Below are 51,398 nucleotides of genomic sequence, written 5' to 3' on the forward strand. Positions count from 1 at the left end.
GACGTTGTTCGCACCGCGTCCTTGGTCGCGTGCTTTTTCGTCCAAAGCAGGCCGTCACACCACACGTGATCGACGCGTCCCCACTGGCACGCGGCGGCAGCATCCGGGAAAAAGCCGCGTCCATGCAGATTGGCGCTGGTATTGCAAAGCAGCGGAATGGCTGTGAGCTTTTCGTACGCGATGAGAAGCTCGACCACTTTATGCTGAGATGTTCTGGAAACCGTCTGTAGGCGAGCAGATCCATCGAGATGCACGACGGCGGGAATTTTGTCCCGCCATTCCGGTCGCGTCTGGTGATCGAACAGCATGTACGGATCGGGTATTCCGGGGCTAAAAATCTCCGCCGCACGATCCTCCAGGCATATCGGCGCTACCGGCCTGAAATGCTCTCGAAGCTTGACGTCGTTGAGATGGTCTTTCATTCCCTCCCAGCTCGCAGCCGCGAGAATGCTTCTGCCACCCAACGCACGTGGTCCGAGCTCGGCACGCCCGGCAAGGAAGATCACGGGCTTGTCACTCGCGAGGATTGCCGCAAGTTCGCCCATAGTGCAGGGCGCGCCGTCCCATCCGGGCGGGACTTCGCTGGGACGAACGGCCGGTCCACTGTAGACCGTCCATTCCAGAGCTCTAAAGCCTTGCTGTGCCGCCAGTGCAGAGCAAGCAGCACCGATCGCTGAGCCGCTGTCGTTCGGAAAGGGCGGCACCCACACGTGGTCGAACAGACCGGTCGCACGAAATGCACTATTCCACTTGATATTCAGGCCACAGCCGCCGGCTATGCAGAGGTTACGCCCCCCCGCAAGATCCGAATGTCGCTGCACAACATCAGCAATTGTGCGAACCAGCAGGCGCTCTAGAAAAACGTGAAATGACGCAAGGATGTCTTCGGCCTGCTTGGCCTTCAATCGCAGTGCGCACGCATCGAAGAAGTCGTGCAGAGCTTCAAGTGGTGATAGTGAGCTGTTGATCTGTGCAAGCTTATGACAAGCGCCCTCAGCATCCGTGGCAAAGTGCGCGTGATAAAGCTCCTGAAACGTCGCAATAATCTCCTCGTCGGGAGCTCCCAGTGCGATATAGGCCATCAGCTTGCCGGCGATGCCGAGATCCCAGCTGGTCCGGTCCGCCCGCCTGTAAGGTCCAAAGTGATGTCCTGCCGTCGCATAGGCGTGGCCTATCATCGGAAACAGGCACTCGATGAACCGAATCCCGTGCGGCTCGACATAGTAGAGGCGCGGAAACATGCAGCCGTCCCACACCAAGCAGAAAGCAGATTGTGCGGATTTGGCAAACGAGCTGGTGCAGTATGCGGATGCTACGTGCCCGGTGACATGCGGATAGCTTTGATAGGGATACAGTTTCCCATCAAGCATAAGGCCGATGCGATCGCGGGATGCGAGAGGGCTATCGCCTTGGCGTTCGATATACGGCGCGCCCTTGAGCTTGACGGTCGTCGTCCCACTAAGAACTTCAAACTGGGATTCGAACTCTCCATCCCAACCATCAATGACGAACTGATCGACATCGCTCGGATCGAGCCCGTGCTCCGCCAAGGCGCTAACAACGGAATCCAGGTTGTCGATGGTTTGATAACGCGGATTATTGTTCAGCTTCTCCTGCTCGACGCAGAACACCACTCGCCCGTCCTCAATCAGAGCGACGGCCCCATCATGCGTCAACTTGATACCGCAGATACGCATAGTGGCTCCTCTCAGCCTTGGCCGTTGGGTGGGATCGAAGATGGCTCCGGATTCCGAAAGCGGACCAAAAGGCAGTCTTCGTCAGCCGACTGCCCCTGGCACTGCACGCGTTCGACCTCAATGAGCGCTTCAGTCAAAATCGTGATGACCGTCTCGGCGCCAGCGACATGCCCCCATCGCTTGCAGGTCGCATCACGTGCAGATCCGAAGACCAGATGACCACCCGGAGCAAGCATCTTGACCATGTTGTCGGCTGCAGTACGCATTTGTGTCATGTCTTCGAGATAATAGAGAACTTCGGCGACCACGATCAGATCGAACCGCTCTGCGGCCGAGAACTGCAGAATGTCAGTCGCCGCCCAGCTGATATGCGACCACCTCTTGGTCCGCTGGACCGCTCGACCGATCGCTCGCGGCATAACATCGATGACCGTGAGCCGTTTGCAGTGAGGAGCAAGCTTCTCTGTAAACGCACCGGCCGCGCACCCGATTTCGAGGCCATTTGAGACGGCGCTGTTCGACAGCGACAGCCGCAGCAATTGGGTGTGACGCTCACGTTCGAACGGATTATCGTCGAGCCGCCACGGATCCTCATTAGACAGCTCCCGTTCCAACGATTGATATGTCTGATGCACGTTCACGACCTAATCTCCTACAAGCTGCTCACTCAGTCTCGGCCGCAATGCCATCCGGCGCGATCAGCTGTGATGGAGCGCGCGAAAGACCTGCCCTGCGAATTGCGCCAGGCATTTCCAATCCGGGGTTAAGGCTTGGTCCAGTTGTCGCGTCTTCGGTCGAGGCCTTCGATTCATCAACGTCTGGTGATTTCGCTATTTTGCGCGAGAGCCAATCGCTGTTGCTCAAGGTACAGAGCGCATAGGCTTTCATCGGGAGCAGGAGGAAGATGTTGATCGGGGTGTGCAGCGAGAAGCCGAGAAATCGAAGCTCGCCGGCGCGCAGGGCTGCCACGCTGCATCGAATCATGGTCATCGCGACGATGGTCAGACCGGTCCACCAGGGCACGGAGCCCGTGAGCGCGAGCTGAGCGAGCGCGGCAATCGATGAGATGGCGAGCAGCAGCGGGCCGAGGTTCTGTCCAACCACGTCCAGCGTGAGGTAGCGGTCGAGGCCGGGCAGCAGGTGCAAACCGAGCAGGGTGTCGCGGTAGGTGCTGCGCGCCCAGCGGAGCTGTTGGCGCAGATACGGCAAGAGCGTGTCCGGGACCACCGTGGCGGCGATGGCGTCCGGAACGTACTCCGTTCGGAACCCTGCCTTGAGCATGAGGATGGTCAGATGACGGTCCTCACCGAAGTCGCTGGGTTTTCCCCGGAAGAACTGCGTCTCGTATTGCTCGAGCAGCAACAGCAGCGCGGAGCGCCGGTACATGGCGCACGGCCCACAGCAGCACATGACGGCACCAAACCGCGTCTGCGCGGCGCGCTCCTCGTTGCAAGCCAACCAGTACTCCATGTCGATCAATCGGGTCAGCCAGCTGTCGTTTCGGTTGCTGGCCTTCAATTGGCCCATGGCCGCGCCGACGGCTGGATCCTGCATCTTGCGCACGAGCTTGCTGACCACGTCGCTGTCGATTTCCGTGTCGGAGTCGACGTTAAGCACGAGATCGCCGAATGAGCGGCGAATCGCTGCGATCTGCGCCTTGCGTTTTCCAACATTGCTTGGCAGCAGAATGATGGTGAATCTCGGGTCATACGCGTAGCTCGCGTGGACCGCGGCCACTGCGCCGACATTTGCAGAGCCGTCGTCGACCACGTAGACCTGCAATCGCCCTGGGTAATCCTGACTTGCGATAGACTTCAGGCAGGCCGCCAGCGTGCGCGGGTCCTCGTTGAAGCAGGGCACGATGACATCGACGCTAGGCAGAGCATCGGCGTCGACCGGGTCGTACGGCGGCAGTGGAGCGTCGCTTCGCAGCGCATAAAGCGCCTGCGCGCTCTTGTGGACGCTGGAGAGCAACGCGTAGGAGGCAACAGCAGCGGTGCTGATGGTGGCAAGCAGGCTCATGGGAATCGATCTATTCAGTGAGGTTGAGGAAGCGACCGGATTGCAAATCCACGGTCATGCAGTGCTGGAATGAGTTGGGCGAGCGCCGTCACGGTCTGGTCGCGCCGACCAGCATGAGGGCAGCGTCCCAACTCGTCGGGAGGGCAGCCGTCGTGCAGGAGCACGATTGCGCCTGGCCTGACCGAGGCCAACACTGCGGCAATAATCGCCTCGACGCCGGGACGAGCCCAATCTTGCGGATCGACTGACCAGTGCAGGGCTGCCAGTTCGGCCTTCGCCGACGCGGCGAAGACCTCCTTGCTCCAGATTCCGTACGGCGCACGCATGTGCCGCACAGAGGCTCCGGGGCAGGCCATTCCGATGACCTTGTTCGTCGTGAGGATCTCGTATTCCACCTCATCCAGCATGCATTTGGCCAATTCCGGGTGCGTCATTGTGTGGTTTGCGACCTCGTGCCCTTCTGCAATCATGCGCTGGATCAGCTGCGGCTGGCCCGCCGCGTATGCACCGATCACGCAGAAGGTGGCGGGCGTCCGATGCTGCGCCAGCACATCCAGGATAGCCGGCGTGCAAAGCGGGTTGGGACCATCATCAAAGCTCAGATAGACGCAAGGCTCTCCGCCGGCCTCGGCGTAGTCGCGCCGCGCTTCAGTCGCATCGTTTGTGGACCTCACAGTTCTGGCCCGTTCCGTTCGATCGTGTCACCCGCCGGCCATTCGCTCATGGGTCTCGCAATCGGCAGAACGAGGCCGACCACGTCTTCCACACGCGTCGGAGGCACAGTGAGGTAGATGTCCGGACGAGCGGACCGGACGCGAAGCCCTGGCAGAACAGTCGCCAATCCCTGTCGCCCGAGCAGCCTGGTAATATGTTTCTGCAGGGCAGCTCGGACCGTGCCAAAGCCGAACGGCACGCCAAGATCTCGCAATACGGGATACATCACTCGGATCGAGTGGGTTATTCCAAGCCCCTCCAGATCCGGGCGAACCCCGTACAATCCGAGTTCAGCCACGAGCAGATCGGTCTGGCCAATTTTTATGAAGCGGCGTAGTGCCGCGATGTGAATCGCAATGCCACGATCATCGTAGCCGATTGCCCGAATTTCAGGCCTTGCGCCGGCCCAGCTTCGATGACCTTCAAAGGGCTTTGCATTGAATTCCCCGGTCGGACCATAGGTCTTCCGGAAGAAGTCGGATAATTCAATATGGTCAGCAAGTTCAAGGTCATTCTCCCAGCACAACCTCCAACGGACTGGAGGGCGCGCCGAAACACCTCGGGTGGATTCGGGCACGATCATGTTCATAGGGCGTCATTCCTGTTCGCTATCTGGCTCCTGACGCAGGCCAGCAGTTCGCTACCTTCGAAAGGCTTGCTCATGAACTGGAGTCCAGGGCCTCGCCTCACATCGTGTTCGGAATGGCCTGTGAGCAGAACGGTGGGAATCGCGCCTCCGGATGCAACCAGATGATCGAAGAGCTCGAGGCCACTCATCGCGCTCGAGTGCATGTCCGCGATCAAGCACGACGTGATCGAACGGCGGTCTGATTTCGAGAACCCCTCTGCGCTCTCGAATGGTTCAGGCACGTAACCTGCGGAAAACACCATATCCGTCAGATCTTCACGCACTGATTGATCTGCATTCACAATCGCGACCCCATCGCGCGTGTGCGCAACTTTCATCAGATTCGCCAAGGACGCCTTCGCTTGCATGTTCCGCACGATTTCACCGTCGCAAGGACGCAATCCAATCGGATGCGACCAAGGCACATTTGGCACCCGCAACCGGAGGGGTGCGACCGGACGGCAATCTACGGCCAGGTTGAGGGTTCGCTCAATTCTACGGCGGTACACGGTGGATATAGAATGGGTTGGCGAAGCCATACGATGGTTTGCTCGTCGTATACGCCCACTCAACTTTGCGGATTCCGATCGTGCTAGCTCACGGCGATATGGCTTGCGCAACACGCGCGAAACTGCGACCCCACGATCGAGACGTCTTGATTGATACCTAGCGCGGGGCTGAGACGCGCAACGATTTCTAACCATTCTGATGGATCTGACATCTCGCTAAACTATCGTTTGCTATCCTCATTCGGTACAAATGGTAAAATCGATTATATCGATAGAACACATTCACAGCGTGGATCGCTCCGGATTATGCGTTTCAAGGGCCTTGATCTGAATCTCCTCGTCGCGTTCGACGCCCTGGTGACGCAAGGCAATCTCACTACGGCGGCAAGAAGCATCAATCTCAGTCAACCTGCCATGAGTGCCGCCGTCGCGCGGCTTCGCACTTACTTTCGCGATGAGCTATTCACCATGAAAGGACGGAAGCTTGTCCCAACGCCGCGGGCTGAAGCGCTCGCAGCCCCGATTCGCGAGGCTCTCGCTCACATTCAGCACTCCATTATTTCTCCAGACGGCTTCGATCCGTCTCAATCGAATCGGCGATTTAGAATCATCCTGTCCGACTTCATGACCGTCGTGTTTCTTCGAGGGGTCGTGGACCGCGTCGCGCGGGAAGCACCAACAATCAGTTTCGAGTTGCTGCCGCCCGCAGAGGAACCTGATGAGCTTCTCCGGCGCGGTGAAGTCGATTTTCTCATGTATCCGCAGATGTTCATGTCGAGCGCGCATCCGAAGGCGGCTCTGTTCGAGGACACTTTCGTCTGCGTGGGCTGCCCCATGAACAAGCAGCTAGCATCGCGTCTCACGTTCGAGAAATACATCTCGATCGGGCACGTGGAAGCCCAGTTCGGGCGCTCCCTGAGGCCCTCCTTCCACGAATGGCTCTTGCTCGAGCATGGTTTCAAGATACGCACCGAGGTCGCGGTGCAGGGTTTTGGTATGATCCCGCCTATGTTATTGGGCACCAATCGTATAGCGAGCATGCCCTCAAGATTGGTCAGCCATTTCGCATCCACGATGCCGCTGAGGGTCGTCGAACCTCCGCTGCGACTTCTCACATTCACAGAGGCCGTCCAATGGCCCGCCATCCATAATACTGATCCTGCAAGCATGTGGTTGCGCAACATATTCATGCAGCAGGCATCCACGATGGTCTCTCCGTCCGAGATCAGCCATTGTCACGGCCCGTCCTAGGACTGTTCGGGCCGGTTGCGGCCTGCTCCCGCTAACCGGACTTACGCCAGGCCCGAACCCCTCGGTCCTCTGATTGACGTGTGGCATAGTGAAAAAAAGCGGAGTTAAGCGTAGTTTGGTCGGATCGCAGCCGATTGACTCGCGGTGCAGTGACGATCCTGCGCATCACACAGCTCGCTTGGCGGCTAAGGACTTTCCGCTGGTTCGGAGGGGACCGCATCACAGGTGCATGCGCCAGCTTCAGAGTACGCAAAAAATATGTGGCCTGTCCGGCGAACAATGTTCGGCTTCAGCACCAACCCGCTTGAATCGCACGCCGCGTCAGGTTCAAGGCCAGCACCTGCGATCGAGGTTGCACGCTTCACCTGGTAGCGAACCCGCATCGTTGTTTGCCTGAACTGGTGCATCTCATTGCCTTCAACAGCGATGGAGTTAGTCCCGAAGCGCTCCACTAGATACAAATGGCTGATGACCGGCAGGGGCGCTTCGTTCGCGTCGAATCAACATGAAAGCTGAACGCAAACGCCGCCCACGATCGGCCCCCCCCCCAAAGCCAACCGTCAGCTCGCGCAAACCCGCATGGGCAGGGAAGACTGCGTGTCTTTGCACAATGTCACAATGGAAATTCGGAACACTTCCTCTCTCGACGGTGCTTATCTTCCTCTCGATGCGCGCGATGCCGCGTGATCGAGTGCAACTGCAAGCTTGCAGACCGCAGGATCAACCCGGATCAAGTGACATCAGCTGGCGGCACTTATCCGGCTGCGCGCGTGTTGCGGTGAGGAGTGTTCATGATGAGAGGACCGCAACTGTGCCAAGGTGCGGCCGCGTAAGCGCTCGCCGCTCCCACTCGCCAAGCCTGCTCCTCCTCCAGCTTTCGATCATTTCGGCCGACATCCCCAGCCAAATCGGATGATCAGTGCCGGGTCCTTCTTTCCGATGTCGCGACAATCGCGTTTTTCGAAGATCGCGGCGTGACTCACACCGCGCCACCGCCGTCCATCTCGAGCTGCTGCCTCGCACCGCTGGCCCCGCAGGGCTCCTTTGCTGCGGCAAGATGATTTGCCTATCTTACCCGAAGCATCGATGTCCAGCGCGCATGCGAAAGCGATACTGTTAGAGGCTGGAATTGAGTGAGTGAGCGGCCGGACGAGCAAGCCAATACCGCGACAGCTCGCCGTCGAGCCTTATGTTCGATGGGATCCTTACGGCGAATCCGCCAGACGCTGCCCCCCCGATCTGGGGAGTCGCTTTGACTTGAGCACGGTCTTAAGACGCGCATTAAACTCCTCCACCAAGCTACAGCATCTCTGCTTTGCTATTGCGGACCCGTATAGCGAGGCTACCAAAGGCTTGCCAAGTGATTCTGCAAAGGCAGTGTCGCTAGGGATCCTTGCACTTCGGGGGGATTACATCTGCCGAGGGCCGTCCGATGTACTGCGCTCCGACACCGAGCCGGCGCACGCCTAAACACGCAAGTTATTGCTGTATTAGTTATGCCAAGGCTTTCCCCGGGCGTGAGCGCGCGGCACCTGGGGCGGCCGTAGACGCGTTTTGAGTGCCGCCACATGCAAGGGATATGGCACGATTGTTCGAGACCCGGTCCTTAAATTGGGAGCAACGTTTTGCCAGGCGCTTCAGATGCGCCTGCGTTGAGATGATGTCTTCAGGACTGGTCTTGAGCTCCGCCTTCCCTCATTCTCCCGACGTTTACGGCGGCGGACCTGCGTCGTTGAAGAGCAGCCATCATCTTCCGGCACTCAAAAGCTGGGAGCAATCGCGCGAGCGACGCCTTCGAGCCCACAGTGCCAACACAACAGGGCTAGCCGACGGTCGAAAAAGCTGTTAGGCGCCGAGCCGGCCGCCGCGCCGCGCCGCGCACGTGATCGCGCGACTGATCTACGATAATCAACCCAATCAACCGCACCGCGCGCCTAGGTGATTGACGTCACAGCAAGGATTGCGACTGAAAAAGAGCCATCTGGTCAGATCAGTGCTGTGTCTGGGCTTCCCGTTTCGGGAGGCCGTGTCTCAGCGGGTTGCCACGCACATGCTTTCGCTTCTCCCGATGATCAGGCAGCAAATAGCCACCGCTGCTGCAGGATCGAGGAGATATTGTACAGTTTCGGTTAGTGCGCTCTTGGGCAAAAGGGAAGCAAACGCCGTGTTGCACAACGGCACCAGGTTGACGCACCCGTCACATTCTTTCGCACACGTCGCCGCTCCGTCTCCTTTTTGCCCCACCACAGCCAAACGGCTTCGTCACGTGCGGCGCGAGTGCAATCATCAAGGGAGCTTTCTGTTGGATAAGCCGAGCGGAGTCTACGATCCGGATGATCTCGCGAGCTTGGGAAGGCTGTTCGATCAAGCAATCGCGTCTTTGCCGGCATGCATGCGAACCAGCGAGAATCGCGTGGCGATCGCCAGACTTGTCATGCAACGCGCAGCGAGGGATGAATTGGCGTCGCTCGCGCACTTGATGCTTGCACTTGACTCGGCCGCTTGAGCAACGGCATGCGCTCGGTCCTTCTGGGGCCCGCAGCAAGAGACGCATCATCTAGATCATTGAAATAACTTGATTCTCACGTGACGTCAGGTTGTAGGCTTGCAAATTGAGGATCATGACAAACGCGATACAACGACGGCGCCGATGGCGCATTGGAGAACTTGCAGAGGCGACCGGTGTAACCGTACGCACTCTGCATCATTACGAACATACCGGGTTATTGACGGTGTCGGAACGTACCTGTGGCGGTCACCGCATGTACGATCGGGAAAGCCTACAACGCGTCTCCCAGATTCGCGCTCTACGTGAGCTCGGCTTCTCGCTTCCTGAGATCCGCAAGGCCATCGAAGGGCGCACATCTCTCACAGACCTGTTGCGAAACCATCTGGAGCGGATTGAGCTTCAAGTCGCGCGGGCGACATTATTACGGGATCGATTGCGCACTATGACGACGCAAGGTGAGACAGAAGTCAGTGTCGACGAGCTGCCGGCCACACTAGATGCCATGTCGCGGATTGAGGAGCGTACCCCCTCTGCCATCTGCACGTGCGCCTCTAACGCTAGCCGCGAAGATCGGTGGCGAAAGATTCGGGACGAGCTGCGAAGCTGCATGGACCAGGGTGAGCCTCCGTGCTGCGAGCGGGCAAATGCAATCGCCCGACAGGCCCGTTCGCTGCTGACTGAGATCGCAGGAGTTGATTCGACTGTCTCGATGATACTTAAGGTGCTGACGCGATTGACCGAACCACACAATCTCGCCGGCTGGGATGCGAGCCTCATGCGATACCTCGATCTCGCCCTCGCCGCGCTGGAGGACCAGCTGGGAAAGAATTGAGCGCACCCGTTGCGACGCCCTCCCACTGGAATGTCGCCAAACCCAATGAGCTCATGGTGATCCTTGTCTGAGCCAGGATCGTTTGGTCCCTAGCAGTTCGCCTCCAAAGCTGCGTTGTCCCACTATTTGGAGTTTCGCTCTGCGGATCTTTGGCAATCAACCTCGACGAGCACGCTTCAAAGTACTTGATTCGTACGTAGCGTCACATTGTACCTTCTAAAAGCATCGACGCAGCAGCGGGGCGACGGACAGAGCGTCGGCTAAATTAAGGGAGACTCCGATGATCGGCACCACTTACGGACGTTCTCGGTGAGAGTTCTCCACGAGAACCCGTCGCTCGATGATCGTCCCGCTCCGTCCAAGCGTCTCCTCGGCACACGTCTGTCGAGCACGGAAGATTGGCGCGAGTACCGGGTATCGGCGGGATGTTCGATATTGGTGCTGTCAGCCTTAGACCGCTTCTCCTGACTAGTTTCGGAACGTCCATTCGTCCGTGTCCGCCCGATGCTTATGCCCAACCTGGCAACAACCTGAGCCCATCCGTACCCAACCTGAGTTCGACTCAAACATCATTGCGCCGGATTGTTGGTCGCCGTCATACCAGGATGGCGAAGCAGAGCAAGTCGGAGCGCGAGACATCGGGAGCCCTACATGTCGGTCCTTCGCGTTCACAGGCTTGCAGCTGCTGCGCTCCTTTCTTTGGCCCTGAGCTCGAGCGGCAAGGCAGAAGATGTTTACATTGCCATAGCCAGTCCAATGACGGGAAGCACTGCGGCGCTCGGCGCGCAGATACGCGATGGAGCGGCCGCAGCTGTAGATTCGATAAATGCTTCGGGTCTGCTGCCTGACACAAGGCTCATATTGAAGATCGCGGACGATGCATGCGATCCCAAGCAGGCCGTCGCTGTTGCTAATCGCCTGACAAGTGACGGGATCAAGCTCGTCGTTGGTCACTTCTGTTCATCTTCGTCGATTCCGGCTTCAGACATATACGCCGAAGCCGAGGTAATTCAGATTTCACCCGGCTCGACGAATCCGCGTCTGACAGAGCGCGGCCTAGCCACGCTTTTTCGGATTTGCGGCCGCGATGACCAACAAGGCAGGGTTGCGGCCGATTACATCGTCCGGCACCACCAAGGCGCAAAGCTCGCAGTCCTCGACGACAAGAGCACAGCAGGCAGGGGTATCGCCGATATCGTTGAATCGCGCCTTCGTGCAGCCGGCGAGCATCCCGTTCGACAAAGCTATGTTGCAGGCGAGAAGGATTACACCGCTCTCGTTTCGCGACTGAAGAGAGAGGGGATCCAGCTCGTCTATATCGGCGGCTATTACAACGAGATCGGCCTGATCGTGCGTCAAGCCGCGGAGGCGAGCGCACGTCTGACCGTGATCGCCAACGATCCTCTGATGACAACCGACTTTTTGGCCATTGCCGGCGAGGCCGCGAACGGCACGCTCTTTACCTTTATGCCGGATCCGACGAAGAATGCTGCAGGCGCAGCTGCGGTCGCCAAGCTCAAGGGTTCGAGCCTAACCGCCGCAGGTTACACGCTCTACGCTTATGCCGCGGTTCAAGCATGGGCCGACTCCGTCAAACGGGCCGGCACCTTAGATGCCACGCGGGTCGCTGCGGCCGTCCGCTCCGAGTCAATCGACACGGCTATCGGCACTGTTGCATTCGACTCCAAGGGAGACAATGCCGCTCCTGGCTTCATCGTGTACCGCTGGCGCGACAATACCGTCGAAGCGGTCGAGCAGAACTAACCGCCCGTGCCAACACCGTACGGAGCGTTCGAATGATGAACCATCCTCGATATATCGATTACGCGCTGCTCACGTGCCTCGCAATCGCCGCAGTCGCAGCATTTCTCACCCTCGCAGCAATGCTATCACAGCTATCGTGCGCGCCCGCAGGGTCGCCCGAAGAGTACGTTCCCATTCGTCTGGTGCCACTGCAGTGAGCATCACATCCACATTCGTAAGGCCGACGAAGACCGGTGTCTTCTTCCAGCCAGTGAAATTGATGCCCGCCTCGCTCTCGGGAGTGAGCTGTCAGGACCTCTTTAGAACAAACGTACGTCGTGAAACGATGTCATTCACGCGCAGTCCGTCTGCCGATTGCGCGGGCTCGAGCCAATCGTTAGCTGCGGTGTTCGGTCGAGGGACGTGGCCTTCCATGTCTTTCCTGGAAACAGGTACTGGTTCGGAAAACGCCGTGGGACGCCTGATCCGTGCTGATCGCTGTCGGGCCTTGAGACGGAGTCTGCTCCGGTACGGCCCTTAGAGCCAGGCCTGCCTCCCAACACTCACATTCATGCAGGCCTCGCCCTTCTTGGGTCCGAAGAAAGCGCACGCACCCACGTAGGCTCGCCGAACGCCCTCAACTACTCTCGTCGACAAAAAGGGAGAACACCACTTTGGATGCAAAGTTGCAGACTATGCTTTCCTCGCTCTCGCCGGTGGCTCGCGAACTGGATGCTCTACCGTCGGGGCGCCCCACCACCGACAACAATTGCGTGAAACTAAACACGAATGAGAACCCGTTTCCGTTGCCAGGCGTCGTGATGCGAAGCGCAATTGCAGCTCTCGAGCTGCAATACCGCTATCCAGAAGACGACAATGTCAGCTTGAGGCAAGCGGCCGCAGCTGCCTATGGCATTGCAACTGATCGCGTGATGGCTGGCAATGGATCGTCTGAACTGCTCAGCCTAATTTACAGAGCCTTTCTTGCCCCGGGCGACGACGTTGCGATGATGTCGCCGGGTTTTTCCTTCAATCGCAAGCTTGCCATGTTGCAAGGGGCCCGCTTCATTGAAATTCCCTGGTCTGAACCGGACTGCTTGCCGACGGACGAGCTGCTTTTCGGTTCGGCTAAACATGCCAAGTTCATTCTGCTGGCCAATCCGAACAATCCGACCGGATCGTTTGTTCCGCTCGCTGAGATCGAACGCCTCGTTTCACGATCTGACCGATTGATCGTACTGGACGAAGCTTACGTCGATTTCGCACCTGAGGACGGCCTACGCCTCGTTGAGCGCCACTCGAATCTGCTGGTCCTGCGCACCTTTTCCAAGAGTTATTCCGCCGCTGGCATTCGCGTCGGCTTCGGTTTCGGCCATCACGAGCTGATCGGGCGGCTTCGCAACATGCAGAATGTTTTCAACATGAATGTTGTCGCTCACGCCGTGGGGATGAGCGTCCTTGCGCATCGCGATGCCTATGACGAGAACCATCGCCACGTCAGGCTTGAGCGCCAGCGCGTAACGGCCGCCCTCTCTGAATTTGGGTTCTCTGTAACGCCTTCCCACGCGAACTTCCTCCTCGCCCGTGTGCCGGTAGGCCAGGGTGGCAGATGGTGGCAGGCGGCGTTGCACGACCAGAGAGTCCTTGTTGCCTTCTTTCCGGATGCCGGCTTGGAAGAGTGCATTCGGGTTAGCATCGGTACAAAGCGCCAGATGGATGCGTTTCTTGGCGCCGTCGGCAGCATTCTTAAGAAAGTGGGATGTCGTGGCTAATGGTCCCTTCCACTCATGTCACAGATGTCTGTCGTAATCGATCCGGACCCACACATGATGCAGTTCGCGAGGCAGCCCCGAGCCAGTTTGTTCTCCAGTCGCCGCATTACAACCCGTTGTGAACGGCTTCGCAGTAATACAGCGCATTGCCAGCGAGCGCCTCTTGCACTCCCAAAACCCGGCGGACTCCGGTCCTCTCTATATAGGAGATAGTTGAGTGAGAAACGTGGTTCCCTCAAATCTGACCTGCGGCATCTTTGATCATCTTGACGAGGACGGCCGCGATATCGCACGGCAATACGCGGACCGCCTTACCCTAGCGGAGGCCTACGACCGGCTCGGCTTCTATGCCTATCATCTGGCGGAGCATCATTGCACTCCCCATGGACTGGGTCCGTCGCCGAACTTGTTTCTGTCAAGTGTCATACAACGCACACGGCGACTTCGCGTCGGTCCTTTGGTCATGCTGCTCAACCTCTATCACCCGCTGCGTGCATTTGAGGAGATCTGCATGTTGGATCACCTGAGCGGCGGCAGGGTTGAGGTCGGCCTTGGTCGCGGTTCTCTGCCGATCGAACTGAGCTATTTTGGCGTTGGAGCCGATGTCGCCTCGAGCCGTTACGAAGAAGCTTCTCAAATCTTCGTTGGCGCGATGAATGGCGGCCCGCTCACATACGAAGGGCAGCATTTTGCGCTGAGCAACGTCCCTTTGACGCTTTCACCTCACCAGCATCCTTGTCCCCCGACGTGGATTGCAACAAATCGGCCAGATTCAGCCCGCTGGGCTGCGGCAATTGGGGCCAATCTCGCGTGCATGGGCCCCTCTTCTGCCGTTCGTAAGATAACCGATGTCTATCGCGCTCATCAAAACGCCGAGGGTGACGCCAACAGTTCAGCACCATTTCTCGCGTTGCTCCGCATGGTCGTGATTGCCAGCTCTGAAGCAGCGGCCCGTTCCCTCGCCGCTCCTGCCTACGAAACATGGCTCAAAAGCTTTAAGTTCCTGTACGAGCTCAATGACATCCCGCCTCCTTCCAACCTGCCGCTGACCTTGGATGCTGCAATTGAGAGTGAACTGTGCGTTGTCGGAACGCGCGCTTCGGTGCGCCACACTCTTCTCGATCACTTGGAAGAGGCAGGCGCCAACTATCTCCTTTGCCAGCTCGCCTTCGGATCTCTGTCACTGGATGCCTGCCTCGACACCGCAAATGCCATTCACTCGGAGCTCATAGCGGCAGATCGCTGACGGTGACCCAGCGGTTCCAACTTCGCCCTTGATCCGGCAATAAATGGCGACAGCGAGGCCAATGAGTACCGCAGCCTAATGCATCGATCAGGCTGCTCTTATCTTCAAATGGCCAATACGCGTATGCGATCCGTTCGACTACATTACCAAACAGGACGCTTTACGGCAGTAAATGCCCTGAGTCTAATTTTGCGTGCGTTGGTATCAACGGAACAGTGGCCGGCATGGACAGGTGAGTTAGCTCACGCTGATCCCGCTTTGGCGCGCCAGTTCGTCAACCGCATTTCACACGAATTCAAGGTGTGCTGCCCTATTGCCCGGTCGGGCCTGTCGTGACGCAGTTCCGGCGGCGCTCGAACCAGACGGAGGAGATCGCGCGTAAGCTCGAGATCGTGCTTGCGGAGTTGGCTTCGCTGCGCATTCTGCTGGCTGCGCACGGCATTAGCACCCCGCCACCTCTCGATGATGACTACCTCAGTGTTCAGCGGTTCGCGGCTATGAATCACATAAGCCCCGAGGCCGTGCTCTCTCGGATCCGCCGCGGCAAGTTGCGTGCGGAGAAACGCGGTGGCCGCTGGTGGGTGAAAATGCACGGTTTGCACAGCATAGCCGTGCAGTGACGAGGACAGTAAGAGAGAATAGATCAACATACGGAGCGGTACATGGAAATGATCTATGCATTCAAGTTGGTATCTCCTCTGGGCTCGACCGGACAGCCAATGGAAAATCGAGAGATTTAGCGAGGTCAATGTGGCGCACGACCAACACACCGTCGCCAGACCGCGAGGCTCGATCTCGATGCCCTACGCAATCACAAAACGGGTCGGCCCCCCGAGCACTTGGACATCGGATGATCATCTTTGCGTGAGCGGGATCACTCAGTCGATTCGGTCTCCTCAACAGGGCGATCCGAGTGAACAAACGAAAGAGCACGGACGCGTGCCACCAAACGTTCCACTCCGGCTGCAGCAAGTCTTGTAGCAAACGGAACGCGGCGCACACGCTCCATCTCGGTTTTGAACGTGAGCCACCGCACGCTCACGACCTGGAGCATAAGAAGAGAGATGCTTTGCTCGCAAATCGCATACTTGCGAGTTTCCCTGATCAGAACTCGAACGTCCGTCTCACACCCCGTAGCTGCGGTAAAACTATCCAGGTCATTCGCCTATTCAGGCGTCGGCTCGCGCGCCGGTGTCAAACGGAACAACTCTGATTTCGCTGGATGCTCGCCAGAATCTGGCTGTAGAAGGAGATAGCCGATGATGTCACCAAAACTGATGTCAGTCCTCGGGTCGATGGTAGCGGTCGAGCGCATGTTTTGGAAACTTAGAGAATTGATCGACGGCGACAGCTCGATCCCACCTGACGTTCGAGAGACGCTTCACGTAATGTTAGACGCAAAACTTCTTGCCGGAAAGGATAAGATCTTGATCGACGCGCGCGCTGCAATTGATGCAACTCCCGATTTGCCGCAGGCGGCCCGCGACCGCGCATACAGATCGCTCGACTCTGCAATGAAAATGTTCATGTCCAGCGAACCGCACCGCACTCAGCATCTTCGTAGCGAAGTCGGTATCTCCAGCGCTCATCCCGAGCCGCATTGATGCATGCTCCGCTCATCAATCGCTTGCCGCGACATCTGGCTGTGCTCGTCTGATCAACTCGAGTTTCGCCTAGCACCTTGTGGAATTCTGCTTAAGACGTCGGTTAAGTCACCCGTGCACGTAGAGCAGCGTCTTTCTCATCACAGTTCGTCTCGTCAGTAAGAGGGAAACATGGCTGCGCCACTTTCTCCGGCACCATCAGGGCGACAGTCGCAATTCCGGCCCTCGGTTTTAGAGGATGCGTGCGGCCCCCCCTTGCACTTCAATGCGACCGGCTGGCAGCCTGCCGACCCGCAAACAGCCGGTGCGCCGATTGCGCAGCGGGTGGGACGATTCCATCGGGAGATTGCACCACTGACCAAACCACATCGATGCCTATCACGAGTTTCTTTCTTGCAACGATCTCGGCGTGGACTGCTCCACGACTGATCTGCAGAGCTGTGTCAGCCTACGAGAAGAGAGATCCAGAACGCTCACCCGACGTCGCTTTGATCTCGCGTCAGGAGAGACGTTGCGCTGACCGTGACCAATAGTTGCTGGTCGATTTCGATTCGCTGAGGTAGCCTACCTAAACTGAGAGGTTTCGAAGGTGCGGTTTCCTTCCTAGAACTCGATCCGCGATGGTCAGTACAGCGGATGTATCATGAAGCCTGACGAGCGCCTCGCCGAAGTCCTTGAAAACCGCACGTGTTTTGATGATGAGGCATGGGAGGTATGGGCACAGTGCCTCTCACCCACCGAGCGCCTGGCGTATATTCGCAAGCATCGCTCGCAGTTCCGGTTCACAGATTACGATGAAGTAATAGCTGTTGTACGTGGTTGTCGCTTCACCGGTTGCTCATCGCAGCTCCTTAGATGGCGCCACAGGATACGAGCGAGGACTTTGCAAGGCGCTTTGCTCTTCTCGATTGCGGTGTGGCTGGGCGTCATCTGGCTTGCGGTACGCTTCATCCGCTGAATCAGCATCCCGGCCTTCGTCCACACCTGAGCTCGCTGTCTTCGCACGCGACCGGGCATTGCGACGTAGTTGGAGATGACCTGAAATGCCGCAACCTGACCCAGCGTTCGGTTCGAACATTCCTTTGGGCGCGAATGCTGCGATGCAGTTACGGCAATTGGCGCGGACACTGTTAAGACGCACGAGGCTTGGGGCGCCCAAGACACGAGAGTAACAATGAAGAACTTGTTGCTTGCGATGGGAAGCATTGTGGCGCTTTGCGCGGTGGCGCCCGCATTCGGCGCGGGTCTGGCTGCTCAGCCCGTCCAGCCACTCTACACCAAAGCTCCGCAGCCTGTCGCGGCTGCAATCTACGACTGGAGCGGTTACTATATCGGGATGGACGGTGGCTTGAGCTCAAGCTCGAATTGATGGATTTCAATGGCGGCACGCCCGAGGGCTGTCATGATGTGACCGGCGTGACCGTTGGCGGCCAGATCGGCTATCGATGGCAGATGGACCAGCTCGTGCTTGGTCTTGAAGGCCAGGGGAATTGGGTTGATTTGCCCGGCTAGAATGTCAGTGTCGCGTTTTCGGATGTTAATCAGACCAAGATTGATTCCTTCGGCCTGGTAACGGGGCAGATCGGTTATACGTTCGACAACGTACTGCTTTATGCTAAAGGCAGCGCCGCAGTCACGAGCAACGTCTATCAGATAGGCTCGACCCTCACGGGCGCGCAGCTTGGAAACAGCGAGCACGTTCTTTGGGGCGGCGCGTTGGAGCTCGCATCGAGTACGGCTTCGCACCGAACTGGTAGGTTGGCCTCGAGTACGATTATCTATTCATTCAGCCTACCACGGTGCACTTCGCCGCACCGGCTGGTGGGAACGATCGCGTCCGCCAGGATTGGGATCTTCTGACTGCACGGCTCAATTACAAGTTCGGCGGTCCGTTTCTTCTCAAATGTTGATCTATCGTTCAATCGGCGGATCGAAAGCCCCCGGCCCGCCGGGCATTTTTTGACTCGTTCGCCTAGTGTAAGGAGGCACACGCGATTCCGGGAGACCGCGCTTGCCGAGAAAGTCGTTTCCCTGCGCCAGTCGTCGCAATCTCCGCCCTCCTCACTTACGCGAGGATGACGAACACGGCAGATGAGGCCCGTGGCTTCCGAAGCTGTTGTTCGAGTTGGCAACGTCGCGCTGAGCGGGCCTCTTTTGCTCTGGGGCCCACTCGACCTCGCGTTCAAAGGGACTAACCCGTAAAGAGCGCGTCCGCAGAATAGGGGAATCGCGCCCATCCCTTGAGCGGGCCGGCAGCACGGGCTCGAAGGGTCGGGCTACGCGCCAATGATTACGCTTGCGCTGAAGATCACTCTGACCGCACCGCGAATGGTCCGCCCTCATGTCAGCCCGCGTCGGACGAACAGATTTCGTGTGAACCTCTCCCGCTTTCGACCCACGACCAACGACCATCGGCAGAATACGTTTGTCTACCGATGACGATCGGGACGGCACACTTGCCAGCCTATTTATGGCAACAGCGGCTGCATCTAAGGCGATATCGGAGTGAGCGCGCTCGCAGCTATTGTCAAGAAATGACGTCGCTCGCTTCCCTGCGTCGCATATATCAATTCAAATAAGACCAAGGCGAATCGCCTTGACGACGCAGTGGGTACGGCTGTTCGTCTCCAGCTTTCGCATTGCGTTCTTGAGGTGAAAGTTGACGGTATTCTCGCTGACCTTCAGAATCACCCCGATTTCCCAAGATGATTTTCCCTGTTCGACCCACCGGAGGCAGTCCTTCTCTCGTTCGGATAGAGCCACTTGCATTTGGCATCTGCCCTCCGATGAAGGCGCGATCTCTGCAAACGCATGATGAAACTGCCAAGCCAATGCGTTGAGATGACTGAGACGATGCTCAGGGTCGGCATCGTCGAAGCTGGACGCAAACGATACGACGGATAGCCGTCCGAATGGTCCAAGCAGTGGTACGGTCACGCCATGCTTCAGGCCGGCCTCTCTGGCCTCATTCAACACACGCGTTTCGCCCGGTTGCAATTGATGTTGGTCGGCGAGTCGATCCCATAGAAATGGCGCCGATAGCATCGTCGTCCGCCGAACCACGGGGTCAATGGCATTGTACCCGCGTTCAGAATAGCGCTCGCACCAATCGGAAGGAAAGTTCACCGTCACTGTCGCCCGGAGATACTCTGGCAGGCGAGTCGGCCCCGTGTCGGTCAGTGACCCGTAAGCCACTTGACTGAACCCCTGTTCGCTCGAACAGCTCACAAGCAGATCGAACAGCGCCTTGAGAGATCCTGTTTGTTTTGCACATTCGACGAAGCTAAATAAGTCCATTTGTCGCCTCGCGCCGCCAACTTAGGCAGGCCAATACTGCGTGGTTTGACCGAACTTGTCTGAGCGGATTTCGGCGCCACTTCGGGCTCCTCTTGCTTGCGAAGTTCTTGACCGAATGCGACAAGCACACTTCTCGTCACGCGCTGCAGAGCGGTCTTTCTCCCTGTCGGATACTCGCTTGATGGAGCGACTGTTCATGTGCTTCTTTCCGGACAGACCTGAAGCGATCCAGCAAGTGTCGTACCAGCTAATGCGCTCGCGAAATCTCGCACAGTGACAAGCAATTTGGACACCGGCTCTACCGCCAGCTTAACGATCGCTGTCGCAATTGCGACATTCGTCGCAAGTGCGACAGCGTTGCGATGTCGGCAATGCATTAGATTCTCCTGCAGCGAGACTGGCCGACTTAAGATGTTTGACCTTGGCCAGCCTCCCGGCTTCAGCGAGCAAGCAAGCGCAGCGTTGTTTAGCTCGCGCGAAAACGCAGCACCCACGTGATCGACACATCGCCGGAAAGCCCGCCGCTGCTGGAGAAGCGAACGGCGGTGTGAAGTAGACCGATGATCGACCGAGCTTAACGCTGGCGCGTTGCGCGAGCGCCCTCGGCTGCTAGCGGCCTTGACCACGCCCAATCACCGATCTGTTGGCTTTGCAAGCGCTCGGTCGAAGACCCAGCGCGACATCGGCGCGCTCGAGATGACCGCTAGTTGAGCGGCCGGCTTACGTCGCTCCCCTGGGTAGGGAGTAAAATAGATGCACCGGGAACATCGCTAGATCCGGCAATACGGCTCCCCATCCAGATTGCCGCGCTATAGTCACGCGCCGTTCTTAGGAATCACGCGCGCGATGCCGTGCTTTCGAGGAGCCCATCGATCGCTCTCAGTCGCCGCACTCGCAAAGATGTTCCCATATGGAACGGCGCGCACGGATTTTGGTAGATAACGCCCGATGACGGCGCGGACACTCGAGCTATGCACCTCTGATGCAAGGGTGATATTTAAGGACGCGACGCCGATTGCTCGCGAGTTGCAACAGCCGAACACCCTAACTCGGGAGTTGGTCTTCTGACACAGTGTCCTGAAGCGATCCAGCAAGCATGACATCCCATTCAAGGCCGCTTAACAGGCTTGAATCGGACCTAGCGGCAAGTTTGTGCCAACTAGTGGCTCGATTCGCCTACCTGAGACATTGCCGGCCGCGATGTGCAAAGCTGGCTGACGACGGATATAACCTGACGGTCGCACTTGCTGTTCTCGCTCTGATCTTTGTCACGGTTCTCGCGCCGGCTACTCCGTCGGCAGCTGGCGTTCTCCCAAGGGCGAGAGCACGCGGCTGTAGAGCGTGCGCGACCCTCCGCTGCTCGTCCGAGACTGCCATTCACAGTTCTCGGGCCGGCGAGCATTCAACCGACAGCTTCAGCCGTAATGCGGCGTAGCGACGATCCCAATCCGTTTGGTACCAGGCACGATCAACTCTTGCAGACCCGTCAAGAGTATCCTGCGAGAGCTGAACGATTCACGACCCACGGTCACCTTCCGACCTGTAAGCTCGGTGATTTCTTACGCCTCGGGAAGGTGCAGCTGATGCTGCGGTGTTAAGGACTAGGTTGTGGCACTCTAGCCGCAGCCTCCCTTCAGCCAGACTGAGCGGAGATTGAGCTGCGCCGGTTTGATGGACACCGAGATTGGGTGTTTTATCGAGCCAGAGGTGGGTCATGCAGAGACGGAAGTTCAGTCGAGAGTTCAAGATCGAGGCGGTCAAGCTCGTCAGGGAGCGCGGGGTATCTGTGGCGCAAGCCGGCCGAGACCTGGGCGTTCATGAGAACGTGCTGCGCAAATGGGTGAAGGAGTTCGGCTTCGACGCTGCGCAGTCCTTCCCCGGCCACGGGCAAATGAAGCCTGAGCAATTGGAGATCGAGCGGCTGCGGCGCGAGGTCAACAAGCTGAAGGCGGAGCGGGATATCCTAAAAAACTGTCCAGCGGGATGGCGCGCCTGTGCGGGGTAGAAACAGCCTTGTGCTATCCCTTGGCTCGGAGGGTAGCGGCCGTCAGCTTATTGGAGGCACTGTCCCCGTTAAAAAACGTGGTCCATGGGCGCATGCGGACTTGAGAGTGGTGACGCCGTTTCGGCGGCGATCCCGATTAGGAAGATGACAAATTGGCATGGCCCAGACCCTCCAGCCCATCATCGGACGGAGGATTTGCGATGCCTAAGAGGACAACTGGTGGCGGCCCGGACTTAAAGCCGGTCAACCTTGGCGCGGCCGCTATCGACATCGGGTCAAAGATGCACATGGCCGCGGTGAACCCGGCCGGCACCGATACGCCAGTGCGTGCATTCGGCACATTCACGCAAGACCTGCATCAGCTGGCGGACTGGTTCAAGGCGTGCGGCGTGACTAGTGTCGCGATGGAATCCACTGGCGTCTATTGGATCCCGGTCTACGAGATCCTAGAACAGCGCGGGTTCGAGGTCATTCTGGTCAACGCGCGGTACGCCAAGAATGTACCTGGGCGCAAAACGGATGTCAGCGATGCCGCTTGGTTACGCCAGCTCCACTCCTATGGCCTGTTACGGGGCAGCTTCCGACCCGATGCCGAGATCGCAACCTTGCGAGCCTATCTGCGTCAGCGCGAGCGGCTCGTGGAATATGCTGCCGCCCATATCCAACATATGCAGAAGGCCCTGATGGAGATGAACCTGCAGCTCCATCATGTTGTATGTTGTCTCGGATATCACCGGCGCGACCGACATGCGGATTATCCGAGCCATTGTCGCAGGCGAACGCAATCCCGACGTCCTAGCAACCTATCGGGACGTGCGCTGCCATTCGTCGATCGAGACGATCCGCGCAGCACTCGTAGGCAATGACCGCCACGAACATGTCTTCGCGTTGACTCAATCGCTGGAGCTCTACGACGCTTATCAGGCAAAGATGCTCGACTGTGATCGCAAGCTCGAAGTCCTGATCAGTGCATTGAACACCAAAGGAGCAGGACCAGTCGGAAAGCTAGCCAAGCCACGCGTCAAGACCAAGCAGGTCAACACACCCACCTTCGATGTCAGGACCGCGCTGTATGGCGTGCTTGGCGTCGATTTGACTGAGATCCATGGGTTGGGTCCGTCGCTCGCATTGAAGCTCATCGGCGAGTGCGGCACGGATTTAAGGGCATGGCCGAGCGCCAAACACTTCACTTCCTGGCTCTGCCTCGCACCCGGCAACAAGATCTCCGGCGGCAAGGTGCTGTCCTCGCGCACACGGAGATCCTCAAGTCGCGCAGCTGCGCTGTTGCGGTTGGCAGCAACAACCGTGGGGCGGAGCGAGACAGCGCTTGGAGCATTCTATCGTCGGCTGTCCTCACGCGCGGGTAAATCGAAGGCCGTGACGGCGACCGCTCGCAAGATTGCGGTTTTATTCTACAACACACTCCGGCACGGCATCAGTTACAAGGATCCTGGTGCAGACCAATATGAGCAGCAATATCGTAGCCGTGTCCTCGCCAACCTACAGCGCCGGGCGAAATCGCTAGGCTTCGTGTTGCAGGCCATTCCGGGCGACGCCAATCCGGCTGTTTCTTAGGAAGGCCGCTGCCTACTTCGCGAAGGAAGCGACATGAAGTTCGGCTTCATCGCGAAGCACCGGGGCATCTGGCCGGTGGCATGGCTATGCGAAGCGATGGGCGTGTCGCGGTCGGGCTTTCATGCCTGGCTGAACCGATCGCCCAGCGCCAGATCCCGAAGCGACGAGACCGTAGGCCAGCAGGTCAAGGTCAGCTTCCTTGCCAGTGACCGGACTTACGGCGCGCGGCGCGTCTGGCGAGACCTTCTGGCGGACGGCGTCGAATGCGGCCTGCACCGGGTCGAACGGCTGATGCGCCTACAGGCCCTGCGGGCGCGGCCACGACGCCGGCGTCTGCCGAAGGACGCAGGCCATCGCCAGATTGCGAACGTGGCGTCGAACCTTCTGGATCGGCAGTTCGAGGCCGAGCGCCCGAACCAGAAGTGGATCGCCGACTTCACCTACATCTGGACGGCTGAGGGCTGGCTCATGTGTCGGCGGTGATCGACCTGTTCTCGCGCCGGGTGGTCGGCTGGTCGATGAGCGCCAGCATGACCGCCCAGTTGGTTGCGGACGCCCTGTTGATGGCGGTCTGGCGGCGGGGCAAGCCGGATGCCCTGATGCATCATTCCGATCGCGGCCGCCCAGTACGTCAGCGAGCATTTCCAGCGCTTGATGGCTGATAGCGGCATCGTCTGCAGCATGAGTCGGTCCGGCAACGTCTGGGACAACGCGGCGATGGAGAGCTTCTTCTCGTCGCTGAAAACCGAACGCACCGAGCGCAAAACCTATCGCACCAGGAACGAGGCCAGAACAGATGTGTTCGATTACATCGAGCGGCTCTACAACCGCACATCAGAACACCCATCTGTCTATGTTGTTGAAGAGAAAAGACTTTGCTGATTGGGATTCGATCCCGTGGGGTATCTTGGGTTCTGTCGCGCTCGTTCGGCGATAGATCGAGCAGCAGTTGTTATCAGCGAGCTGCGGGCGAAGATCCAAGGACCATCCGACAGAGGATGGATGGCTTCGATTTCACCGGCTTCAGCGGCCAGCCGGAGCGTCTTGGGCGCGATCTTCAGGAGCTTGGCGGCGTTGCAGAGGTTTAGCCAGGGCTCGATGCCGTCCTCGGCGGGCTTGAACACCGGGATGCGATAGTTCGAGCGCAGCGAGGTAACACGCTCGCGCGTCCAGCGATTGCCGTTACCGGTCTCGAGGCCGTTGCGGTTGAGGAGGCCGGCGATCAGATCGTCGCTGGCGATCAGCACCAGTCGGCGCACAGCCTCGATGATGTTGGCGGAGGTGCTGTTACGCTGCCCGCGCCGGCGCTTGGGCAGGCGTATCTCGCTGTGAACGCCGCCGACCCAGTGGACGATGAGGACGATCTCGGAGGCCGCATCGTCGATATCGGCCACGACCTCATGGATGAGGGTGCGCACAACGCGCTTCTTGAGGCGAGCATCCGTCGTCGGCGCATCCCAGACCGCTTTGAGGTTCGAGGCTAGAACGCCGAGCGAAGCTGGATCGGCAATGGGGGCGGGCGTCGCCGCCTCATGCATTGCGATCTTGCCCTCGACCTCCGCCGCGTGAGCGAGCGCCCTGTTCCAGCGCGCTTCAAGCTCGCCCGCCACCAGCCGGTTCGCGGGGTCAGCGGCATCGTACTGCCGGAAGGCCCGGTCGGCGGCATAGCGCGCCGCTTCGAGGTCGCGACTGAGAGCATCGCGCACCTGATCCCGCCGTTCCCTGGCTTCCTTGGCGGCCGCGGTTGCAGCAGCGATAGCGCCCGGACCGACGACGCCAAGCAGCGCTTCCTCGACTGCATCATCGACGCGCAGTCCGCCGAAGCCGATGCAGTGAGGGCCACCATTGTCCATCCAGGCGCGGCTGCAGCTGTAGCGCGGGATATGGTGCTTCATGCCGGAGTATCGGAGTGTGAGCTTGCGGCCGCAGCGCTTGCACCGGATCAGGCCGGCCAGCAGCCCGTCACCATGCTTGGGCGCGCCGTGATGCCGACCGGTGGGAATGTTGCTGCTGACCATAGTGCGGATCGCCTCGAACCTCTCCCAGCTCACATACCCTTCGTGGGTGTTGGGCTTCAGCGCCAGCCATTCGTTCCGCGCCTTGCGGCGGATCTTCACGCTCACGCCTGCGGCGCTGTATCCCGCCGCCACAGCCGTCTTACCATAGGCATAGGCGCCGCCGTAGACCGGGTTCTCAATGATCCGGTGGATGGCGGAGTAGCTTGGTCGCCGCCAGGCCGTGTCACCGCTGGTCTGCTTCACCGGCAGATCGAGATTGTACTCGTGGAGCCAGCAGAGCGCCTGTCGCGCGCTGCCCAGTTCCTCGACCTTGTCGAACACCAGCTTGATCGCTTCCTGGACACGCCGATCCGGATCTTTCTCATAATGGTCGCCGGTCTTCACGAAGCCGACGGGCGCCGCCACAACCAACTCGCCCCGGCGCGCCTTCTCGTAGCGGGCCGAGAGCGAGCGCTGGCGCAACAGATCCAGCTCGTACTCGTTGAGGCTGCCCTTGAGCCCGAGCAGCAGGCGGTCGTTACCGTGCCTCGGTGCATAGATCGTCTCCTGATCGACCAGGACGGTATCGACCACACGACACATCTCGATGAGTTGCTGCCAATCCCGGCTGTTGCGAGCGAAGCGCGAGACCTCGCGGGCGCAAACCGCGCCAACCTTACCGAGGCAAACCTCCGCTACCATCCGCTCGAAACCGGCGCGTTGTACCCCGCCCGCGGCTGAACGACCGAGATCATCATCGATCACTTCAATCTCTGACCACCCGAGCGCCGTCAGCCGGTCCCGCATGGCGTACTGCAACGCACTGCTCTCGCGATTGTGCAACACCTGATGCGCTGAGGATTGACGCACGTAAAGAAGCGCCTTGCGCTCGAGATGATGAGGCCTGACCTTGTCAGAAATCATGACCGACCTCCTTCGCGCGCGGCGTCGCCGTCGTCGCAGCATGGTCGAGGATCAACTGCGTCATCAGACTCATAAGGGCCGCCTGCGCTTCCGCCGGCAGCTCCGACCATGCCGGCGCGCCGATGGCGCCGTTCGACAGGCCGCTCCCGAACAGATCCATCTGCTGCTGCGGCCGCGGTCGTTGATTGTGTCGGTATCCGCTCCCTGGCATTGCCGTCTGGCTTGACATGAGTCGCTCCCCGATTCTGGCCGTGAGAGCCTCTGGATGCGCCAGAAAGCGGGGCAGCTGATGGCGTTCGATCCTTCAACGCTACATCGAGAAGCGCAGAAAGCGCCGCAAGTGCATCGATGCTAACAAGCGGCTGAGCTGTCAGAAACCCGGCGTGATGGCATGCCGTCCGGTCGAACATCCATGCGGGAACTTCCAGCCAACGGTCTGCTTGCGATCCGTCCAGGGTGCAGCGAAAAACGACATCGTCGGCCTTGTCGATGGCCCCATGAACGCAAACTCGGCGCCCAAACCAAGGATGATGCCGATAAAGAACGTCGCGAAGAACGGTCCTGTGGGCGTTCTCAAACGTCGTTGTACAACACGACCCGACGTCACTCGACGATCGGTTAGCTCAGCCCTGTTGAGTTCGAGCGCAAGGTGGGATTAGCTTAACCCGGTGTCCATCAAACCGGCAGCAGCTCAGATCATACCGGGCGGCGCGAAGGCCGTACTCCGACTTGCTGTCGGGTCTCAGACACCTCCGACCAGCAAATCGCCTCTACATCACTGAGCTTTCCAAGTTGGCATAAGACTTGAACAGGATATCCGTGCCACATGTACCGACATGGAATTGCACTATTGGCTGGTAAGGTTATCGCGTCTTCGTCGACCGGGAGTCGATCAGTGCCCTATGAATCTGTGTACAGTGTTCGCACACGGCTTTCCCGATGGGAACGAGCAGCTAGAAACCGTCTGCACGCCCGAGACTGTGTGCTTGGTCTTTCCTGTATCCTAGAAATTGATCTTCGTAACCCTCACGGAAAGGTAGAGGTCCCGTTCGAACTGCAGACATCACCTTCGATGATGGTCGCCGATGTGCGCATCATCAACTATTTCGGGCTTGCTGCTCTCGCCGCCTCTCATTTTATCGATGTCCGCGTGCGCAGGCAGCCGAGCCCTTTTCTTCGGCCAGATTCAAAGGTAGTGCGGTTCGCGCTTTGGATCGCAGCCGTCAGGCATCTAGGGGCGCCCCTCGCCTGAGGGGTGACTGGTAATCATTTTAATGGATAGTATCAGCGAAACAAAGTCGCATTCCGCTTCGCCCCACGTACCGAGAGGCCAGGCCGCTCGGCGTGGCGTTGCGCTGGAACTCGGCGCAATCACGCGACTCGCGGGGCCGATGGTCCTGATCCAGGTTGGACAGATCGCGATGATGACCACGGACCTTGTCTTCGTGGGGCGCATCGGCGGCGAAGCTCTGGCCGGCGCAGCTTTGGCCGGACGGGTCTATCTCGTTGGATTCGCCGTTGGCATGGGATTGCTGGCGCCGATCGCGCCTCTGACAGCCGAGGCTTTCGGGGCGCATAACTTAGCCCTGGTGCGACGCTCGCTGCGGATGGGGCTCTGGGCTGCGGTCCTTGTATCTATTCCCACCATCGCCTTTGCGCTCCGTGGGGAGCAAACACTGCTCGCCCTCAGCCAAGCGCCGCAAGCCGCTCGGCTCGCCCAGGAGTATCTATCCGGATTGGCTTGGGGCGTGGTACCCACGATGTGTTTTCTTGCTATTCGCAATTTTATGGGCGCGGTCACTCGGCCTGAGCCGATTCTGTGGATCACGCTATCGGCTATCCCCCTAAACGCTCTGCTCGTATATGTACTGATGAATGGCAAGTTTGGATTTCCGCAGTTGGATTTGTTCGGGGTGGGACTTGCGACTGCCACAGTGAACTGGGGGACGTGTTTGGCCGGGTTTTGGTTTGTCACGATGGGTACGCCCGTGCGTACGTACCGAGCTCTGGCCCGTTTCTGGCGGCTCGACTGGCCTGTGATGAGAGAGTTGATCTCGATCGGTGTGCCGATGTCATTCGCCGTTTTGATCGAGTACGGCCTAGTCTCGGCCGCAGCTCTCCTTGCGGGATCGATTAGCGCCAACGCACTCGCCGCTCATCAGATCGCGCTTCAAGTGGCTGGTATCCTCTTCATGATCCCGGTTGGAATCAGCATGGCTGCAACCGTGCGAGTCGGGCACGCCCTTGGGCGCAACGACGGCCCTGGTGTGAAGCGGGCAGGTCTGGTCGCGATCTTGCTGGGTGTCGCAATTGCCGTAACGCTTACTTTCGCTGTAGTCGCCATCCGCTTTGAGCTTCCCAAGTTATTTCTGAGTGACAGAACCAGCGATGCCGAAGCCACGATCAAGCTCGCGGCAACGCTGCTTCTGGTTGGTGCAACATTCTTTACCAGTTCTGCCACGCATACCATCGCGACGGGCTGCCTGCGTGGATTGAAGGACACGCGGGTTCCGCTTTGGTTGGCTGGGGTCGCTTACTGGGTGGTCGGATTCTCGCTGAGCTACGTGCTCAGTCTAAAAGTCGGCTTGGGTGCGGTTGGAATCTGGATAGGGCTGTCAATCGGAACGACACTTTATGCGGGGCTTGTCGTTTTACGTTTCCAACTGCTCGCGAACAGGCTTGCTCTTCGTTGATATATTTCGACGACATAGCAGAGCCGCCTTCCGAGCTCCGTTGCCGGGATGCACAGCCACCGGCGCGAACACCTCTAATAGCCTATGAATACTTACAATAGCTCGCTAGTCGCCTCTGCGTCTCGATCACCCTTCCGAACGGCGAAAAGCCGCGTTCGCGGCGAATTCACCCAATGACGAGTACGTGGCCTGATCGCAGCCGCACGAATGATCGGCAAGCCGAAAAGCCGAAGCTTCGGTACCGTCATTTGCACCGCTCTCATGTCTCGAGGCGGACATCAATGGCGCTGATCTTCAGAACGACACTGCTGGAGCCCGCCGGACCCTTAAGCACCTGATCGCGCGGCTACTCTTGGCCAGGTGGCCTTTGCCCTCTCGATGCAGTGAGGCGCTGGCGCGCAGTTGTTCGGATTGCTGCGCGTTTCTTGACTTCTGGAGGTGTTGTCGCTTGTTTGATCGTAAGCGCGAAGCCGATACCCTTGCTTCAGAATTCGAATGAACGTGCGAAGAAGTCTCCGGCGTTGGACGGAGGTTTGGGATGGGATTGGACAGCAAAAAGGACGTCCATTTGGCCGGCTCATCGGGAGGGCGGGTGAGCCGGCTGGAGGTGCTTGAAGACCGTCGGGTCGCCGCGTGCGTTCGGAGGCTGAGAGAGCTCGGATCGTGGCCGAAAGTCTACTACCGGGTGCCCAGGTGTCCGAGGTGGCACGCAAGCACGGAGCGAGGCGGTGGCAGTACGATTGGCGACGACGCTTTCGAGAGCGAGGCATGTTGACGCCGTGCTAGGCGTAGCAGTCGACATTCGCACCGCTGGGTCGTGGAAAGCGCGTGGGAGGAGGGTCACGTTCCGGCGATCAAGCTTGAGGTCGCGATTGGGGATGTCGTGCTGCGGACGGACCCCGCCATAGATGGCGAGCAGCTGTCCCGGGTGATCGGCGAAGTGCGAGCGTCACGATGATCGCGGCCGGTGCCGATCTGACGATTTACATCGCGACGCGGCCCATCGACTTCCGCTGTGGCCACGATGGACTTGCGGCGAAGGTGCAGGAGATAGTTCGCCTCGACGCGTTCAGCGGCGCAGCTTTCGTGTTCCGATGGAAACGAGCGGACAAGATCAAGATCTTGGTCTGGGATCGAACGGGCCTGGTGTTAGTTCATAAGCGCCTCGAAGGCTGCAAGTTCGCTTGGCCAACGATCGCAGACGGCGTGATGCGCATATCACCAACGATGTTCGCAGCCCTGTTCGAAGGGCTGGATTGGAGGTTAGTCCGCCCGGAAGAAGCGCGGCGTCCCCAGGCGGCTGGATAACTGCGGCAGATTGACTCGGGAGCTATTTTGAACGTGGCGCGCGCCGTGACGATGTGCTCGAAATAGCGCATGAGCATTGCGGCGCTGCGCAACGAAAACGAACGCCTGAAGGCGCTTTTGGCGCAAACGCAGGCGGCCTTGAGCGAGCATCAGGGGCCCTGGCAGCATCGGAGGAAGCGCGGCGTCGGCTCGAGGTCATTCTCGGGAGAATTGCGACGCGAGAAGTTCGGCGCGAAGTCCGAGAAGCTGCGGCTAGATCAGTCTCACTTGCCGCTGGAAGACGTGGAGATCGCGCAAGGCATCCTGGACGCGGCGCAGGAGAGAGCCGAGGCTATGATCCAGGGTTGATCGCGGAGCGTGCCGGAAGGTTCTCATCGCAATCGCGGCTGCTTACCTGCCCATTTGCCTCGGGTGGAACGGATCGTCGAGCCTGTGAGCACGCTGTGTCCGTGCGGTTGCGGCGCCATGACGAAGATCGGCGAGGCGTCAGCAACTCTCGACGTGATCCCGGCGCAATGGCGGGTGCTGGGCACGCGCTGCCCGAAATACATCTGTCGCCGCTGCGCGGGCCCTGTCGTGCAGGCCCACCCGCCGGAACACGTCGTGCCTGGTGGACTGCCGACCGAAGCGGCCATTGCGCACGTGATCGTCTCCAAGTTCGGCGACCATACGCCGGCTTACCGTCAGGCCGAGATCTATGGGCGCCAGGGGATCTGGCTTGATCGGGCGACACTGGGCAACTGGTCCGGCCGCGCCTGCTTCCATCTTCTGCCGATCGCGGACCACATGCGCCGCCGCCTGGCCACGGCGGATCGTCTGTTCATGGATGAAACCACGGCGCCGGTGCTCGATCCCGGGCGTGGCCAAACCAAAAAAGGCTACTTCTGGGCGATCGTCTCCGACGAGCGCGGCCACAGCGGCCCAAGTCCGCCGATCGTGCTGTTCCGATATGCCCCCGGTCGCAGCGGCGCCTTCGCGGAGCAGTTCCTGGATGGCTTTGGCGGACGCTTCCTGCAATGCGATGCTTATGACGATTATGACCGGCTGACCGAAGTCGTTCGACCGCAGGGGCCATGGACACTCGTGCATTGCTGGAGCCATTTGCGCCGGCGCTTCGTCAAATCGGCCCGTAACAGCAAATCGCCGATTGCCGAGGCCGCCGTTCGGCACGCACAGCTTTAGGCCGTCGAAGCCATGGTACGCGGCTCATCGCCGGACATCCGGCTGGCCGCGCGCAAGGAGCATTCGCTGCCCATGGTCGCCGCGTTAAAGCCTTGGTTCGAGAAGCAGCTGTCGATGATCTCCAGCGGGTCGACGCTCGCCGAGGACATCCGCTACGCGCTCAATCACTGACAAGGGCTGACCCGCTTCCTCGAAGACGGGCGCCTCGAGCTCGACACGAACCCGGTCGAGAACGCCATCCGGCCAGTCTTGCCTGACTAGAAAAAACGTGCTCTTCGCCGGTCATGAGGTCGGAGCCGTAAACTCGGCCTTGCTCGCATCCATCGTGGCGACATGTAAGCTCAACGACGTCAACCCGGCCGCCTACATCGCCGAAAACACTCGAGACGATCATCGACGGCCATCGCCATAGCCGTATCGAGTCGTCCGTTAAGAAGGCGAATTGAGCGCTGGACCGGCCAGCACGCGGCATAGTCGGACCAGGAACAGGCACAAGAGTTCTCTGAGCTAGGCTAGGATGCGGCGGAAGTTGTGGCCGACAGCTGAGAGGATGACGTTGGCGGCGTCTCCGGCACGGCCTTTGAGGTAGCAGCGACCGAGGTGACCTTCGGTCTTCATGTGGCCGATGATGGGCTCGATGGCGGAGCGGCGGCGCAGCTCGCGCTTGATAACGCCGAAGACGCCGCGCTTTTGGCCGGAGATGAAGACGCGACGGGGATTTTGAGCATCGTGGCCGCGGTATCCCTTGTCGACATAGGCCCGCTCGATCGGACATCCGGTGAGCGTCTCGGTCCGGTCGATGACGTTCCGCAAGGTGTGACCGTCGTAGGGATTTTCGGGCAGCGAGCTGGCATGCAGTACGAACAGGCCGCCGGGAGCTCGGCGATTGTTGGTGACGATGGAGGCCTTCACGCCGAACTCGTAAGGGGCTGAGGCCTTGCCTTTGCCGATGCACTCCACCTCCGGGGCATGAAAGGAATAGAGCTTCCAGCCGCGCTGGCGCTGCTGCTGGGAGCGGATCTGGCTGGCTCGGCCAAGCGGAAGGGCGAATGCCTCCTCGAGGGCTGGCTGGCCCTCGATCTTGCGACGGATGTCGCGGATGATCCGGCCCAGCCGGCTGCGCAGGATACGCAACTGCCGCTGATGCCGGCTGAACTGTTTGGCATGGGCGTAGCGGCCCGCCATCATCGCAGCGGCCTTGGGCACGCGAGAATAGGATTGCCGGAGCCTGACGCTGTGCCTTCTCGCCAGGCGGTTGAGGCCCTGGATGGCGGCATGAAGCAGCTTGGCGTCGGTCGGGAAGGTGATGGCCTTCGGCTGCACCGTGGTGTCGACCGTGACGCGCTTGAGGTCCTGGCTGCGTAAGGCGCCGGCTTCGTGCGCCACCCGCAGGCTCTCGGCCAGCAGCAGCTCCAGCTTGTCGCCGAGCCGCTTGCGCCAATGGCTCAGGTCCGAGCGTTCGTGCGGGAAAAACTCTTCGCCGGTGAAGAACTGGAAATAAGGGTCGTGGACCCAGCGCTCGCACACCCCCTCATCGGACAGCCCGTAGATATGCTTGAGCAACAACAGCCCAATCATGAAGCGGGTCTCGATCCCCGGCCGGCCGTTCTCGCTGTAGAGCGGCGCGACCTCGCCGTCGATCCAGTCCCAAATCGATCTTGCCGGCAAGCAGAACCAACTCGTGCTTCAGATTGATGATCTGGTCCAGCCGCGCCCGGAACAGATCGTTCGATCCCGTCGTCTTGTGCTTCTTCGGCCGCATCGTTCCCTCCGATGCACCAGAGAATCATGGTCCGGAGGGAAAGGGAATCCAAAAGCGAAATTGCAGGGTTTGGCGGCTTCAACCTCCCATTCCTGCAATCTCAAACCGCCTCGAATCCGAAAAAGAGACTCCTGCTCAATCGCTTAGAACCTTGTTCACGGACGACTATCGAAGACCTCATGGCGATTCCGCAAAACGTCAAGCCAACCTCAATAGGGTTCCGCCTAAGCGCTTACGTTTGATCGCGGACGGTTATGGCATCTGCAATCGCCGGATGGCAGCCTGCTGCTCGGCTTGCAGCGTACGATCTCAGAGCTTGAATTACACGCGATCAAAACCCGGATGCACCATTTTGGAACAGTCCGGCGCGACTGGGGCTTACAACGGCAGGTAGCCCTGTCCACGATCTGTGGGTTGATCACCATGGCCCCAAACATCAGAGCTAAGGGGTTTCGTTGAAAACTGTCGGAGAATCCGGACGGCGCCGTGGCTGGCGGATCATCGACGATCGGTCAGTAACTCCTGTGGCACAAGGCGTCTCCGGATTCCTGCCAAGTGGATCTGTGTTCATCGCAAGCGAGAGATCATCCTGGCCATCAGAGAGCTTCGTTCACAAGTACCTCGCAAGCTATTGCAGCCCGAGAAATCATCTCGAAGGCGATCCGAAGGAAGGATCATCATGGAAAGCAACGGATCCAAAAGAACACTCGAACAGCTAACCTATACGATCGGCGCCCACGACCACACCCACCCACCGTCACCGATTGTACAAATCGCCCGTGCGCCAACTCTTTATAGCATATATAGCGACGACCAGCGACAAGGCCGCGCTATGACCGCTGGATCACGTCAATGGCCGGTTCAAGGCACTAAGACCGAACGTTCTCTGCCTCTCCGACTTCACCTATGTCGTGACCTGGACCGGCTTCGTCTACGTCGCCTTTGGGTCGAGACGCCTATGCCCGCAGTATCGTGGGCTGGCGAGCCTTCCGGCGGCGCACGCAGGTTTCGTGCTCGACTCTGGAGCGGGCCCTGCACGATTGCCGACCAATCCATCGCGGCGGGCTCGTGCATCATAGCGACAGGGGCAGGCAAGGCGGATTCAAACGGTCGTCGCAACACTCGCACATTGGAGGTTGCGATGAGTATTGGAGGACGGAGATCGGCACGATCTGGACGAGCGCCAATGCCATCGCCGGGGCGGCCGCAAGTTGCGGGGCGTGATGAACAGAGCAGATTTTGGCGGGGGATTGCCGCGGGGCTAAGCAGTGAAGAAGCTGCGCTTGAAGCCGGAGTATCGCAGCCTGTCGGATACAGATTGTTCCGAAAGGCGGGCGGCATGCCACCAGCAATGTTCAGATCCTCGGCAAAGCCGCTCTCCGGGCGGTACGTGTCGTTTGCCGAGCGCGAGGAGATCGCACTTCTCAAGGTGCAGGGCCACTCCATGCAAGAAATCGGGCGCCGCCTCGCTCGGTCCGCCTCGACAATCTCCCGTGAACTGCGACGCAATGCAGCTACCAGAAGCGGCGGGTTGGAGTATCGTGCGACGACTGCCCAGTGGCATGCAGACCGATCGGCATGTCGGCCCAAACTGACCAAACTTGCGCTCAACAAAACCTTGCGCACTTATGTGGAGGAGAGACTTGCCGGCGTCGTCGTGGCACCGAGCGGCGCTTCCGTTCCCGGTCCGGTCGTTCCGTGGAACGGTCGCCGGCATGGCCCGCGAAGAGATCGGCGATGGGCCAAGGCCTGGAGCCCGGAGCAGATTGCCCGACGCTTGCCGATCGACTTCCCGGACGACAACACGATGCGCATCAGCCACGAAGCCATCTATCAGGCTCTCTTCGTTCAAGGCCGGGGAACGCTACGCCGCGAACTGACGGCCTGCTTGCGAACGGGGCGCGTGCTAAGAGTGCCCAGAGCACGCGTAAAAAGGCGAGGCAAGGGCTTTGTCTCGCCGGAGATCATGATCAGTCAACGTCCCGCCGAAGCAACCGATCGAGCAGTGCCGGGACACTGGGAGGGAGACCTCATCCTTGGTCTTGGCAGCTCAGCGATTGGTACGCTGGTCGAGCGTACAACCCGGTTCGCGATGCTGCTGCATCTTCCCCGCCTCATGGGGCACGGCGAAGCTCCGCGCATCAAGAACGGGCCTGCGCTCGCGGGACACGGCGCTGAAGCCGTACGGGACGCGATTACTCGCACCATCATCACCTTGCCACAAGAACTGCGGCGTTCGCTGACCTGGGACCAAGGCGCCGAAATGGCCCAGCACGATCGTAACACCAACGGGCTGCTGCGTCAGTACTTCCCGAAAGGCACTGACCTCAGCGTCCATAGCGTCCATGACATCACCGCCGTTGCTGCCGTCCTCAACGCCCGACCGAGAAAGACGCTGGGATGGAAAACGCCGGCGGAGGCGCTTGACGATTGGCTATCATGAGTGAACAAGACCGCTGTTGCGACGATCGTTTGAATCCGCCCAATACTCCCCGACCGAGCCGAGCAACGCTACTACGCCAGCTGGAACAACCGCCATGGTGGGATACTAAATGGCCTCCGGCAAACCCGGGGCGGTTCAAACAAGCAAACCTGATTCTCCCTGGCAATCAATCAACACTCTCCGAAAAGATGTGTAACCCTACGCGGTAGGCCGCAGCGCGCTGATCTTTCCAGTTAACCGTTAGAGCTCGTCGGACTCCTCGGTTTTCGGCTTCATCGTCGCAGCGAGCACTTGGCGGCGTTTTTCGATGATGCTAGGGTCCTCTTTGTGGATTGCGATCAGCTCTTTGAGGTTCTCGATCCCCTCATCGGTGAACGCCATCACCCCATCTTCACCGACGCCCACGACCCATAGCTGGCCATCCTCGGGGTCCATTTCTTCGGCGACCTCGAACAGCCATTCCTCGTCTTCTCCAAGCATCTCGGCGACATGGCCGAGGGTAAACACGTGGCTGACTTTGTTGACGGGCCCCATCAAGCCGCCTGCGCCGCGAGGCCTTGCTGTTGCGCAATCTTCCAGTTCCAGGGCAGCAGCTCATCGAGCCTGTGGGCGGGGTGGACGGCGATGCGAGCGAGTACATCGGCAAGCCAGACCTGAGGATCGACGTCGTTCATCTTCGCAGAGACGATGAGGCTATACATGGCGGCGGCACGACGCCCTCCGCGGTCGGACCCGCAGAATAACCAAGACTTTCTGCCCAATGCGATGCCGCGCAGCGCTCTTTCGGCGGCGTTGTTCGAGAGACAGACGCGGCCATCGTCGAGGAAGCGTGTGAAGGAGCCCCAGCGCTTGAACATGTAGTTCATGGCCTTGGCCAGATCGTGACCGCGGGAGAGCTTGGCGCACTGCTCACGCATATAGGCTTCCAGATCGGCAACCAACGGAGCGCTCTGCGCCTGGCGGACAGCCTCTCGGTGGTCGGCGCCTTGGCCATTGATCGTGCGCTCGATTGCGAAGAGGGCGTCGATGCGACGCACGATCTCGATCGCAATCGGCGAGAGGGCGATCTCCTTCTTGCCAGCAGCCTTACGTCGCGCGTTTTCCTCAAGATCCGCCATGGCGAAGAACGGGCGCCGGGCATGCACCCAACAGGCCGCCTCCCTGATAGGCCCAGGACTTCGCGGGGGCTCGTAGAGTTTGGTGTATCCGCCGAAGGCGTCGGCCTGCAGGATACCGCTATAGTTGGCCAGATGCGCCTGCGGATGCTCGCCCCTTCGATCGCGCGAGTAATAGAACATTGCCGCCGGCGGATCTGAGCCGCCGAAGGGGCGGTCGTCCTTTACATAGACCCAGCATCGAGCGACATCGCACTTGCCCAAGGCCAGCACGGGCACGGTGGTGTCGTCGCCGTGGAGGCGTTCGGATGCCATGACGTGGGCTTCCAACAGACGCAACAGCGGCTCCAATACCGTGCAGCACGCTCCGACGGCGTCGGCTGCGGTCGACAGACTGATCGGCACGCCTTCCAACGCGTAACGCTCGGTTTGCCGGTTCAGAGGCTGATGCTGGCCGAACTTCTCATAGAGCAGCATGGCCAGCAGGCTCGGCCCCGCCCACCCTCGCGGGATCACATGGAATGGCGCCGGTGCCTGGCTGATCTTCTCGCAGTCGCGGCAAGAGAACTTCTCGCGCACCGTCTCGATTACCTTCCACTGACGCGGCACCGATTCCAGCGTTCGGGTCACATCTTCGCCGAGCTTGCGCAAGCGATTGCCGCCGCAGCATTCGCACGCCGTCGGCGGATCGATCACCACCCGCTCGCGCGGAAGGTGGTCTGGGAACGTGTTGCGCTCAGCGCGCTTGCGCGTAAATCCGTCAACCGTAGTCGTTTTGGCGACTGCCTGCTCCGCCGCCAATTCGTCTTCCGTCGCGTTAGCTTCCAATTCTTCGAAGGTAAGCGCCAGCTGGTCGATCAACCGCGCCGAGCGCTCCGATTTCTGGCCGTAAACCTGGCGCTCGAGCTTCGCTATCCGCAAGGTCTGCTGCACAATCAGCGCGGCGTCCTCCGACGCCTTTGCCCGCGCTACCGCCAGCTCCGCTTTCAGCGCGGCGTTTTCTTCGGCAAGAGCGGCGCGATCAGCATCCATGAGACGAAGTGAATCATAGTTTTAGTGATTTGCGGCACCCCAAAATACGCGGGTTTCCACATTTTTCTTCGCTCATCCCGCCCTTGTCGGCCGCCACGTCAGTTGTGGATTGCGCCAATCGATCCCTTCGAGCATGTACGCCATCTGCGCCGCCGAGATCGACACCGCGTCACCTGACGCCGAAGGCCAGATGAACTTTCCGCGATCCAAGCGTTTCGCATAGAGCGACAGCCCGATCCCGTCATGCCAGAGGATCTTTGCCAAATCGCCACGCCGGCCTCGGAAGATATAGAGATCTCCGGCGTGGGGATCCCGCTTCAGGCTCTCCTGAACCTGCAAAGCCAGACCCTGCATGCCGCGACGCATGTCGGTGTGGCCGGTTGCGATCCAGACTCTGACGCCACCCGGTATCGGGATCATCGCCGGCTCAGAACATCAAGGACCCGCCCCAACGCGTCAGCATCGACGTTCTCGTCAACGCTGACACGCTTGCCGCCACCGAGTTCGATCTCGATCAGGCCCCGGCGCCTCCGGGGCGAAATCACCGCTGGGGCTTCAATCGATGGAACGCTTTCGGTCGCACCCGGGGTGAGCTGAACAGGGACAAGCTTCGGTCCCGCCGAAACGACACTCGCCAGGCGCGCCCGCCGCCGCCACGTGAACACCAACTCGTCGAAATGCCGTGCCGCCGCGCGATCTCCGTCACAACCGCGCCGGGCGCCAGCGTCTCTTCGATGATCCGCATCTTATCGTCGCGAGACCAGCGACGACGACGCTCAACCCCGCCCAGGACCTCTACCCGCATCTACCGACCTTAAGGCTAGCCTTAAAGCTAGATCCTCGTCGGATACCTGCAACTCAACAAGGCGGCCCACCCCGGAGGAATACAAAGATGTCGACTGAAGAGCCGCTCGTGGAGCAGTTGCGAGCTGAATTGCGGTTGATGGTTCTACCGTACCTTGCGCCGCAATCCTGCAAACACGTGGCGAGCCAGACCACCGTTACTGAAAAGCGATTGAGGAGGGCGACAAGAAGCAGACTCTCGTCTCAACAAACGAAATTTCGTACCACGAGGATCCACACCGATCCAGGTCAAGATCTAAAAAGTCAGTCAATGAACTTGATAGTCGGAGGATAGACAGACACATTCGTGTAGTGGTGTGTTATTTCTTCATCCACTTTTATGTCCTTTGTCGCAACAATGCTAGCCCACGCGCCGGACGCTTCATCGGCCCACTCTATCCGTGCATTTGGGTTAGATGAGTGATTCGCTAAGGAGGTTAGCCCGAAAACAACATAGCCTGCCATAGAACCACGTTCGACGTCCCCATCATGTCGCACAAAGTAGTATTCGAAAAGTCCTGTACGATCTAACAGCTCGGCTGTGGCGTTATCAAACCCCCACGTTGGAGCACGTTCGATTACATCTCCGCTCTTAAACGGAATGTTTGCAAAGAGGCCACGGCCCTTTCCTACTACAGCTCTGATATAGATAGCTTTGCTGCGGTCAAGAACCTTCCCTATCTTCGCGCTTTCCTTCTTGCCTTGGAGCATTGATGGTCTCCCCCAGTTTGTAGAGCGGCACCAATCTGGCGCCGGTTTGGTTTTCGAGCAGCCTGATTGTCTGATTTCTTCAGCCTTTCACGGAGATACTGCCGTTGGCGATATCCAACCTGTGCTCGGGGGAGTCGCTCAACACCCGGCAGATCTCGCTATCCACCATTGTGGTTCGTCTTTAAAGATGAGTTCCAGCGCGGCAGGCGGCCCGCTAGCGGTTAACCAGGGATTTTCACGGAGTTCAGCTAGTCCACATGTGAGATATTCTTGCGCTCTGACACCGCGAATCTCAGCACGACCAATTGGAGCGACCCGAACAATGGACCGCTCATTGGCTTTCCTCTCCAGCCCTGTGGCGTTCGGCTGGCAGTTCGAGACGCGAGGAGCAGCGAAGAAAATCCACTCCTCTTCACGTTCCTGTCCGTGTTCGCGGATAGTCCCCCGGAAGCACTTGTCAAAGCGAAACGGCACATTTGCCATCCTCTCAACGTAGTGGCAGAATGTGGCTGACCACAGCCCAATGCCCAATGTGCATATCATGCCATTCGCCCTGGCAATGTTGTCAAAAGCACTGCCAGTTCCGTAGCAGTGATTGGAAACGTTTCGTAAAATCGCTTGCGAACTTGGCCCGATGGCTGCCCATGACATCATTGGATCACGCGAGCGAACGGCGTTCGTGCGACTTCGAAACACCTCCGGAAATTCGCCGATCCACGATGGAGTTGTGTCGACATCATAGGGGTGACCGCGCCCAAAAGAATAAGTGTAGGTCGGGACCATAAGCGTTCCCTTCTGGCCGAGCACCTCAAGGAATACGTCTATGACGAAGTTAGACAGCGCTGTATAGTTGCGCTCAACCCCCAGCGGCAAGCCGAGGCGGCCGAGACTTACATGCAGTGAAACTAGATCGCCTGGATGGATGCCGATCGCCTCGATCGCCGTCAGCAAATCGTCGCGATTGTAACTATAACTTCTCACAGGTTATAACTCCCGAACGCGGTACAAGAAAACGCTTGAGGCGGCGGAGGGTGAAACTATCCAGCTTGTTTTCCAACTCCGAACATGAGGTCCGACACGAGCCAACCGCATTGAATCGTCCTAGCGCATAGCTTCCAGCGAGAAGGGTGGCACGGGTTTTTCGAAGCACTCACAGCCCTCGTCATAGCGGTCTTCATCGCGCCCTTATTGTCCATTAGCGAAGCCGCCGGAACTCAAGCAAGTGCCAAAGCGGAAACTCGCTTGCGAAATGGTAGCCCCGCGGATCAATTTCAGCGAAGTGGCTTGCGGGGGTGAGCTCGCGCATGTCGGCAACAACGAACCCCGCTCGCAAGACGTTTTGGATCAGCAAAGATAAAGGGGGCACTATTCCGAACGATTTTCTCATATATTCCGTCACGACGACGAACGGCCGATCTTCAGCGCCGAGCCAAGGCATCAGATAGAACACTCCGTGCGGCTCGAGACTCACGAACGTGCCATTCGGCTTTAAGATTCGCGTGATGTCGGCAAGAAGAACATTGAGATCAGCCGCCTGGCTCGGGTAGAACGGAACGTAGTAGAACAGGAGAGCATCGCTCATGAAGACCATATCAGCGGACGCGCTAGGAATAGCATCCAGCCCACCCACTTGGCCGATGTGCATCTGTTCAAACCGGACGTTTTCCTGGGCGTGTTCGCGCGCGACGGTCAGATATTGTTCGCTTGGGTCCACCCCCAACACGCTAGCCCCTCGCTTGGCAATGAGATTTGAGTAGATGCCCGTTCCGCAACCGAGATCCACGACCGACATTCCCTTCGTGATGCGCTGCTTCGTGTACTGTTCAAGAAACGCGTTCTGTATCCCGTCGTAAAGCGTACCCGGGCGAATGGACAATTGATCGGGCGAGAATTTCTGCCGCATCCACCAGGCTGACGGATCTTCCCTGCGCGTCAACGCGAGGTGCTGACCGTGCTGTTGGTGGAAATTACCAAAATTTTCATGATCTAGGATGTGACGTTTTGGTCCGAAACGTGCGCGATAGGCACTTTCATCATCGACTATGATGCAGTGCTTCTTCAAGCGACGAAGCAGTTCCTCTCGATTGAGATGAATCTCCTGCCAATCGCAAAGAGCTCGGCGAAAACGGCTAGGATCGGCAAGCAGCCCGGCCTCGTGGGAAAAATATTCGATATTCCAGCATTGGTACGGACCATCCTCGCTCGCCTCAACTTGGTCGGGTGCGGCTAACAGGCGAAAGACTTTACTGCTGATTCCCAGTGCGGTACGGGAAAACACATTCAACGCGACCCATCGGTCCTCATACTCTGGTGTGGATTCGGGCAGGAAAATAACATCCTTCGGAACGATGCACATTAGCCCCCCCCGGCCAACCGGTTCAGGATTGCAATAAGCCCGCCGACTGTCTGGAACTCATAGGACTGAAGATCTTCGGCCGAGAAGGTAACACCGAGCTCCCCCTCAAGCTCCGTAATCATCGTGACGAGCCCGAAGGAATCAATTACGCCTTGCTCAAGGAAGCGTAGGCTGAAAGCGGCTTCCCCGGCTGGAAGAGACGACTTCCCGTGTCGCGCGAAAAACTTGCGGACCGATCTTTCGTGTCTTTCCGCAATCTCAGTCGCACCAGTCCCCTCGATTATTCCGATGCAGCGGACCGGCGAACCGTCTCCCTCTTGTATGTTCAATGGCAACGCAATCAACTCGAACTGTTCGGTTCCGAGCGCCTTCAGGTTGGTCATGTATTCTAGCTTGATTATGCCTGCTTCGAGTAGAATCTTGTGGACGGGAGAGTCCCGCTTCGTACCGCGCCCGTTCTTCGGACTGTCGGCTTGCGGAGTGTCCATCCCCAGAAGCTGAACGCGGCGCTTTACCAACCAATGAGCTGCATCTTCCGAGATATAGGGCTGGCAAGAATAGTATTTCGAGGTCGACCAGTGGTCGGACCAGTCGAACCGCATGACCAATCGGTCGATATGTTGATCGCCAACACGCCTTTCGAACTCAGAAACTCCCATTTCCTGCATTGGCTTGGCATCCGTAAAATCGATCAGCGTTGCCGGTCCCACGAAGGGCTCTAGCGGTAGCTGGTCAACCGTGGCTCCGCCGGGAATGAAATGGCGAGGCGCATCTATATGCGTACCGCAATGTGTTCCTACTACGATCTTTCGTGACTCTCGCCCCTCGGTCTCATGCCTGGCCAATTGCGTCACCTCGAAGGCCGGCGACCACGGCACAGGATAAACTGGCATTCCGTTCTGCAAGATGTATGAAAGATCCACCATCCGTCTCATATCTCTGACTCCGCGCTAATCCACCGATAGATGCACCGCGAACGTGCGATTATCCGTTCGGCTCTCCTCGTACTTCAATTTACGCAAGCTTCTCGACACGACCGAATCCCTCTGATACAGGCGCGACCGTGTAGCTATTGCGGTAAACGTCATCCCACCTTGTCGCACCATTAATGTTGCGGTCGGACGGCTCGGCCCAAAGATTCGAGTTGCCATTGGTTCACTCCTGCGCTGGCGGCCGCTGTGGAGTTCCGAAGAGCAGCTGTCGGATCGCCTCCTTCCGAAGTTTCCCGACGTTCGTTGCCGGAAAGGCATCAAGTGCAACGAACCTGTCCGGCACTGTGGAAGGCCCAAGAGCCGAAAGGCACACCTCTTGCAAACTTGCCTCGATATCCTCCAGGCTGACGCCCGGCCGCGGTATGACCGCCGCGACCACCTGTTCTCCGTAAAATTTATGAGGCATCCCGACCACCGCGGCATCGTGAACAGATGGATGCTGCAGTAGAACCTCTTCAATCTGACGCGGGCTAATATTGAATCCGCCTCGAATGATGAGATCCTTGGCTCGCCCAGTCACGAAAAGGTATCCCTCGTCGTCCAGATGACCGAGGTCTCCCGTATTGAACCATGATTCTGTCGGTGCTACCGGCTCTCCTGTATTGAAATCGATGTAGCCGGCAGAAGCAAACGGCGTATTGACAAAAATGGTACCATTCCTGCCCGCTGACTGCCCTTTTCCCTCTTCATTGCGAATAGCGATGCGGACTTCCGGCAGGCACGGCCCAACCGACGAGTTTTTTTGTCCAGCAGCACCGTCGTTTGCGGTAATCAGAAGCAATTCCGAAAGACCATAACTCTCGATTACGTTGATCTCGTATTTTGCTTCGAAACGGCGCCGCACAGCAGTAGATAGGGGAGCTGTCGCGCTAAACATCCGCACGGTTCTCGAACGGCAGAGCTCTATGCCCGCCTTGCTACGATCGATTTGCGTCAAGGCGGCAAGCATCGTAGGGGTCGCCCAAATTGTATCGCCACCATGTTCCTTCACCGGCTCCCAGAAACTAAGTGCACTTTTTGAGCTGAATTGTGGGGCAACAATAATGGACGCTTCTGCTGTGAACGCGCTCAAAAGCGTGTTCAGAAATCCGGCGATATAGGCCATCGGCATAACATGCACGAGCCTGCTGTGCCGCCCGATAGCAAAGGTTTGATTGAACGAGCTCGCGTTACCAAGCAATACGCTCACTCGATGAGCTACGGCCTTCGGCAGGCCTGTCGTTCCTGAAGTGAAATGAATCGACCAGATTCGATCCCCGTCTATCGCGGCGAGATAGCGCCCCAGTTCATGCTCTGCATCTTGCAGCGCGATCTCTGCAGCCGGGGCGTCGCCCCAAACATTATGCGTTAAAGCGCAACGAGGCAGCGCGTCCCCATTCAGATCGGACCTAGCAATTTCAGATGCATCTCTCGTCGCGTCCGTGAGGAGTATCGATAGTCGCAGTTTGTCGAGCACAAACGAACGATCCTTGCGTGGCAAGGCATTATTCAAAGGAACAATCGTTAAGCCGCCCAGGAGGCATGCGAAATAGACAGTTACGAATAAAGAACGGTTCTGTAACTGCACCCCGACCCGCCCAGCCGGCTTTAGACCTCGACGGTTGAGTTGTCTCAGTAGACGAATCGATTGATAGGCCAGGTCAGCATAGGTCATCACCTGAGCGGTGTCGGCATCAATCAGGTAGGCACGTTCGGCATTATCGGCGAAGATATGCTGCAGCCGTAGGGACCAATTCTGCATCAGGACCTCGTAGGGCTTGGGTTCTGTTCGTCCCCGCAATATCGGTCCAGATGGAATCTAGCCGAGAAGACCTCTTCCGGCTCCGCAGTCAGCGCTTGTGCCAACTCTTCAATCATTGAGCGCGGCGCATTAATCTTGTCTCTTTCGCATAATGCGATAATCAGCTTGCGTGGATCGACGCCAAGTTTGCTCGAAAACTCCTTAATCACGCCCATATAGCTCGAGTGAAATTGTGCGTATCCAGCCACGATATCTAGTGAGTTTAGCCCGTCTCGTCGCATGAGGGGCTTGATGCACTTCTCTCCAATATCCATGACGCGTAGTGGGTCAAACCCCATGGCAACGCCGAGCCGTTCCATGACAACGATGAACAATTCAGTAGGCGTGTTGCCTGCGCCGCGACCCATGCCTTGAAGAGACGTGTCAACGATCGCAGCTCCCAGCTCCGCCGCCCGCACCGCATTGGCCACTCCAAGACCGAGATTGTCGTGGCCATGAAACCCGACTTGTAGGCCAACATCGCGCGCAGCAAGGAAGTAGCTTTCGACATCACGCGTTAGCATCCCTCCCGCCGAGTCCACGATGTACACGACGTCGGCACCGTACTGCTTGGACAACAACGCGTTGCGTACGAATTCCTGCGGCGTGACGACGTAGGACTTCATATAGTTGGCGCAGACGAACATGCCGTGTTTCTTGGCCTGTTCGATAAAGTTCTTGGAACTAGGAACGTCCGCGACTTCAGTCCCTACACGAATGAAGTTCATGCCGTACTCGGCCGCCATGTCGATTTCCTGCAGAGTCGCGATACCAGGAATGCAGAACATCCCCCACATGGCGCGCTTCAGCGCGTCCGCCGCGGCGGACAGATATGCTTCGTCCGTCTCGGCTGCATTACCATAGCCTCGTTGCGATGCGCCTAATCCGACTCCATGCCCAATCTCGATTAGCTCGAAACCGGCAGCTTCGAGTTGCTTGCCGATGACAGCTGTATCCCGTGCAGTGAACTTGAAATCGATCATATAGCTACCATCCCGAAGCGTCGTATCCAGTATGCGTAGATGTTCAGTCATGTACACTTGCCTCGCAACCGTCGAAACTCACAGGCTTTGAGCGCTCTGGAAACAGGATGCGCCGAATTCTTCGCATCTCCTGTCTTTTTCTGAGTCGATATACGCCGTTGGAGCTGCACCATATGCTAAGAGCAGACCAGCACGCACCTACCAGGACCGAGAGCACGGCAGATTGCCGAACAAGTGGTGGCCGTGGAACACTATGAATCAACGCCGCGACTTCCGATGGCGCTGGTGCTTTTCTCCGCGCGAAAAATTTTTAAGCCTGATCTCCGAAGCGCGGCACTCCGCCCGGGAGACGATCCTGAATCCGAAGAAGACCAGGCCACCGTGCAGGGACGAGAGCCGCACCCTCTCCATGTGCGCGAGATCGTTGCGTCGCACCAGTATCTGGTCGAAAGATCTCACCTCAAACCGTGCTCGCGCGATCGTCGAGCCATAAATCGCGAGTCGCTGAAGGCCTGCATCACGGCAAACAGCATCTGGAACAAGAATCGGACGCGAGGGGCGAGCGCATCACGGCATGACGCTTGACGATCGCGAGTTGTCCTTGCAAGCGCCCATATGCTTCGTCGACCATCGTTCTGCAAATTGGGGGGGAACCATGCAGCGGGCTGCTGTGCATTCCGATATCTCAGGTGATGGGCTAATCGCGCATCAGCTGGATGACCACCGTAGAGACATGACGAGGCCCGCTGAGACGACCTGCCTTACTCTTCGTTCGTGTTCGTCTATGAACACCGTGATGTAAAAGAGTCGACGAATGCCCCTGCCGTCCACACGGAAGTTTGCAGGCACGTGTGCTCTCTCGCGAATCAAGGCGCGTATTACATTCGGCGAATGGCATGCGGATTGCTGGGACGAGGACGAAGACTACGGTCATCGTGGTGGGTTGGTCCGATAGTTGGCGATCAAGTCGGTCGATAGTCCCAATGTAGGCTTTAACAAGATTTATGCGTGACCACGATGCGTAGGGGCGAACTATCACTCCGGCTGATGAGGTCTTCACCGAACCGGCCAAGGGAGATTGCTGCAGGTGACGATCTCTGACGAGCTACAGTATCGATTTGGCAGCTGCGAGTTTGGACCGAGGGCATACTGTTTGGAGCCAATGCAAGGATCATGAAAGTGAGATTTGTCGAACCTACTTCGTGCCGCGTAGGGTCCACCGTTTTTATTGGCAAGAATCGTCTCGGCAACTGGGTGGCCCGGGAGCAAAACGGCATTTTCGGCGGATTGTTCGTGAGCCGGGTCCAGGCGTTCAAATTCGCACTATTCGAGAATGGTCATCATCCAGAAAGGATCGTCGAGGTGTCGCGCGAAATTGAACTCGATTTTTTTAAACCGGAGATAGCCGACGCGCGCGGCGAGGTCGGAGAGAATGAGAGGTGAATGATCGGCTTCTTCAGAAGCAGAAGGCGACGCGAACCTAGTGCGAATCCACGATTGCGAACTTGTGACTCGGAACACTAGCGCTAATGCAGGAACTCTAACCAACTACCAAACTTTGGTAATTGATCCACCTTGGCAAATAATCCAAATGATCCATGTGATGAAGAGATAGCGGTCGATGGGCACCTGTGCTCATCAATTCTCTGCTCTAACGAGTTCGGCACCATGATCGACAACAACTCACCCTTGCGTCAAGCGCCGATTGATCTACCGTCTTGGCGGGCACAGAAGCTCCTCTCTCTTCAGGTCTGCTTGAACCACACCTTTGGCCTGAATAGGCCGGCGCGTTCGGAACGGTTGGTTCATTTCCCACTGCGTCCGCTATCTTTAACGAAGATTTCGTCATCCACCGGAAACTCATCCCTTGATGCGCATTATCCGCGGTCGCATCGTCGGCTGCTTTAGGCCGTCGCTTCGTGCGAATATGGTTGTAGACAGGGAAACAAGACTTACGGAGCCAGTCATGATTCCAGCGAGTGAACTGTATCGTGGTGCGGGACCCTACTACGCACGGCACATAACCCCGTTTTCAGACGAAATCTTTAGATCTTTGGTTCGCGTTTGCAGACTTAGCAGCAGCAGTCGCGTACTAGATCTTGGTGCCGGCACGGGATTGTTCAGCATTCCCTTGGCGCGCTCGGTTCGTTACGTGCTGTCTGTCGATCCATGCGACGAAATGCTGCATGAGGGAAGACGAAAGGCAGAAGCCCTAGGAGTCAATAACATAGAGTTCCTGGTCTCAAGATCTGAGGACCTGAACGAAGCAGCGTCATCATTTGATATCGCAACAATAGCAAACTCATTCAACTGGATGGACCGACCGAGAGTGCTGGGAAAGTTGGCCCGAACGCTTAGGCCAGATGGCTGCATTGCAATCATCAACAGCGAGTACGAGGAGTCGGAACCTGGAGGATGGCGGGATGCAATGTGGAGCGCCGTCCAGGAGTTCTGGAAAGGAAGCCTGCCGGCAGGTCCAGCCTTTCCACCTTTGAAAGTCTCTGATCGAAGCGTTCTGAGAGCTTCCGATTTCAGCGAAATCATCGAGCTTCGACATTCTTTCGAACGCCACCGCGATATCGATGACGTTCTTGGCTATCTCCATTCTATGTCCATGGGTACGCCTCACGTCCTCGGAGCTCGTCGTGAGGAGTTTACGACACGTATTCGTCGGTTGTTGCTTTCCTATTCGCCATCTGGTCCGTTCGTGGAACGAGGCCACGTTACGACGCTGCTCGGATATAAACCCTAGTATCGCGACACAGAGGCTTTGAACCGTTGAATCTGGGCCTATTTAGGCAGAATACTTTAACTAAACACGCGCCGTTTTTGGGCGCGGGCGTGCGTGAGACCGGCGGTCTCGACGAGAAGTCGGGCTAGACTGTCGACAGGACGATCTCGACCGTGTTCAACCAACGGCTTCGACGTAGCGGAACTCCAATCGTCGCCGGACCGCCGGGCTTCGTCCTCCGGAACGGTTTCGTAGAGCGCCTCGGCCGAATGGGTTGAGAGATTATCGAGTATCGCGGGATGTGTTCGGCTCGGGATCGATGGATGTCGGTGAGGTCGCGCATGCAGGCGAAAACATCTTCTGCGGCCCGTCGCTTGGTCAGCTTCACCTTGCGCCAGGAGTGATGCACGTCGAGAACGACGAACAGACTTGCGATTGGATTGTGCCGATATTAGCAGTCTTGGCGCTCGTTTGTAGTCCTAGGGTAGGGCGGCTGGCGCAACTCGCCAATGAGCTGGATCGGGACTCTCATCGAAGTAGACCACCGGCCGCTTCGGATAGGCGTCTCGGCAGGAATTGAGCACGTCCTCCATGCGGGCGGCAGGCTCCTTTCGCGAAGCCAAAACGCGGGACGTTTCGGAGCCAGAAGAGATTTCATCACCCCGGTGGCACAGAACGAACTATGTGAACCGACCAAACGCCGGTCAGCCAGAAATCTCGGGAAAACGACGCGGCATAGTTCGGCGGGCGGCATAAACTTGCAAGCTCAACGAAGTCGACCCCCTCGCCTATCTCACCGAACTCCTGACCAGGATCGTCAACGGGCATCAAAGCAGCGACATCAACCACCTACTGCCCCTGGGCCTACCGCGCTCAAGCCCTCAAAGCCGGGGCCTGAGAACGACGCTTACGGCTTTCCTGCAAAATCGAATACTTTGTCGAGACAACTTCTATCGGTCTCCCAGGCCTATCTGCATTCTTCAGGGATGACTGCCGTGTAGCGGGTTTCGTTCAATCCCAGGCGACTTCACACCGGTACACCCGGGTTCGTCGGACTCTGCTGCTCGAAGATATGCCGAGCGCCGGAAGTCATCCCCCCAACGCCCGCGTTGCGATGACGCCCTCTCTCTGACGCGCGTCGCACGGTGCTCGGCATAGTTCGTCGTCCAGCACAAACCGCGAAGACGAACGAGTCGATCCCGCGCCTGGCTGAGCCAAACTTCGAACGGATCGCACAGGGTTGGCCGATCTCTCAGATCGTTGCTCTCGTGCCCTCGCTCCTCAAAATAGCTGTGCCTGATCGGCACAAGCTTGGCGCTTACGTGTCAATGATGCTGGGCGCCTCGGGCCGAAATACCGCATGTGAGCTGTATCCAGGATGCGGTTGATCAAGCTCGAGTAACTGTGGCCGCTCGTCCTCGCAGCCAAGGCAAAAAATCCGGTCGGAGCGAGCGACGGCATGGAGTTTATCTCCAAAACGAAAGGCTTGCCGGAACGATCGATGCGAAAGTCGACGCGAGCATAGTCCCGGCACTGGCAGGTAAGGAAGGTGGCAACCGAAATATCCCTAAGCACCGTTTGGAGCCCGCTTCCGATCTTCGCGGGGCCAAATCGGGGGCGGTGCCGCGTCCGACAGACGCTTGGCGTCCCAACTAAAAAGACGCCTTTCAGGATCGCCGAATTCCACCTCCACGAAAGGCAACACATCTAGCTCGTCGTTTCCGAGAAGCGGGACAGAGATTTCTCGCCCCTCGATGTATCTTCAATGAGCGCATCCTGCTCATACTGCATCACGATCACTTCCACGGCACGCCTCAACTGAGCAGGTTCATATACCAGCTGTAATCCGAGGCTGCCCTCTTCGAGACGCGGCTTGACTATCACTGGAAACCGTAAGTCGTCGGTACTCTCGGTGCCGTGCCGCATAGCTCGAAAGTTTGGCGTCGGCACGCCGCGATCGCGGATGAGCGTCTTGGTGACTACTTTGTCTTGCATCAGCCCATGGCCGAGCGGACCTGACCCGGTGTATGGAACACCTGCCATTTCGAGCATCGCCGGAACGTGGATGAAACGGAACTCTCCCTGAATTCCGAAAGCACGGTTGAAGACGACTCCCGAAGGGCGCGACTGCGAATTGGGCGGCATGAATCGCTCAAGCGCGGTGAGCAGCCCTTTGTCTCCCTCGCATAGCAGCGTCTCGTGGCCGCCCTCGCGCAGAGCCGCCGCCATGCTTTCGACGTTCTTAATAGAAAGATATTCCTGAGGGTAAGGCTGACCAAATCGGTTGATCACGCCTGCACAATCTGGTTGTACACTATCGCTACGCGCATGAGTTACTCCTTCGATCTTGGACGTTGTCAATTTCTTTGCTCAACGGAATCGATGATCTAGGCTCCGCGCGGCATGGCTATGCGGTCGACGGAGCGGCACACTTCACAATGCGCCATCAACCCGTCTATCTCCGCCTTCGACTCTGCAGGATCATGAAAAAGCTTGGCGTACAGTGATGATCCGAGTGAATTCGGCTTCACGACGATCGAACATTCAAATGACTGCGCAATCTGCATTGAGTCGGCGACGTTTCTTGATGTTATCAACCTTGTCTTCGGCACACTGACCGCTTCAGAATGCAATAGCGAGGAGGCGAATGACGACATTGCGTACTTGGTCATTGTCAGCCATGCAACATGGAACGTTCCCCTTAAGCCCGAACGCGCCGCAAGCGGCTGAACTCCTCCGTCTTCGCCAAACTGTCCGTGCAACAAATTTACGATGTACTCATCACTAGTTTTCATCATATCAAAGGTGGTGAGCAGCGGGTGGCCAGAAACTGCACCAGAATCGGAAATACAAGCCTCGAGCTCATCAATTGCGAGAGAATTGCGGAATGGAATTATGTAAACTAGGCTATCGTTTCGGCTAACGTGATACAGATTTAGGGGGATGTCCCGATCGGTGTTGAACTACGTCGGACCGACGTTGCCGGGATGAATGTTACGCGGCCCTCGAGACGTGGGCAACGGGCTTGATCGTCATGCGATCGTGGTGAGCTTGAAGGGCTGCACGCAGAACCGACAATTGCTTATGCGCCTTCAATCGTCGAAAGCCCTTGTTGGCCTCGATCATGCCGGCCGCGACCCAT

Annotated in this window: 35 protein-coding genes and 9 pseudogenes (1 of these 44 running past the window's edge); 22 read left to right on the forward strand and 22 right to left on the reverse strand. The window is 58.3% G+C overall.

Features of this window, described 5'->3' with window-relative positions:
- The 6 genes in view from nodU to QRQ56_RS27235 are tightly spaced (at most 22 nt apart) and all read right to left on the reverse strand, a layout consistent with a single transcriptional unit that may run on beyond the window.
- On the reverse strand, window positions 1–1,697 hold the 5' portion of the coding sequence (gene nodU, locus QRQ56_RS27210; RefSeq protein ID WP_438744236.1) for a nodulation protein NodU. Its footprint begins 16 nt before the window's first position; only the first 1,697 of its 1,713 coding nucleotides appear in the window; the start codon lies at window positions 1,695–1,697; its stop codon lies beyond the left edge, outside the window.
- 11 nt (window positions 1,698–1,708) lie between these two features.
- The gene (gene nodS, locus QRQ56_RS27215) at window positions 1,709–2,338 is read right to left on the reverse strand and encodes a nodulation methyltransferase NodS (protein ID WP_438744237.1); all 630 of its coding nucleotides are present in this window, start codon (window positions 2,336–2,338) and stop codon (window positions 1,709–1,711) included.
- Window positions 2,339–2,360: 22 nt separating this feature from the next.
- A complete protein-coding gene (gene nodC / locus QRQ56_RS27220; RefSeq protein WP_317245128.1) occupies window positions 2,361–3,719 on the reverse strand; it encodes a chitooligosaccharide synthase NodC in 1,359 nt (452 codons plus the stop codon).
- Between the two features lie 14 nt (window positions 3,720–3,733).
- Entirely contained in the window at window positions 3,734–4,393 is a 660-nt protein-coding gene (gene nodB, locus QRQ56_RS27225) for a chitooligosaccharide deacetylase NodB (RefSeq protein ID WP_438744238.1), read from the reverse strand.
- Window positions 4,390–5,022: a NodA family N-acyltransferase gene (locus QRQ56_RS27230; RefSeq protein WP_085348247.1), complete on the reverse strand. Its 633-nt coding sequence runs from the start codon at window positions 5,020–5,022 to the stop codon at window positions 4,390–4,392. Before QRQ56_RS27230 ends, nodB begins: the two co-directional genes overlap by 4 nt.
- A complete protein-coding gene (locus QRQ56_RS27235) occupies window positions 5,019–5,399 on the reverse strand; it encodes a response regulator transcription factor (RefSeq protein WP_438744239.1) in 381 nt (126 codons plus the stop codon). The genes QRQ56_RS27230 and QRQ56_RS27235 overlap by 4 nt, the downstream gene beginning before the upstream one ends.
- 477 nt (window positions 5,400–5,876) lie before the next feature.
- On the opposite strand from QRQ56_RS27235, the gene QRQ56_RS27240 reads away from it, so the two are divergent.
- The 9 genes and pseudogenes from QRQ56_RS27240 (at window position 5,877) to QRQ56_RS27280 (ending at window position 18,437) form a co-directional block, all read left to right on the forward strand.
- On the forward strand, window positions 5,877–6,821 hold the full coding sequence (locus QRQ56_RS27240) for a LysR family transcriptional regulator (protein WP_438744241.1): 945 nt from the start codon (window positions 5,877–5,879) through the stop codon (window positions 6,819–6,821).
- 2,621 nt (window positions 6,822–9,442) lie between these two features.
- Window positions 9,443–10,162: a MerR family transcriptional regulator gene (locus QRQ56_RS27245; RefSeq protein ID WP_438744242.1), complete on the forward strand. Its 720-nt coding sequence runs from the start codon at window positions 9,443–9,445 to the stop codon at window positions 10,160–10,162.
- Window positions 10,163–10,813: 651 nt separating this feature from the next.
- Window positions 10,814–11,926 (forward strand): branched-chain amino acid ABC transporter substrate-binding protein, encoded by a 1,113-nt coding sequence (locus tag QRQ56_RS27250; RefSeq protein WP_438744243.1) that lies wholly within the window; start codon window positions 10,814–10,816, stop codon window positions 11,924–11,926.
- A gap of 674 nt (window positions 11,927–12,600) precedes the next feature.
- On the forward strand, window positions 12,601–13,677 hold the full coding sequence (gene hisC, locus QRQ56_RS27255; RefSeq protein ID WP_438744289.1) for a histidinol-phosphate transaminase: 1,077 nt from the start codon (window positions 12,601–12,603) through the stop codon (window positions 13,675–13,677).
- A 217-nt stretch (window positions 13,678–13,894) separates the two neighbouring features.
- On the forward strand, window positions 13,895–14,923 hold the full coding sequence (locus QRQ56_RS27260; RefSeq protein ID WP_438744245.1) for an LLM class flavin-dependent oxidoreductase: 1,029 nt from the start codon (window positions 13,895–13,897) through the stop codon (window positions 14,921–14,923).
- A 332-nt stretch (window positions 14,924–15,255) separates the two neighbouring features.
- On the forward strand, window positions 15,256–15,543 hold the full coding sequence (locus tag QRQ56_RS27265; protein ID WP_438744246.1) for a hypothetical protein: 288 nt from the start codon (window positions 15,256–15,258) through the stop codon (window positions 15,541–15,543).
- A gap of 639 nt (window positions 15,544–16,182) precedes the next feature.
- A complete protein-coding gene (locus QRQ56_RS27270) occupies window positions 16,183–16,527 on the forward strand; it encodes a hypothetical protein (protein ID WP_438744247.1) in 345 nt (114 codons plus the stop codon).
- 643 nt (window positions 16,528–17,170) lie between these two features.
- Window positions 17,171–17,485, forward strand: a complete 315-nt coding sequence (locus QRQ56_RS27275; RefSeq protein WP_438744248.1) for a hypothetical protein — start codon at window positions 17,171–17,173, stop codon at window positions 17,483–17,485.
- Between the two features lie 216 nt (window positions 17,486–17,701).
- A pseudogene (locus QRQ56_RS27280) lies at window positions 17,702–18,437 on the forward strand (outer membrane protein).
- A gap of 661 nt (window positions 18,438–19,098) precedes the next feature.
- Here QRQ56_RS27280 and QRQ56_RS27285 read toward each other — a convergent pair.
- Complete coding sequence (locus QRQ56_RS27285) at window positions 19,099–19,824, reverse strand: helix-turn-helix transcriptional regulator (RefSeq protein ID WP_438744249.1); 726 nt, start codon at window positions 19,822–19,824, stop codon at window positions 19,099–19,101.
- Window positions 19,825–21,538: 1,714 nt separating this feature from the next.
- Between QRQ56_RS27285 and QRQ56_RS27290 the strand changes: the two are divergent.
- From QRQ56_RS27290 to QRQ56_RS27300, 3 pseudogenes are all read left to right on the forward strand, one after another.
- Window positions 21,539–21,793 (forward strand): annotated as a pseudogene (locus QRQ56_RS27290) (transposase); the annotation flags it as partial.
- Between the two features lie 236 nt (window positions 21,794–22,029).
- Window positions 22,030–23,404 (forward strand): annotated as a pseudogene (locus QRQ56_RS27295) (IS110 family transposase).
- Window positions 23,405–24,286 (forward strand): annotated as a pseudogene (locus QRQ56_RS27300) (IS3 family transposase); the annotation flags it as partial.
- Here the strand turns inward: QRQ56_RS27300 and QRQ56_RS27305 are convergent.
- Both QRQ56_RS27305 and QRQ56_RS27310 read right to left on the reverse strand, forming a co-directional pair.
- Entirely contained in the window at window positions 24,256–26,325 is a 2,070-nt protein-coding gene (locus QRQ56_RS27305; protein ID WP_438744250.1) for a recombinase family protein, read from the reverse strand. The pseudogene QRQ56_RS27300 and the gene QRQ56_RS27305 sit on opposite strands and share 31 nt — an antisense overlap.
- Entirely contained in the window at window positions 26,315–26,485 is a 171-nt protein-coding gene (locus tag QRQ56_RS27310) for a hypothetical protein (protein WP_247293539.1), read from the reverse strand. Before QRQ56_RS27310 ends, QRQ56_RS27305 begins: the two co-directional genes overlap by 11 nt.
- A gap of 1,114 nt (window positions 26,486–27,599) precedes the next feature.
- Here QRQ56_RS27310 and QRQ56_RS27315 point away from each other — a divergent pair.
- The 4 genes and pseudogenes from QRQ56_RS27315 to tnpC (QRQ56_RS27330) all read left to right on the forward strand — a co-directional run bounded on the left by QRQ56_RS27315 (window position 27,600) and on the right by tnpC (QRQ56_RS27330) (window position 31,954).
- Window positions 27,600–29,018, forward strand: a complete 1,419-nt coding sequence (locus tag QRQ56_RS27315; RefSeq protein ID WP_438744251.1) for an MATE family efflux transporter — start codon at window positions 27,600–27,602, stop codon at window positions 29,016–29,018.
- A 693-nt stretch (window positions 29,019–29,711) separates the two neighbouring features.
- Window positions 29,712–29,804: a hypothetical protein gene (locus QRQ56_RS27320; RefSeq protein ID WP_438744290.1), complete on the forward strand. Its 93-nt coding sequence runs from the start codon at window positions 29,712–29,714 to the stop codon at window positions 29,802–29,804.
- Window positions 29,805–29,972: 168 nt separating this feature from the next.
- Window positions 29,973–30,326, forward strand: coding sequence for an IS66 family insertion sequence element accessory protein TnpB (gene tnpB / locus QRQ56_RS27325; protein WP_438744252.1), 354 nt, complete (start codon window positions 29,973–29,975; stop codon window positions 30,324–30,326).
- 75 nt (window positions 30,327–30,401) lie between these two features.
- Window positions 30,402–31,954: pseudogene (gene tnpC / locus QRQ56_RS27330) on the forward strand (IS66 family transposase).
- On the opposite strand, the pseudogene QRQ56_RS27335 reads toward tnpC (QRQ56_RS27330), so the two are convergent.
- Window positions 31,938–33,270: pseudogene (locus tag QRQ56_RS27335) on the reverse strand (IS5 family transposase). The pseudogenes tnpC (QRQ56_RS27330) and QRQ56_RS27335 overlap by 17 nt on opposite strands.
- Window positions 33,271–34,106: 836 nt before the next feature.
- Between QRQ56_RS27335 and QRQ56_RS27340 the strand changes: the two are divergent.
- A pseudogene (locus QRQ56_RS27340) lies at window positions 34,107–34,365 on the forward strand (DDE-type integrase/transposase/recombinase); the annotation flags it as partial.
- Between the two features lie 46 nt (window positions 34,366–34,411).
- Window positions 34,412–35,713, forward strand: coding sequence for an IS30 family transposase (locus tag QRQ56_RS27345; RefSeq protein WP_438744253.1), 1,302 nt, complete (start codon window positions 34,412–34,414; stop codon window positions 35,711–35,713).
- Between the two features lie 240 nt (window positions 35,714–35,953).
- On the opposite strand, the gene QRQ56_RS27350 is transcribed toward QRQ56_RS27345, so the two are convergent.
- From QRQ56_RS27350 to QRQ56_RS27395, 10 genes are all read right to left on the reverse strand, one after another.
- Window positions 35,954–36,247: a hypothetical protein gene (locus QRQ56_RS27350; RefSeq protein WP_007590556.1), complete on the reverse strand. Its 294-nt coding sequence runs from the start codon at window positions 36,245–36,247 to the stop codon at window positions 35,954–35,956.
- Entirely contained in the window at window positions 36,247–37,860 is a 1,614-nt protein-coding gene (tnpC, locus tag QRQ56_RS27355) for an IS66 family transposase (protein WP_438744254.1), read from the reverse strand. The genes QRQ56_RS27350 and tnpC (QRQ56_RS27355) overlap by 1 nt, the downstream gene beginning before the upstream one ends.
- 72 nt (window positions 37,861–37,932) lie before the next feature.
- On the reverse strand, window positions 37,933–38,280 hold the full coding sequence (gene tnpB / locus QRQ56_RS27360) for an IS66 family insertion sequence element accessory protein TnpB (protein WP_007591027.1): 348 nt from the start codon (window positions 38,278–38,280) through the stop codon (window positions 37,933–37,935).
- Between the two features lie 121 nt (window positions 38,281–38,401).
- On the reverse strand, window positions 38,402–38,665 hold the full coding sequence (locus tag QRQ56_RS27365; protein WP_438744257.1) for a transposase: 264 nt from the start codon (window positions 38,663–38,665) through the stop codon (window positions 38,402–38,404).
- A 302-nt stretch (window positions 38,666–38,967) separates the two neighbouring features.
- Entirely contained in the window at window positions 38,968–39,414 is a 447-nt protein-coding gene (locus QRQ56_RS27370) for an SET domain-containing protein-lysine N-methyltransferase (RefSeq protein ID WP_438744258.1), read from the reverse strand.
- 138 nt (window positions 39,415–39,552) lie between these two features.
- On the reverse strand, window positions 39,553–40,395 hold the full coding sequence (locus QRQ56_RS27375; RefSeq protein WP_438744260.1) for an AAC(3) family N-acetyltransferase: 843 nt from the start codon (window positions 40,393–40,395) through the stop codon (window positions 39,553–39,555).
- Window positions 40,396–40,609: 214 nt separating this feature from the next.
- Window positions 40,610–41,770, reverse strand: a complete 1,161-nt coding sequence (locus tag QRQ56_RS27380; protein ID WP_438744261.1) for a methyltransferase domain-containing protein — start codon at window positions 41,768–41,770, stop codon at window positions 40,610–40,612.
- Entirely contained in the window at window positions 41,770–42,705 is a 936-nt protein-coding gene (locus QRQ56_RS27385; RefSeq protein ID WP_438744262.1) for a cyclase family protein, read from the reverse strand. The genes QRQ56_RS27380 and QRQ56_RS27385 overlap by 1 nt, the downstream gene beginning before the upstream one ends.
- Before the next feature lie 220 nt (window positions 42,706–42,925).
- Window positions 42,926–44,503 carry a class I adenylate-forming enzyme family protein gene (locus tag QRQ56_RS27390; RefSeq protein ID WP_438744263.1) on the reverse strand — a complete coding sequence of 526 codons (1,578 nt, stop codon included), beginning with the start codon at window positions 44,501–44,503 and terminating at the stop codon, window positions 42,926–42,928.
- A complete protein-coding gene (locus QRQ56_RS27395; protein WP_438744265.1) occupies window positions 44,503–45,576 on the reverse strand; it encodes a hypothetical protein in 1,074 nt (357 codons plus the stop codon). Before QRQ56_RS27395 ends, QRQ56_RS27390 begins: the two co-directional genes overlap by 1 nt.
- Window positions 45,577–46,704: 1,128 nt before the next feature.
- Here QRQ56_RS27395 and QRQ56_RS27400 point away from each other — a divergent pair.
- From QRQ56_RS27400 to QRQ56_RS27410, 3 genes are all read left to right on the forward strand, one after another.
- On the forward strand, window positions 46,705–46,968 hold the full coding sequence (locus tag QRQ56_RS27400; RefSeq protein WP_438744291.1) for a hypothetical protein: 264 nt from the start codon (window positions 46,705–46,707) through the stop codon (window positions 46,966–46,968).
- A 523-nt stretch (window positions 46,969–47,491) separates the two neighbouring features.
- Window positions 47,492–48,277: a class I SAM-dependent methyltransferase gene (locus QRQ56_RS27405; RefSeq protein WP_438744267.1), complete on the forward strand. Its 786-nt coding sequence runs from the start codon at window positions 47,492–47,494 to the stop codon at window positions 48,275–48,277.
- Window positions 48,278–49,060: 783 nt separating this feature from the next.
- The gene (locus QRQ56_RS27410; protein ID WP_438744292.1) at window positions 49,061–49,246 is read left to right on the forward strand and encodes a hypothetical protein; all 186 of its coding nucleotides are present in this window, start codon (window positions 49,061–49,063) and stop codon (window positions 49,244–49,246) included.
- 291 nt (window positions 49,247–49,537) lie between these two features.
- On the opposite strand, the pseudogene QRQ56_RS27415 reads toward QRQ56_RS27410, so the two are convergent.
- Window positions 49,538–50,485, reverse strand: a pseudogene (locus tag QRQ56_RS27415) (D-alanine--D-alanine ligase family protein).
- 264 nt (window positions 50,486–50,749) lie between these two features.
- Between QRQ56_RS27415 and QRQ56_RS27420 the strand changes: the two are divergent.
- Entirely contained in the window at window positions 50,750–50,986 is a 237-nt protein-coding gene (locus QRQ56_RS27420) for a hypothetical protein (RefSeq protein WP_438744268.1), read from the forward strand.
- A 264-nt stretch (window positions 50,987–51,250) separates the two neighbouring features.
- Here the strand turns inward: QRQ56_RS27420 and QRQ56_RS27425 are convergent.
- A pseudogene (locus QRQ56_RS27425) lies at window positions 51,251–51,398 on the reverse strand (IS256 family transposase); the annotation flags it as partial.

It is taken from the genome of Bradyrhizobium sp. U531, from assembly GCF_051710265.1.
In the GTDB taxonomy this organism is placed as follows: Bacteria; Pseudomonadota; Alphaproteobacteria; order Rhizobiales; family Xanthobacteraceae; genus Bradyrhizobium.

Coding starts and splice junctions, on each gene's coding strand:
- QRQ56_RS27385 (WP_438744262.1), bottom strand. CDS start 42,705: ATGAGACGGATGGTGGATCTTTCATACATCTTGCAGAACGGAATGCCA.
- tnpB (WP_438744252.1), top strand. CDS start 29,973: ATGATCGCGGCCGGTGCCGATCTGACGATTTACATCGCGACGCGGCCC.
- QRQ56_RS27365 (WP_438744257.1), bottom strand. CDS start 38,665: ATGCGGGTAGAGGTCCTGGGCGGGGTTGAGCGTCGTCGTCGCTGGTCT.
- nodC (WP_317245128.1), bottom strand. CDS start 3,719: ATGAGCCTGCTTGCCACCATCAGCACCGCTGCTGTTGCCTCCTACGCG.
- QRQ56_RS27230 (WP_085348247.1), bottom strand. CDS start 5,022: ATGAACATGATCGTGCCCGAATCCACCCGAGGTGTTTCGGCGCGCCCT.
- QRQ56_RS27395 (WP_438744265.1), bottom strand. CDS start 45,576: ATGACTGAACATCTACGCATACTGGATACGACGCTTCGGGATGGTAGC.
- QRQ56_RS27405 (WP_438744267.1), top strand. CDS start 47,492: ATGATTCCAGCGAGTGAACTGTATCGTGGTGCGGGACCCTACTACGCA.
- QRQ56_RS27250 (WP_438744243.1), top strand. CDS start 10,814: ATGTCGGTCCTTCGCGTTCACAGGCTTGCAGCTGCTGCGCTCCTTTCT.
- QRQ56_RS27285 (WP_438744249.1), bottom strand. CDS start 19,824: ATGGACTTATTTAGCTTCGTCGAATGTGCAAAACAAACAGGATCTCTC.
- QRQ56_RS27350 (WP_007590556.1), bottom strand. CDS start 36,247: ATGGGGCCCGTCAACAAAGTCAGCCACGTGTTTACCCTCGGCCATGTC.
- QRQ56_RS27305 (WP_438744250.1), bottom strand. CDS start 26,325: ATGATTTCTGACAAGGTCAGGCCTCATCATCTCGAGCGCAAGGCGCTT.
- QRQ56_RS27240 (WP_438744241.1), top strand. CDS start 5,877: ATGCGTTTCAAGGGCCTTGATCTGAATCTCCTCGTCGCGTTCGACGCC.
- tnpB (WP_007591027.1), bottom strand. CDS start 38,280: ATGATCCCGATACCGGGTGGCGTCAGAGTCTGGATCGCAACCGGCCAC.
- QRQ56_RS27235 (WP_438744239.1), bottom strand. CDS start 5,399: ATGAAAGTTGCGCACACGCGCGATGGGGTCGCGATTGTGAATGCAGAT.
- QRQ56_RS27390 (WP_438744263.1), bottom strand. CDS start 44,503: ATGCAGAATTGGTCCCTACGGCTGCAGCATATCTTCGCCGATAATGCC.
- hisC (WP_438744289.1), top strand. CDS start 12,601: ATGCTTTCCTCGCTCTCGCCGGTGGCTCGCGAACTGGATGCTCTACCG.
- QRQ56_RS27380 (WP_438744261.1), bottom strand. CDS start 41,770: ATGTGCATCGTTCCGAAGGATGTTATTTTCCTGCCCGAATCCACACCA.
- QRQ56_RS27345 (WP_438744253.1), top strand. CDS start 34,412: ATGAGTATTGGAGGACGGAGATCGGCACGATCTGGACGAGCGCCAATG.
- QRQ56_RS27310 (WP_247293539.1), bottom strand. CDS start 26,485: ATGGATCTGTTCGGGAGCGGCCTGTCGAACGGCGCCATCGGCGCGCCG.
- QRQ56_RS27270 (WP_438744247.1), top strand. CDS start 16,183: ATGATGTCACCAAAACTGATGTCAGTCCTCGGGTCGATGGTAGCGGTC.
- QRQ56_RS27245 (WP_438744242.1), top strand. CDS start 9,443: ATGACAAACGCGATACAACGACGGCGCCGATGGCGCATTGGAGAACTT.
- QRQ56_RS27275 (WP_438744248.1), top strand. CDS start 17,171: ATGAAGCCTGACGAGCGCCTCGCCGAAGTCCTTGAAAACCGCACGTGT.
- QRQ56_RS27370 (WP_438744258.1), bottom strand. CDS start 39,414: ATGCTCCAAGGCAAGAAGGAAAGCGCGAAGATAGGGAAGGTTCTTGAC.
- QRQ56_RS27315 (WP_438744251.1), top strand. CDS start 27,600: ATGGATAGTATCAGCGAAACAAAGTCGCATTCCGCTTCGCCCCACGTA.
- tnpC (WP_438744254.1), bottom strand. CDS start 37,860: ATGGATGCTGATCGCGCCGCTCTTGCCGAAGAAAACGCCGCGCTGAAA.